The sequence below is a fragment of the Cellulomonas terrae genome, from assembly GCF_007990265.1.
GTDB classification, from domain to species: domain Bacteria; phylum Actinomycetota; class Actinomycetes; order Actinomycetales; family Cellulomonadaceae; genus Cellulomonas; species Cellulomonas terrae.
Genome location: NZ_BJWH01000010.1, coordinates 1 through 55357, shown reverse-complemented (window position 1 = coordinate 55357; position 55357 = coordinate 1). Strand labels below are relative to the sequence as shown.

The window sequence follows — 55357 nt, the reverse complement described above, 5'->3', positions numbered from 1 at the left end:
GCCCGCGCCGCCGGATCATCCACTCGGCGATCACGAAGTTCGGCACCCACGCCAGGAACGTGACCGCGTCGTACGCGTTCTCGAACGCGGCGTCGAAGTCGAACGCGTCACCGGCGGCGAACGCCTGCGCTGCGACGAGGGTCCCCGTCCAGATACGCAGCATGACCGCCCCGAACGTCAGCGAGAAGCTGCGGATCATCCACGCCTGGTGCGACCGCACGTCGCCCGACCGGATCGCCCGGTAGGCGCGCCAGCCAGTCCAGACCCAGAGCGCGCCGAGCGTCCCGAACCCGAGGAACCCGATCATGCCGGCGGTGTTGTACGGTGCCATGACCAGCGACGCGGCCCCGCCCACCCAGACGCCCACGAGGTAGCTGCGGCCGAGCCACCGGTGCAGGCCCGGGAACCGGCGGCGCGCCGCGGCCCAGAACTGGAAGGGGCCGACGAACAGCGCGACGGCCGCCCCGACGATGTGCACGACGAACGCGACCTGCACGACGGCCGGGGTCTGGGAGTACGCGGGTGCGAGCGGCGCCCGCTCCGGGTCGAGCTGCTCGAGCGACCCCATGAGGTACGGCACCGCCGAGTACGCGACGATCGTGAGCGACGTGAGCAGGACCGCGACCCAGCCGACCCGGCCGACGGCCCGGCGTCGTCGCCGGGCGGAGCGGGATGCTCGGGGCGGACGCGCAGGGGTGCTCGGCGGCGCGTCGGTCGAGAGGGACGTCATGTCCGTCAACGGTAGGTATGTCCCTCGGCCGTGTCGGTCGGGCCTGCCCACCTGTCCGCACGGTGGAGCGCCCACGACGACCGGAGGGCGAGACCAGCGCAGGCCTCGGCCGGCCCGGTGGCTAGGGTCGTCGGGAGAGGTGGTGCGGCGATGGGCAAGGTGCACGAGAAGATCGACGGTCGGCTGCGTGCGTTCGTCGAGGCGCAGCCGATGTTCTTCGTCGCGACGGCCCCGAGCGGCCCCGACGGGCACGTCAACGTCTCGCCCAAGGGCATCGCCGGCTCGTTCGTGGTGCTCGACGAGCACACGGTCGCCTACCTCGACCTGACCGCGAGCGGCGCCGAGACCATCGCGCACCTGCGCGACAACGGCCGGATCACGCTCATGTTCTGCGCGTTCGAGGGGCCGCCGAACATCGTCCGGCTGTACGGCCGCGGCCGGTTCGTCACGCTGTACGACGAGGGCTTCGACGAGCTCGCCGCGCTGTTCCCGGAGACGCGGGGCGCTCGCGCGGTCATCGTCGTCGCGGTCGACCGTGTCTCCGACTCCTGCGGGTACGGCGTCCCCCTGATGTCGCTGGAGGGGGAGCGGGACCTGCTGCCGCCGTACATGGAGCGCAAGGGTGTCGACGGGCAGGCGGACTACCGCCGGCTGAAGAACCGGACGAGCATCGACGGGCTGCCCGCCTTCGACATGGACCCGGATCGCGTCCACTAGGTGATCCCGTGAACCACGATGTGAGACGAGCGAGTGGTGGCGTGACACATCGGAGACGTGGGCGTAGTGTCCAACGGGTGCAGACGATCCTTCTCGTAGTACTTCCTGAGCGCGCCGGCTAGAGGCCTCCCGCACAGGCCCCGTCAGCGCGCTCGCCCCTCGTCCAGCCCGTACGTGGCTCGAGGGGCTTTTCTGTGTTCAGCCCCGCACGCCACACGCAGTACCCAGCAGCACGACCCAGGGAGACATCGATGGTCCAGGGCCCTCACCCGGCACCGCCGCGAACGCCCACGCCTACCGCCGCGCGCGTCTCGGTCCCCAGCACGACGACGAGCGCGATCGGTCCGGAGCAGGTCACCGGCGCGCAGTCGATCGTCCGCTCGCTCGAGGAGGCGGGCGTCGAGGTCGTCTTCGGCATCCCCGGCGGCGCGATCCTCCCCACGTACGACCCGCTGATGGACTCGACCAAGGTCCGCCACATCCTCGTCCGGCACGAGCAGGGCGGGGGCCACGCGGCCGCCGGCTACGCCGCCGCGACGGGCCGGGTGGGCGTGTGCATGGCGACCTCGGGCCCGGGTGCGACGAACCTCGTCACGCCGATCGCCGACGCGCACATGGACTCCGTGCCGCTGGTCGCGATCACCGGGCAGGTGGGCGCGTCCCTCATCGGCACGGACGCGTTCCAGGAGGCCGACATCGTCGGCATCACCCTGCCGGTGACCAAGCACAACTACCTGGTCACCGACCCCGACGACATCCCGCGCGTCATCGCCGAGGCGTTCCACATCGCCTCGACGGGCCGCCCCGGACCCGTGCTCGTGGACATCGCCAAGTCCGCGATGGTCTCCCGCACCACGTTCTCGTGGCCGCAGGACCTGAACCTGCCCGGGTACCACCCGGTCACCAAGCCGCACGCCAAGCAGATCCGCGAGGCCGCCCGCCTCATCGCGACCTCGCGCCGCCCCGTGTTCTACGTCGGTGGCGGCGTCATCCGCGCCCGCGCGTCCGCCGAGCTGAAGGCGCTGACCGAGGCGTCCGGTGCGCCCGTCGTGACCACCCTGATGGCCCGCGGCGCACTGCCCGACTCGCACCCGCAGCACCTCGGCATGCCCGGCATGCACGGCACCGTCGCCGCCGTCGCCGCGCTGCAGAAGGCCGACCTCGTCGTCGCCCTCGGTGCACGCTTCGACGACCGCGTCACCGGCCTGCTGTCGAGCTTCGCGCCCAACGCGACCATCGTGCACGCGGACATCGACCCCGCCGAGATCGGCAAGAACCGCACGGTCGACGTGCCGATCGTCGGCGACCTCAAGGAGGTCATGGCGGACCTGCTGCCCGAGCTCGCCCGCGAGCACACGCAGCACGGCCAGCCGGACCTCGAGGAGTGGTGGCGCCAGCTGGACGACTGGCGCTCGACGTTCCCGCTCGGGTTCGACGAGCCCGCCGACGGCCACCTCGCCCCGCAGCACGTCATCCAGCGGATCGGCGAGCTGTCCGGGCCGGAGTCGATCTTCGCCGCGGGCGTCGGCCAGCACCAGATGTGGGCTGCGCAGTTCATCAAGTACCAGCGCCCCAACTCGTGGCTGAACTCCGGCGGCCTGGGCACCATGGGCTACGCGGTGCCCGCCGCGATGGGCGCCAAGGTCGGGGACCCGTCGCGGACCGTGTGGGCCATCGACGGCGACGGCTGCTTCCAGATGACCAACCAGGAGCTGGCCACCTGCACGATCAACGAGATCCCGATCAAGGTCGCGATCATCAACAACTCGTCGCTCGGCATGGTGCGGCAGTGGCAGACCCTGTTCTACGAGTCCCGCTACTCCAACACCGACCTGAACACCGGCCACGGCACGGTGCGCATCCCCGACTTCGTCAAGATGGCGGACGCGTACGGCTGCGCCGGGCTGCGCTGCGAGACCGTCGGCGACGTCGACGCGACCATCAAGCGCGCCCTCGAGATCAACGACCAGCCGGTCGTCATCGACTTCACCGTCTCGCGTGACGCGATGGTGTGGCCGATGGTCGCCGCCGGTGTCAGCAACGACGACATCCAGTACGCGCGCGGGATCAGCCCCGCGTGGGACCGGGAGGACTGAGCCATGTCCCGTCACACCCTGTCGGTCCTCGTGGAGAACAAGCCCGGCGTGCTCACGCGCGTCGCCGGCCTGTTCGCGCGGCGGTCGTTCAACATCCACTCGCTCGCGGTCGGTCCCACCGAGCACGACGAGATCTCCCGCATCACGGTCGTCGTCGACGTCGACGCCCTGCCGCTGGAGCAGGTGACCAAGCAGCTGAACAAGCTGATCAACGTCATCAAGATCGTCGAGCTGGAGGACTCCGCGTCCGTCCAGCGCGAGCTGCTGCTGGTGAAGGTCAAGGCCGACGCCACGCAGCGCACCGGTGTCCTCGAGGTCGTCCAGCTGTTCCGGGCGCACGTCGTGGACGTCGTGCCGGACACCGTCGTCATCGAGGCGACCGGCGGGCCGGGCAAGCTCGACGCCCTGCTCGCCGCCCTGGAGCCGTTCGGCATCCGGGAGATCGTGCAGTCCGGCACCGTGGCCATCGGCCGCGGGTCGCGCTCGATCACCGACCGCGCCCTCGAGCGCGTGAATCGTTCCGCCTGACCTCTCTGTTCTCGAACTGCACCCGAACGAACCCCCATCACCGAGGAGACCCATCGTGGCCGAGCTGTTCTACGACGACGACGCCGACCTGTCGATCATCGCCAACAAGAAGGTCGCCGTCATCGGCTACGGCAGCCAGGGGCACGCGCACAGCCTCAACCTGCGCGACTCCGGTGTCGACGTGACCGTCGGCCTGCGTGAGGGCTCCGCGTCCCGCGCGAAGGCCGAGAACCAGGGTCTCAAGGTCGCCGCGGTGGCCGACGCCGTCCGCGACGCCGACGTGGTCGTCATCCTGGCCCCCGACCAGGTGCAGCGCATCGTCTACCGCGACGAGATCGAGCCGAACCTCAAGGACGGCGCCGCGCTCGTCTTCGGCCACGGCTTCAACATCCGCTTCGGCTACATCAAGCCCGCCGCGGGTCACGACGTGCTCATGGTCGCCCCCAAGGGCCCGGGTCACCTGGTCCGCCGCGAGTACGTCGACGGGCGCGGCGTGCCCGTGATCGTCGCCGTCGAGCAGGACGCGTCGGGTTCCGCCTGGGACCTCGCGCTGTCCTACGCCAAGGCGATCGGTGGCCTGCGCGCCGCCGGCATCAAGACGACCTTCACCGAGGAGACCGAGACCGACCTGTTCGGTGAGCAGGCCGTCCTGTGCGGTGGCGTCTCGCAGCTCATCCAGTACGGCTTCGAGACCCTGACCGAGGCCGGCTACCAGCCCGAGGTCGCGTACTTCGAGGTCCTGCACGAGCTGAAGCTGATCGTCGACCTCATCTTCGAGGGCGGCATCACCAAGCAGCGCTGGTCCGTGTCCGACACCGCCGAGTACGGCGACTACGTGTCCGGCCCGCGCGTCATCACGCCCGACGTGAAGGCGAACATGCAGGCCGTCCTGGCGGACATCCAGAACGGCGCCTTCGCGGAGCGCTTCATCAACGACCAGGACGCCGGTGCGCCGGAGTTCAAGGAGCTGCGCGAGAAGGGCCAGAACCACCCGATCGAGCCCGTCGGCCGCGAGCTGCGCAAGCTGTTCGCCTGGGTCAAGCCGTCGGAGACCGACTACGTCGAGGGCTCGGCGGCGCGCTGACCTCTCCGCTCCACGGACGGCACCCCGGCTCCGGTCGGGGTGCCGTCCTTCGTCACCCCACCGGCGCGCGGGGACGTGCGTCCGGACCTGCCGCACCTGGTACGGGTGTGACCGGTGCGGCGGTCCGGGCGTTCTCCCTGTCCCACGCGTGACGAGAGCGGCTGGATCCGGCGGACTGGTCGTCGGCCGACGCCACCCGCGGTCCGCGATGTGCCGCTGGGCTGCGGGTACGCAAGGATGAGCAGACCACGACGGAGGGACGACGATGACCGACGAGCAGGTAGAGCCGGCCGAGCACGCAGCCGAGGGAGCGGTCGAGGACCTGCGCATCGCGGCGTTCTGGCAGGCGGCACGTGGGCACGTCGGGATGGGCAAGCTGGACCAGGTGCTCGGGGGGACCGCCGACGACGTCGTGCCGCCCCCGTCCTGGTCGTACGGCGACGACGCCGAGGCAGACGACCTGCTGGCCCGGGTGCTCGACGGGCGCAAGACCGCGACGGCGCTCGCGGTCGCCGAGCTGACGCAGGTGGGCCTCGAGGTCCCGCGCGTGGGGGACCTGTCGATCGTCGTGGACGGTGCGGGGGACCCCCGCGCGCTGCTGCGCACCACCGAGGTCGAGGTGGTCCCGTTCGACCAGGTGTCGGCGGAGCACGCGGCGGCGGAGGCCGAGGGCGACGGCTCGCTGGAGTCGTGGCGGGCGCAGCACGAGGAGTCGTGGCGCCGGGTGCTGGGGGAGGCGTTCTCCCCGTCGCTCGACGTGATGCTCGAACGGTTCGAGCTGATCTACCCGACGACCGGCCCGACCCCGGCCGTCGACTGAGCAGTTCCGCAGGATGAGACATCCGTCCCGAGCGGTGGGACGGGGTCTAGGCTCGCTCCATGGTCGACACCACTGCTGCCCGGGACATCCGCCTCGCCGTCGTCGCTGGTGACGGCATCGGCACGGAGGTCGTCGAGCAGGGCCTGCTCGCGCTGGACACGGCGCTGCACGGCAGCGGGGTCACGGTCTCGACGACGGACTTCGACCTGGGCGCCCGCCGCTACCACGCGACCGGCGAGACCCTCACGGACACCGACCTCGCGGCCATCCGCGCGCACGACGCCATCCTGCTGGGCGCCATCGGTGACCCGAGCGTCCCGTCCGGCGTGCTCGAGCGGGGGCTGCTGCTCAAGCTGCGCTTCGCGCTGGACCACTACGTCAACCTGCGCCCGAGCCGCCTGTACCCGGGCGTGACCTCCCCGCTGGGCAATCCCGGCGAGATCGACTTCGTCGTGGTCCGCGAGGGTACCGAGGGCCCGTACGTGGGCAACGGCGGCGCCATCCGTGTGGGCACCCCGCACGAGGTGGCCAACGAGGTCAGCGTGAACACCGCGTTCGGCGTCGAGCGCGTGGTCCGGGACGCCTTCGCGCGCGCCGCGGCCCGTCCGCGCAAGAAGCTCACGCTCGTGCACAAGCACAACGTGCTCGTGCACGCCGGCCACCTGTGGCGCCGCACGGTCGAGGCCGTGAACGCCGAGTTCCCCGACGTGACGGTCGACTACCTGCACGTGGACGCGGCGACCATCTTCCTGGTCACCAACCCCGCGCGGTTCGACGTCATCGTCACCGACAACCTGTTCGGCGACATCCTCACCGACCTCGCCGCAGCCATCACCGGCGGCATCGGGCTGGCGGCGTCGGCCAACATCAACCCGGACCGCACCGCGCCCAGCATGTTCGAGCCCGTGCACGGCTCGGCGCCGGACATCGCGGGCCAGGGCAAGGCGGACCCGACGGCCACCGTGCTGTCCGTCGCGCTGCTGCTCGAGCACCTCGGGCTGCCGGAGGCCGCGGCGCGCGTCGAGAAGGCCGTCGCCGACGACATCGCCGAGCGCGGGACCGACCGAGTACGGTCGACGGCCGAGGTGGGCAAGGACCTCGCCGCGCGCATCGCCGGCTGAGCCGCGTCCTCGTCGGCGGAGCGCAACGTTCCGCCTGTCACCCGGCCGTCCCCACCGGTACCGTCAAACCTGACTCTGGTGAAAGGCCCCCGCACATGAGCACTCTCACGAACCCCACGACTCCGTCCTCTGTCGACCTCTTCGAGATCACCCGGACCGACGCCCCCGTCCCCGACGAGCAGCGCGAGGCAGCGCTCGCGTCGCCGAAGTTCGGCACCGTGTTCACCGAGCACATGGCCCGCATCACGTACTCGAACGAGTCCGGCTGGACCGGTCGTCGCGTCGAGAAGTACGGGCCGCTGCTGATGGACCCGGCGACGGCCGTGCTGCACTACGGCCAGGAGATCTTCGAGGGCATGAAGGCGTACCGCCACGCCGACGGCTCGGTGTGGACGTTCCGGCCGCGCGACAACGCCGCCAGGTTCACGCGTTCCGCCCGCCGGCTGGCGCTGCCCGAGCTGCCCGAGGAGGACTTCCTCGGCGCGATCGAGGCGCTCGTCGCGACCGACCTGGCCTGGGTGCCGTCGGGCGAGGAGACGAGCCTGTACCTGCGCCCGTTCATGTACGCCTCCGAGACGTTCCTGGGCGTGCGGCCGACGCTGGAGGCGGAGTTCCTCGTCATCGCGTCGCCGGTCGGGCCGTACTTCGCCGGTGGTGTGCGACCGGTGTCCATCTGGGTGGACCAGGAGTACCACCGCGCCGGCGCCGGCGGGACGGGTGCCGCCAAGTGCGGCGGCAACTACGCCGCGAGCCTCCTCCCGCAGCAGCTGGCCTACGCCAAGGGCTTCGAGCAGGTGTGCTTCCTCGACGCGTCGACCAACACGCAGCTCGAGGAGCTGGGCGGGATGAACGTGTTCGTCGTGCACGCCGACGGCAGCGTGGCCACGCCCCCGGTGTCGGGCTCGATCCTCGAAGGCGTGACGCGGTCCTCCATCCTGCGGCTCCTCACGGACGCGGGCCACGAGGTGTCCGAGCGGCAGATCCCGCTGACGGAGCTGCGCGAGGGCCTCGCCGACGGGTCGGTGCGCGAGGTGTTCGCGTGCGGGACCGCCGCCGTCATGACTCCCATCGGCCGGCTGGCCAGCGACGACTTCGACCTCACCGTCGGGGACGGTGCGGCCGGCCCGGTGACGACGCGCATCCGCGCCGAGCTCACGGACATCCAGTACGGGCGCGCGACCGACCGGCACGGCTGGCTGCACCGCCTGGCGTAGTGGCCGCCGGCCTGGCCGCGTACGGCCTCGCCACGAGCCCGCGACCCCGTTCCTGCGGGGTCGCGGGCGCGGGCGATCAGCTGATCAGTCGACGAGGGTCCCGGGGCGCAGGGTGCGGCTGAGGACGCCCAGCAGGAGCGTCCAGATCGCGATCCCGATGACGGCGTTGACCAGCCCGGACGCGATCGCCGACTCGAGCACGTCGGTCCACGTCAGGGGCAGCAGCGCCGCGGTCAGGGTGCCCAGGAACATGATCCAGCCGAAGAACGCGCGCGGCTTGGGGGTGGACAGCACCAGCACGTGCAGCAGGCCGCCGGCGAGGACCGAGCAGAGCACGCCTCCGACGACGTACGCGGCACCCGTGGACTCCGTCCCGAAGACGTCCTTGACGACGAGCTCGATGTCGAGGATCTGGTCGACGATCAGCACCCCGACCAGCCCGATCAGGGCCGTCACCAGCGCGGTGGCCACGACGCCGGCCCAGAACCTCCCGGCGTCGATCGACGGTCCGGTCGGGACGGCAGCCACCGGGGCGGCGGCGACGGGCACGGGCTGCACAGGAGCCGGCTGCACCGCCGCGGGGTAGACCATCGTCGGGTCCGCGACCGGCGCCGGTGCGGGCGGCGGCGTCGGCGGTGTCTGGTGCGGGTAGGCGGACTGGCGCTCCGGCGGGGGAGTGGGGGTGGACATCGCTGCCTCCTGGAGGTCGACCGACCTGCGCGCCGCCGGTGACGACACGGGCCAACGCTAGCGAATCGGACATCCGCTCGCGCGGACGCGCCTGACCTGGGCGTCCAAGGGATGGAACACGTGACCGCGGATGGTGACGTGTGCCACCATGCACGGGTGACCCGCTCCTCCCTCATTATCGAGTAGCGCGTCGGCCCACCAGCTGACGCGCAGACCTCCCGTACCCCGGGGGGTCTTTTTGTTGGTCGGAGCACCACCCCCGCCCCGGCTACCGTCGACTGCACCGGCACACCCCCGCCGGCTCCTCCCGAACAGCAGCAACGACGTCGCCCGTCCCGCACCGAAGAGAGCACATCGTGTCCGTCCCCAGCAGCACCCCGTTCCAGGTCTACGACACGACCCTGCGCGACGGCGCCCAGCAGGAGGGGATGAACCTCTCCGTCGCCGACAAGCTGGCGATCGCACCCCTGCTCGACGAGCTCGGTGTCGGCTTCATCGAGGGTGGCTGGCCGGGCGCGGTGCCCAAGGACACCGAGTTCTTCAAGCGGGCCGCCAAGGAGCTGGACTTCCGCAACGCGGAGCTGGCCGCGTTCGGCAGCACCCGCAAGGCGGGGACGCGGGCGGTCGACGACCCGCAGGTCCGTGCGCTCGTCGACTCCGAGGCCCCGGTCGTCGCGCTCGTCGCCAAGCACGACCTGCGGCACGCGGAGCGCGCGCTGCGGACCACCGGCGACGAGAACATCGCGATGATCGCGGACACCGTCGCGTTCCTCGTGCGCGAGGGGCGCCGGGTGGTCGTCGACGCCGAGCACTTCTTCGACGGCTACCGGTTCGACCCCGCGTACTCGCGCGCCGCGGTGCTCGCCGGGTTCGAGGCGGGAGCCGAGGTCGTGGCGCTCTGCGACACGAACGGGGGCATGGTCCCCACGTGGGTCGCGGAGATCGTGCACGAGATCCGCGGGGCCGTCGGTCCCGACGCCGTGCTCGGCATCCACGCGCACAACGACTCCGGCTGCGCCGTCGCCAACACGCTCGCCGCGGTCGAGGCCGGGTGCACGCACGTCCAGGGCACCGTCAACGGGTACGGCGAGCGCACCGGCAACGCCGACCTGCTCGCCGTCGTCGCCAACCTCCAGCTCAAGTACGGGCTGCCCGTGCTCAAGGTGACGGACGACCTGCCGGGCGGGCTGCCGGAGCTGACCCGGATCGCGCACGCCATCAGCGAGATCACGAACATCTCGCCGTTCGCCCGCTCGCCGTACGTCGGCGCCAGCGCGTTCGCGCACAAGGCCGGCATCCACGCGTCCGCCATCAAGGTGGACCCCGACCTCTACCAGCACATCGACCCCGCGGACGTCGGCAACGACATGCGGATGCTGATCTCCGACATGGCGGGCCGCGCGTCGATCGAGCTGAAGGGCCGCGAGCTGGGCTTCGACCTGAGCGGCCGCCCCGAGCTGCTCGGCAGGGTCACGGACCGCGTCAAGGACGCCGAGGCCAACGGGTACACCTACGAGGCGGCCGACGCGTCGTTCGAGCTGCTCCTGCTCGAGGAGATCGACGGCCACCGCCCGCAGTACTTCCGGGTCGAGTCGTGGCGGACCATCGTCGAGCGCAGCGGCGGCCGCGGGACGCCCGCGACGGCCGAGGCGACCGTCAAGCTGCACGCCGGCGGGGAGCGTGTCGTGAGCACGGGTGAGGGCAACGGGCCCGTCAACGCACTCGACCACGCCCTGCGGCACGCCCTCGTCCGGGTCTACCCCGAGCTCGAGACGTTCGAGCTCATCGACTTCAAGGTCCGCATCCTCGACTCGATGCACGGCACCGACGCGGTCACGCGCGTGCTGATCGAGATGACCGACGGGCAGAGCTCGTGGAGCACGGTGGGTGTCGGTCCGAACCTCCTGGAGGCGTCGTGGGAGGCGCTCACCGACTCCGCCATCTGGGGCCTGCGCCACAACGGCGTGACACCTCGCTGAACTTCATCCCTGCGCTGTCGGCCGTCGCGGCTTAGCCTCGGAGGACCGGCCGCTGCAGCGCGGCCGCCGACGTGCGGAAGGAGCGGTCGTGTCCGGCAGTACGCCGCCGCCCGACGCCGGACCTGGGCGGTCTCGTGCCGGCTGGTGGTGGCTGCTCGTCGCCGTCCTCGCGATCGCCCTGGTCACCGCGCTCGTCGCCCAGCCGTGGGCGCCCGTGGAGACCGAGCCGACGCCGACGGTCACGGTCACCGCCACCGAGCCGGACGCGGAACCGACCACGCAGTCGCCGTCCGTCCCGCCCCCCGGGTCGGACGCGATGTTCGACGGGACGTCGGCACCGCGGCTGTTCGTCACCTCGGCGGAGCTGCTCGCGGACGTCCCGGCGGCCGAGCCCGAGGTGCAGCCGCTGATCACGTCGGGCCAGCTGCCGTGGGGCCTGCCCGCGGGTTCGACCGTCGAGCCGCCGGAGTGCACGATCGCGGTGACCGTCGTGACCACGCCGCCCCCCTGGTTCGACGCTCTCATGTGGGGCAACGACGCGATGTCGTTCGAGCAGGAGGTCCTCCTGCTGCCCGACCCGGCCGCGGCGCGTGAGGCGTTCCGCGCCCTCGTGACCGCCGTCGACGCGTGCCCCGAGTACAGCCAGCTCAACCCCGACATCGACGGTGCCACCTGGACGGCCGAGCCCGCGATCGAGGGACAGGCGGTCTACCCGTCCATCGTGCAGGAGATCGTGCACCTCGCCGAGGGCTCCGAGGTGCCCGGGTTCCGAGGCCACATGCTCGTCGGCAACGCCATCGTCACGTGGACCGCCGAGGCGCTCACCGCGGGCGACGCGGACGAGGCGCGCGCGACCCTCGGCGACGCGGCGAGCCTGTCCGCGATGGTCCAGGACCAGGCCCAGTCGGCCGTGCGGTCGCTCGGCTGACCGGGGCGCCTACGCTGGGCGGCGTGCACGGTGAGTACAAGGTCCCCGGCGGCAAGCTCGTCGCGGTCGACCTCGACGTGGTGGACGGCCTCCTGGCCGGGGTGAGCGTCAGCGGCGACTTCTTCCTCGAGCCCGACGAGGCGCTCCCGGTGCTCTCGTCGGCCCTCGACGGGCTGCCCCGGGACACCCCGGTGAGCCGGCTCGCCGAGGCCGTCACCGCAGCGCTCGTGCGGCAGGAGCAGCCGATCACGATGGTCGGCTTCGACGCCCACGCGGTCGCGGTCGCGGTCCGGCGGGCGCTCGGCTGGTCGACCGGCTGGGGCGACCACACGTTCGAGATCCTCCACCCCGGGCCGCTGCCCCCGGCCCTGCACACGGCGCTCGACCAGGTGCTCACCGAGGAGCTCGCGGCGGGGCGGCGTGGCCCGACCCTGCGGTTCTGGGAGTGGGTCGATCCCGCGGTGATCATCGGGTCGTTCCAGTCGTTGCGCAACGAGGTGGACCTCGAGGCGGCGGAGCGCCACGGCATCACGGTGGTCCGGCGGATCTCCGGCGGCGGGGCGATGTTCATGGAGGCGGGGAACTGCATCACGTTCTCGCTGGTGGTGCCGGCCTCTCTGGTCGACGGGATGTCGTTCGAGGACTCCTACGCGTTCCTCAACGAATGGGTGCTGGGCGCGCTCGCGGACGTCGGCGTGCAGGCGTACACCAGCGGTCTGAACGACATCGCGTCGGTGGCGGGCAAGCTCGCCGGCTCGGCGCAGAAGCGGGTCGTCGGTGGCGCCGTGCTGCACCACGTGACCATGGCCTACGACATCGACGCCGACAAGATGCTCGAGGTGCTCAGGATCGGCCGCGAGAAGCTGTCGGACAAGGGGACGGCGAGCGCGAACAAGCGGGTCGACCCCGTGCGCTCGCAGACGCAGCTGCCCCGCGACGAGGTGATCGGCGCGTTCGCCGCGCACTTCCGGGCGCGCTACCCGTCGGTCGACGGCGAGCTGCGGCCCGAGGAGCTGGCCCGCGCGACCGACCTGATGCGGACCAAGTTCACCGACCCGTCCTGGACCGCCCGCGTGCCCTGACGTCAGGGACCGTGGAGCACCACGAACGCCAGGGCGGCGACGCCGATGACGAGGACCCCCGCGGTGCTCGCCGCGACGAGCCGCCCACCCGGGGGCAGGGCGCCGCTGACGAGGTGCCGACGGTGCGAGACCGAGGCCAGCGCCACGGCCACGACGACGGCGACCGCGGCGAGGCTCCAGGAGGCCGGCCCGACGAACTCCTGCAGGAGGTGGGACGCCGCGAGCCCGCCCCCCGTCAGCCCGATGGCGGTGCGGCGCCACGCCAGGTGCGTGCGCTCGGCGGCGAGCGTGGGAGGGGGCTCGGTCACGCCGTCGCCAGTCCTGCGAGCACGAGGACACCGGCCACGACGACGCCGATGACGAGCAGGCCGAACGCGGACGGCGCCGGGAGCGACGTGCCCAGCCGGACGGCGCGCTCGGCACGGGCCCAGCCGAGCCAGGCCAGGGCCGGGGCGAGGACGCCGAGGGCGACCAGGACGAGCGCGGCGGCGAACCGCAGGTCCGGCTGCACGGGCAGAGCGAGCGCCTCCAGCGCCACGCCGCCGGCCAGCAGCGCGAGCGAGGTGCGGATCCACGCGAGGAACGTCCGCTCGTTGGCCAGCGAGAACCGTGCGTCCGGGTCGGTCCCCGTGCCGTACACCCAGCGGGGGAACCGGCGCTCGTCGCTCATGGTGCCCATCCTGCCGTGCGGGCGGTCAGGTCCGCCGCGACAGCAGGACGAAGGCTGCGACGAGCACGGCGATCAGGAAGGCCTCGATGGCACCGATGACGGTCGACCCGTCCGCACCCAGCGCGACCGCGACGAGGCCGATCGCGTTGGCGAGGAACGCGGCGAGCCCGACCCAGGCCAGCGACGCGGTGAGGATCGCACTGTCGCGCTCGTCGGCGGTGCCCAGCAGGATGCGGCCGAACTCGCCGTCCGCGGACGGGCCACGACGCTTGGCGCGCCAGCGGACGACGACGGCGAGGGCGGTCACCGCGAGCCCGCCGACGAGGGCGCCGGCGGCCGTGTCGGGCTGGCCCGCCAACGTGAACACGAGCCACATGACGCCCACGGCCACGAGCCCGCAGCCGAAGGCGACGAGGAATCGTGCGTCGGACAGGGAGCGCTTGGTCTCAGGCGTCGACATGGAAGATCTCCTCGATCGTCGTGCGGAAGTAGCGGGCCACCGCGAACGCGAGCGGCAGCGAGGGGTCGTAGCGACCGTTCTCCAGCGAGTTCACGGTCTGGCGGGAGACCGACAGCGCCTCGGCGAGGGCCGCCTGCGAGAGTCCGGCCTCCTCGCGCAGTCGGCGGATGTCGTTCTTCATCGGGCGCTCGCGGGCGTCGTGACCGCGGGGGCGTCCCGGGGGTCGGGGGTGTTCACGAAGGGCCTCCGTTGACAAGCGTGCTTGACATGACAAGCGTGCTTGACAGCCTTCCCGCTGTCAAGCCCGCTTGTCATGGACGCGCGTATCAGAAGGTGTGGTCAGCCCTCTTGACCTGCATGGACCTCGACCGAGAGCTGCGCCGCCTCACCGTGCTGCACGCCCGCGAGCGCGCCGTCGTGCGCCGGCGCGCACCCGCCTCCGCGGTCCGCACCGCGCAGGTCGTGCTGCTGCGCGGGGGCTACCTGGGTCGGGCGCCGAAGACCGCGCTGCCGACGCGGACCAGGGTCGCACCCTCCGCGACCGCCAGCTCCAGGTCCCCGCTCATGCCCATGGACAGCTCCGTCGCGGTCTGAGTCCCCGCGGCCACGACCTCGTCCCGCAACGACCGCAGGAGCGCGTAGCCCGCCCTCACGGCGGCGGCGTCGTCCGAGCGGGCACCCACCGTCATGAGCCCAGCCACCCGCACGTGGGGCAGTGCGGCGACGGCCCCGGCCAGTGCGACGGCCTCGGACGGCGCCACGCCGTGCTTGGACTCCTCGCCCGACACGTTGACCTGCAGGTAGACGTCCAGGGTGCTGCTCGTGCGTGCGGAGAGGCGCTCCGCGAGGTCCAGCGACTCGACCGACTCGATGCACGACGCCCAGCGCAGGGCGGCGTTGACCTTGTTGGACTGCAACGGCCCGATCAGGTGCAGCGACGCCAGCCCGTCCAGCGACGGCCCCTTGGCGACGAGCTCCTGCACGCGGTTCTCGCCGACCAGCACGGCGCTGAGCGTGGGGTCGGCTGCACGCGCCCGGGCGTCGGCCGCGAGGGCCTCGAGGACGAGGTCGACGGGCTGGGTCTTGGTCGCCAGCAGCAGGCGGACGTCCGCGGGGTCCCGGCCGGCGTCGAGGGCGGCCTGCGCGACCCGTCGTCGGACGTCGGCGAGCCGGTCGGCGATCACGGGTCGGACCGTGCGATGTCGGCGACGGTCGCCGACGTGAGCCGGACCAGGTCGTCGGGGGAGAGCTCGACGTCGAGGCCCCGCCGGCCACCGGAGACCAGGACGGTGTCGAAGAGCCACACGGTCTCGTCGAGCACGGTGGGATGCGGCGAGCGCTGGCCGAGCGGAGAGATGCCGCCGACGACGTAGCCGGTGGCGCGCTCGGCGTCCTGCTTGGGCGCCATGGAGGCGCGCTTGCCCCCGACGGCCTGCGCGAGCGCCTTGAGGTCGAGCTGCCCGGTCACCGGCACGACGGCGACCGTGAGGGTGCCGTCCACGACCGTCATGAGCGTCTTAAACACCTGCTCCGCCGGGACACCGAGCGCGGCCGCCGCCTCCAGGCCGTACCCGAGGGTGCTGGCCGGGTCGTGCGAGTACGTGTGCGCCGTGTGCGCGACGCCCGCCGCCGTCAGCGCGACCAGCGCGGGAGTCCCCGTGGGGGCATGCTCCTTCTTCACCACGGAGCCACGATAGGGGCGGATCAGGGTCCTCCCCGGATACCGTCCGCAGCCGCGTCGGGTGCAGGCTGGGCCCGTGAAGACCCTGCTCAACATCATCTGGCTCGTGCTCGCCGGCTTCTGGCTGGCCGTCGGCTACGTCCTCGCCGGCATCATCTGCTGCATCCTCATCATCACGATCCCGTTCGGCATCGCGTCGTTCCGGATGGCCAGCTACGCGCTGTGGCCGTTCGGCCGGACCGTGGTGGACAAGCCGACCGCGGGCGCGTTCTCGGTCATCGGCAACATCATCTGGGTGATCGTCGCCGGGTGGTGGCTGGCGCTGATGCACATCATCACCGGCATCGCGGAGGCGATCACGATCATCGGCATCCCGCTGGCCCTGGCCAACTGGAAGATGGTGCCCATCTCGCTGTTCCCGCTGGGCAAGCAGATCGTCCCGTCCGACCGGCTGATGGCGGCCTACGGGCAGTGACGCCTACCGGCCGGTGACGAGCACGATCAGCAGGTAGATCAGCGTCCCGGCGGCGACGCCGGTGCTCGCCGCGTACCAGGTGGCCGGGTTCTTGTTGCGGGCCTGGAGCACCATGCCGGTGACCACGAGCGCGATGGCAGCGACGATCGTGAGGATGCCGAGCACCCAGATCGCGGACACGAGCGCTGCGACCAGGCAGACGAGGAACACGAAGCGCGGCGACCGCGTGCGGCGCGCGGGGGCGTCTGTGGGCATGCGCGAACCGTAACCCGGCGGGACCGCGTCAGGCCGGTCCGTCCGGGTGGCTCGCCAGCCACGCCTTCGCGACGCGCTTCGGCGCCTGCGTCAGCCACGCCTCGACGACCAGGTCCCGGAGCTCGTCGGTGTCGATCGCGTCGAGCCGCGCGAGGATCGCCGGGTACCCGTCGAAGTGCGGCGTCACGAAGTACACGTCGGGGAGCCGCGCGAGGAGCTCCTCCTTGGCGTCGAGGTCGGGAACGCGAGCACCGAGGATCGGACCCTCGGGGGCCGCCGAGCCCAGCGCCTGGTGGTGCACCGCACGCAGCGGACGGTCCCAGACGAGTGGCTTCTTCCCGACGCGCCAGCTGCGCTCGGGCTGCTCCGAGGTCTCGGGCAGGGCCGCCACGGCTGCTCGCACGTCGTCCCACGTGGCCATGACGGCCAACCTACGACAGGTCGCCCAGGGGTCCCACGGCCACGATCCGCAGCTGCACCTCGCCGGTCTCGTCGGAGCCCGCCAGGTCGACGGCCGCGTCGATGCGCCAGTCGTGGTCGCCCTCGGGGTCGTCGAGCAGCTGGCGCACCTGCCAGGTCCCTCGACCGGGCGTCACCTGGAACAGCGCCGGACCGCGGGCCGGGGCGCCGGTGAGGATCTCGTCGTGCTCGTCGTAGAACGGGTCCAGCGCGGTCCGCCAGCGGTCGGCGTCCCAGGCGTTCCCGTCCGCGTCGAGGTCACCGAGCTGCGCGAGCCCTCCGTAGAACTCGCGTGCGGCCAGCTCGACGCGACGGAACAGCGCCCCGCGCACGAGCGCCCGGAACACGCGCGGGTTGGCCGTGATCGGCTCGGGGACGTCCTCGTCGATCCCGCCGGGGGCGTCGGCGCCGTGCTCGTCCAGCGGGTTGCTCAGCCGCTCCCACTCGTCGAGGAGGCTCGAGTCGGTGCGGCGGACCAGGTCGCCCAGCCACTCGATGATCTCCCAGAGCTCCTCGGTGCGGGCCTCCTCCGGGACCGTCTGCCGCAGTGCCCGGTAGGCGTCCGCGAGGTAGCGCAGCAGGACGCCCTCGGTGCGGTCCAGCTGGTAGAACGCGACGTACTCCGCGAAGCTCATCGCCCGCTCGTGCATGTCCCGGACCACGGACTTGGGGGACAGGGCGAGGTCCGCGACCCACGGGTTGGTCTGCCGGTAGGTGACGAACATGGCCTCCAGCAGCTCGGCGAGCGGCTTGGGGTAGCCGACGTCCTCGAGCAGGGCCATGCGCTGGTCGTACTCGAGCCCGTCCGACTTCATCTGGGCGACGGCTTCGCCGCGGGCCTTGTTCTCCTGTGCGGACAGAACCTGCCGGGGGTCGTCGAGGGTGGCCTCGATGACGGACACGACGTCGTGCGCGTAGGCCGGGTCGTCACGGTCGAGCAGGTCGAGCGCCGCGTACGCGAACGGCGACAGCGCCTGGTTGAGCGCGAAGTTCGGCGCCAGCTCCGCCGTGAGCTGCACGGCCCGGCGACGCCCGTGCGGCGCGGTCGGGTCCTCGACCCAGGGGCGCTCGATCACGCCGGCCGCGCGTAGCGACCGGTAGACCGCGATCGCCCGCCGGACGTGCCGACCCTGGGCGCCGACCGGCTCGTGGTTGTCGGTCAGCAGCTTCGTCATCGCCGCCACGGGGTCGCCCTCGCGCGCCAGCACGTGCAGCACCATCGCGTGCGACACCGCGAAGCTGCTGGTCAGCGGTTCGGGCGGGGCGTCGCGGAGGCGCTCGAACGTCTTGTCGGTCCAGTTGACGTGACCCTCCGGCGCCCTCTTCCGGATGATCTTCTTCAGCTTGCGGGGGTCGTCGCCGGCCTTCTCCAGCAGCTTGCGGTTCTCGATCACGTGCTCCGGCGCCAGGATGATGACCTCACCGACGGTGTCGAAGCCCGCCCGCCCGGCGCGGCCGGAGATCTGGTGGAACTCGCGCGCGGACAGGTGCCGCATGCGGACGCCGTCGTACTTGACCAGGCTGGTCAGCAGCACGGTCCGGATGGGGACGTTGATGCCGACGCCGAGCGTGTCCGTGCCGCAGACCACCGGCAGCAGCCCGCGCTGGGTGAGGCGCTCGACCACCCGGCGGTACTTCGGCAGCATCCCCGCGTGGTGCACGCCGACCCCGTGCCGGAGCAGCCGGTTCAGCGTCTTGCCGAAGCCCGGCCCGAAGCGGAACCCCGCGATCTCGTCGGCGATCCGGTCCCGCTGCTCCCGGCTGGCCAGCGGCGTCGACATGAGCGACTGCGCCCGCTCGACGGCCTCCTTCTGCGTGAAGTGCACGACGTAGACCGGGGCGCGACGGGTCTTCACCAGCTCGTCGAGGAGCTCGTGCAGCGGCTCGACCGCGTAGGAGAACGTCAGGGGGACGGGCCGTTCGGCGTTCGCGATGACCGCGACCGGCTGGTGCGTGCGCCGCGTCAGGTCCTCGGCGAAGAACCCGACGTCGCCGAGGGTGGCGGACATGAGCACGAACTGGACCTTCGTCAGCTCCAGCAGCGGCACCTGCCACGCCCAGCCGCGCTGCGGGTCGGCGTAGAAGTGGAACTCGTCCATGACGACCTGGCCGACGTCCGCGCCGTCGCCGTCCCGCAGGGCCACGTTGGCGAGGATCTCGGCCGTGCAGCAGATGATCGGGGCCCCCGGGTTGACCGCGGAGTCGCCCGTCATCATCCCGACGTTCGCCGACCCGAACGCCTCGACGAGCGCGAAGAACTTCTCGCTGACCAGCGCCTTGAGCGGGGCGGTGTAGTACGTCCGTCGGCCCTGGGCCAGCGCGACGAAGTGCGCGGCGACCGCGACGAGCGACTTCCCCGAGCCGGTCGGCGTCGACAGGATCACGTGCGCGCCCGTGACCAGCTCGAGCAGCGCCTCGTCCTGGTGCGGGTACAGCGTGAGCCCCTGGTCGGTCGCCCAGTCGGTGAACGCCTCGTACAGCGCGTCGGGGTCGGTGGGGTCGGCGGGGATGCGATCGGCGAGGCTGGCAGGGCTTGTCATGTTGCGTCGATGGTCCCACGCGCGCCGCGTCTAGGGTGTGGGCCGTGAGCGAGCGACCGACCGTGGAGATGTGGACCGACGGGGCCTGCAAGGGCAACCCGGGCGTCGGCGGCTGGGGCGCCTGGATGCGGTACGGCGTGCACGAGCGCGAGCTGTTCGGCGGCGAGCCCCTCACCACCAACAACCGCATGGAGCTCACCGCGGTGATCGAGGGCCTCCGGGCACTGACCAAGCCGTGCGACGTGGTCCTGCACGTCGACTCGCAGTACGTGATGAACGGCGTCACGAAGTGGCTCGCGGGCTGGAAGCGCAACGGCTGGCGGACCGGTGACAAGAAGCCCGTGAAGAACCAGGAGCTGTGGGAGGCCCTCGACGCCGAGGTCGCCCGGCACACGGTCAGCTGGGTGTGGGTCAAGGGCCACGCGGGCGACCCGGGCAACGAGCGCGCCGACGAGCTGGCCAACCGCGGCGTCGAGCAGGTGCGGGCCCGGGCCTGACGGCCGCAGGATGGGGACGTGAGCCCCCTGAAGTTGATGCGCGACCGCGCCGGCACGTCCCTGTTCCTGCGCGTCGCCGGACCGGATGGTCTGGCCAGCCGCGAGCGCATCCACGGCACGCCCGGACCGCGCTGGTTCCCTCCGGGGTCCCCGATCCGGACCGTGCACGGCGACGCGTCGATGTTCGTCGGCGGGATGCGGGCCCTGCTCCTGCAGTCCCTGCACCCGGCCGCGATGGCGGCGGTCGCGGCGCACTCCGGCTACCGCGGCGACCCGTGGGGCCGGCTCGCCCGGACGAGCACGTTCATCGCCACGACCACGTTCGCCACCATCGACGACGCCACCGCCATGATCGACCGCGTCCGCAGCGTGCACGACCGCATCCGCGGGGTCACGCCCGAGGGGATCGAGTACGCGGCCGGAGACCCGACGCTGCTGCGCTGGGTCCACGTCGCCGAGGTCGACAGCTTCCTGCGGGCGCACCGCGTGTACGGCCAGCGTCCGCTCGACCTGGCCGGTGCCGACGAGTACCTCGCGCAGGCGGCGCGGGTGGCGGTCGCGCTCGGTGCCGAGCGGGTGCCGGAGTCGGTGGCCGAGCTGGAGAAGGCCCTCGACGAGTTCCGGCCGGTCCTCGGCCCGTCCGCGGCCGCGCGTGACGCCGCCGACTTCCTCCTGCACGAGCCGCCGGTGCCGCGCTCCCTACGGCCGGGCTACAGCCTGCTCGCCCGGGCGGCCGTCGCGTCGATGCCGGCCTGGTCGTTCGACCTGCTGGGACTGGGGCGCCCCGGCCCGGTCGGTCTGCGCGCGGCCCGCACCGCCGGCGCGGTCGCGACCCGGTCCATCCGGTGGATGCTCGGACCCGACGACGCCAGCCGGGTGGCGGGCGTCGGATGAGCCGCTTCCTGCTGCTCAGCTCGCGTGCGCAGGACGTCGCGGCCGACGGCGAGTACGCGGCCTTCCTGAGGTTCAGTGGTCTGCGCTCCGACGAGCTGGAGCGGGTGCGCATGGAGCAGGCGTCGTTCCTGCCCGTCGCGCTCGACGACTACGACGGTGTGCTGGTGGGTGGCAGCCCGTACGACGCGAGCACCCCCGAGGACAGGAAGTCGGCTGCGCAGCGTCGCGTCGAGGCCGAGATGTCGAGCCTCCTCGACGAGATCGTCGACCGGGACCTCCCGTTCCTCGGCGCCTGCTACGGCGTCGGCACGCTCGGGGTGCACCAGGGCGGGGTCATCGACCGGACGTACGCCGAGCCGATCAGCGCCGTCACGATCACGCTCACGGACGCCGGGCGGCAGGACCCGCTGCTCGCGTCGCTGCCGGAGTCGTTCGACGCGTTCGTCGGGCACAAGGAGGCGTGCAGCGTGCTCCCGCCCGACGCGGTCCTGCTCGCGTCGTCCCCGACGTGTCCCGTGCAGATGTTCCGCGTGCGCCAGAACCTCTACGCGACACAGTTCCACCCCGAGCTCGACCTGCCCGGCATCATCACGCGCATCGGCGTCTACCGCGACTACGGCTACTTCCAGCCGAAGGAGCACGACGAGGTGGTCGCTGGGGTGCGCGGCGCGGACGTCTGGGCGCCCTCGCGGATCCTGGAGGCGTTCGTGCGCCGGTACGGGTCGCGTTGAGCCGGGCGTCGTCGCGTCTTGCCCGCACCGGGAGGTCCCGAGCCCTACGGTTCAGGGAGGCCATCCGAGGAGGACCCATGATCCGACCCCTGGCAGCGCTGGTCGCCGTCGGCGCGACGCTGCTGCTCGCGTCGTGCGCGGACCAGGCACCTCCCGCGACGTCGTCGACGACCACCCCGCCCACGACGTCGCCCGCGCCGAGCGCCTCGGAGGCGGTGACGCCGAGCCCCACGCAGGACGCGACGACGGACGAGCCGGTCCCGTTCCCGGCGGACACCGCACCGGACGAGCAGGCCGCCTCCGCGGACGCCGCGCTGACCCTCACCGACGTGACGACAGGCCGGCACCCGGGGTACGACCGGGTGGTCTTCCGGTTCGACGGGACGGGCTCACCCGGGTGGATGGTCCGGTACGTCGAGGCCGCGACCGACGACCCCGCCGACACCGTCCTGGACGTCCCGGGCGACGGCACCCTGCAGGTGGTCGTGCTCGGGGTGCAGCTGCCGTACACGACAGGCATCGAGGAGTGGGACGGGCCGAACCCGATCCTGACGCCGGACTACGCGGTGCTGCGCGCGGTCGACGTGCGTGGCCAGTTCGAGGGGCAGCACCTCGCGTTCCTCGGCGCCGCGACCGCGGACCACCCGTTCCGGGTCTTCGGGCTCACCGACCCGACCCGCGTGGTGGTGGACGTCCGGCACGACGGCTGACCCTCGTCAGCCGAGCAGCGCCTCGCACACCACGACCAGCCGCTCGCGCAGCACGTTCCCCCGGGAGGCGAACACGCGCTGCCGCGCGACGTACTCGGCCTTGCCCTCGGAGGTCTCGATCGCGACCGGGTCGAGGCCGTAGGAGGTCACGTCGTACGGGGAGGCCCGCATGTCGAGCGTGCGGATGTCCCGCGCGAGCTCGAAGCAGTCGAGCAGCAGGGTCCCGGGCACGGCGGGACCCAGCTTGGTCGCCCACTTGTAGACGTCCATCCCGGCGTGCAGACAGCCCGGCTGCTCCATCGTGGTCATCGACCCGCGGGTGGGTCGCAGCGTGTTGAGCTCGACCGCGTCGGAGGTGAAGAACCGGTAGGCGTCGAAGTGGGTGCAGCGGATCCGGTGGGTCTCGACGACGGCGTCCGTGCCCGCCGGGCCGAGGCGCAGCGGGAGCGGGTGGCGGTGCTCGTCGGTCTCCCGGTACACCATCGCCCACTCGTGCAGCCCGAAGCAGCCGGTCTGGGCGGGCCGGCCGAGGGTCGCGGTCAGCAGGCCGTGGATGAACCGCACGGCGTCGCCGCGGTCCGCGAGGAAGGCCTCGGCGTCGAGCGCCACGGCGTCCTCGTCGGCCCGGTACCAGCGCCACCGGGTGTGCGGGGCGGGCAGCTCCAGCGCGACGCCGACGCCGGGGTGCCAGCGGCGCAGGGCGGCGGGCGTCACCGGGTAGTACTCGAAGAGGAAGTCCTCGATCGCGTGCTTCTGCTGACGGGACCGGCGCTCGCGGCGTCCGGCGGTGAACGCGTCGGCCCGCTCCGCGTGCGCGGCGGATAGCGACTGCCAGGTCGCGGCGTCGAGCACGGGTGCAGCGGTCACGTGCATGTCACCAGGGTAGGCGAGGCTGACAGACTGCCTCCGTGGTCATCCTCGCGTCGGTCTTCGCCGTCCTCGCCGCCCTGCTGCACGTCCTCTTCTTCGTGTACGAGTCGGTGATGTTCGAGCGCCCCGAGGTGCACGCGCGGTTCCGCACACGCACCGAGGACGTCCCGGCGGTGCAGCCGTGGGCCTACAACCAGGGCTTCTACAACCTGTTCCTCGCGATCGGGGCGCTGGTCGGCGTCGCGCTCGCGCTGGCCGAGGAGGAGACGGTCGGCCTCGCGCTGGTCCTGCTGGCGTGCGGGTCGATGCTCGCAGCCGCCGTCGTGCTCGTCGCGACGAACCGCGCCATGGCCCGCGCCGCGGCGACCCAGGGCACCTTCCCGTTGCTCGCCGTCGTCTTCTCGGTGGTCGCCCTCCTCGCGTAGACCCCAACGCGACAGCGGGCGACAGGCGTTGTGGGTTCAGGACGTCGTCGTCGAAGGGGTGCGTGGGGTGAGCAGACGCTGGGAGGACCTGCTGGAGCAGGTCGCTCGTGAGCGCTACCAACGGCTGGTGGCGCACGCGACGCTCGTGTCGGCGTCGCCGTCCGACGCGCAGGACCTCGTGCAGGAGTCGCTGATCGCGGCGTTCTCCGGACGGGCACGGTTCGGGTCCGTCGAGCAGGCCGAGGCGTACGTCCGCCGAGCCATCGCGACCCGCGCGGTCGACGCCGGGCGGCGCAGGACGCGCGAGGCACGCCTCCTCGCGCGGGCCGCCGCGCAGACGCCGCACACCGTGCTCGACACCGACCGGCTCCCCGGCGCGGACGTGGTCCGGGCGCTCGCGACCCTCAGCCCACGGGAGCGCGCGTGCGTCGTGCTCCGGCAGATGGAGGACCTCTCCGTCGTCGAGACCGCCTCCGTCCTCGGTCTGTCCGAGGGCGCCGTCAAGCGGTACACGTCCGACGGGCTCACGCGCCTGAACGCGCAGCTCGGCAGCACGACCGATGCCGGTGAGCGGATCGCCGTGCGGACCCTGGACACGACGGAGGTGCGCCATGAGCGATGAGCTGCACGCCCTGCTCTCCCGGGCGTCGAACGAGATCGAGGGGTCGGTGCCGTCGCTCGACGGGGGCCGGCTGGGCCTGGTCCGGGCCGCGGCCCGTCGTCGCCGGATCGTGCGGCGGACGGCGGAGTCCTTCGCCGGTGTCGGGGCGGTGGGTGTGCTCGGCGTCGGCCTCTGGTTCGGGCTGGGGGAGCGGGCTCCCGAGCCGGTGCCGCCCGTCGTGACGCCGACCGTCACGTCGACCCCGTCAACCAGTCCGACCCCCACGCCGACGCAGGACGCGGCACCGACGGGACCGGTGGTGCGGGAGGAGTCGATCGACGACGCCACCGTGCTCGCGCGCCTCGCCGCTCCGCGTACGGGCGAGGTGTGGCAGCAGCCGACCCTGGTCCCGGACGTCCCCGAGCTCCGGCGGATCGAGGGAGAGCCGGCTCCGGCGTACCTCGTCGGCACACGCGGCGAGGCGTCGATCTACATCACGGCCTGGGAGTTCGGGGGCTCGTGGCACGTCGACGGGTTGTTCGAGGTGGACCCGCAGGGTGCGCGCCTGATCGCGTGCCCCAGCGCGCGGACCGTCGACGCGTGCGCCCAGGAGCCGAACCACGTTCCGCCCCCGGGCGCGGTGCGGGACGTGGACACGTTCTACGACACGCTGACGCTGCCCGAGGCGGTCGACCTGGGCGACGGCTTCACGGTCACCACCACCGGGACCGCGCGCTCACCCGAGTCCGGGTTCGCGCTGTACGGAGACGCGGTCCGGATCGTCGACGCCGAGTACGAGCAGCGGGTGCTGCGCGAGCTCGGGCCGGTGGCCGTCGTCGCGCGGGTGACGTCCTCGGAGGTCTCGGGGCTGACGAACCTCACCTACGGGATCGCCACGCCGCTCGGCACGTTCGTCCGGCTCGACCCGCAGGACGTGCCCGGTGGCGAGTTCGCGGCGATCTCCTGGGACGACGGCGTCGAGCGTTCGGCCTCGGCCGACCCCGACGACGACCGCGCGCTGCGGACGGTGGCACCCGGCGGGCCCGCCTGCGCGTGGACGTCGTTCTCGCAGGCGTCGTCCCACGTGGCCGGTGACTGGCGCCCGGCCGGGACGACCCCGGGCGGTCACCGGGTCTACGTCCCCGTCGCGGGAGGCAACGCGCTCTCCCGGGCGGTGCGGGCCTGGCAGGAGGGGGCGTCCTCGACGCTCGCCCCGGAGGGGGTGCAGGGCGACGAGTACGGCGCGGTGCACGGTGCCGCCGCGGGCTACCCGTACACGACCGACGACGCGTTCCTGGAGGCGAACGCGCTGTTCGCGCTGCAGGGGCCACAAGGTGAGTGGCTGCTCGGGATGCGGTCGGACGCGCTCCACGTCGTCTACGAGTGCGCCTGATCCGCGGTCTCGGTGACGGGCGGCGGCGTCGGCAGCACGTCGGGGGCGATGTCCGCGGCCTTCGTCGACACGCGGTGCAGGACCCACTCGAACGGCCCGCGCCCGACGGAGACCACCCACAGCCAGCACAGCCCGATCGTCGTGAGGAGGAACGCGAGCCACACCTCGACCGTCGCGTCGTAGACGACACCCTGTCCGAGGATCGCGATCACGACGATGTGCACGCTGTACGCGGTGAGCGCGAGCGCCCCGACGGCCGCGAGGGGTGCGAGAACCCGCGGCCACCGGTCGGCGACGACGAGGCACCCGGAGATCACCAGCAGCGCGACGCCGACGTTCCCGACGACCTCGAACGTGGTCGACGAGTGCGGCTCGGTGGTCGCCAGCGCCGCGGGCCACCCCAGCACGTGCAGCGCGACCCACGAGCCGCCGTGGCCGAGGACCACCAGCCCGAGACCGGCCAGCGCGCCGAGGCCTCGTAGGCGAGGGGAGCGCAGGTCGCTGCGGCCGATCGCGAGCCCGACCAGCAGGTACGCCGTCCAGACGATCGCCGGGTAGTAGTGCCCGACGGTGATCTCGGTGAGCACGGTGGGCCGGGCGTCCTCGAGCGCGCGCGCGATGCCCTGGCCGATCGGCGGACCGGCGACGGCGACGACCGCGGCCGCGGTCAGGAGCGCCGCCCGCGACCAGCGCAGCGCGACGCAGCCGAGCGCGAAGAGCAGACCGTAGGTCGGCAGGATCACGACGACCGGCGTCGCCAGGACGACCAGGAGTGCCCCGAGGGCGAACAGCAGGAGGGCCCGCACCAGGATGCGCACGCGCGCCTGGACGAGCCGGGTCCCGGTCACCGGGTTCGCGCTGCCGGAGAGCAGGGCGAGCGACAGACCGGCCAGGACGACGAACAAGGCCGCCGGCCGACCGTCCGCGAGCTGCGCGAAGCCCCCAGGGGGAAACGGGCCGTCGTCGTCGGGACCGACGTGCGCGGTCATCATCCCGAGCACGGCGAGTCCCCGGGCGACGTCGATCCCCACGATGCGGCGCATGGTCGGATGCTAGCGAGCCGATCTGAGCAGCGTGATCTCGCATGTCGAAACGGTTCGTCCCGGTTATTGAACTTCGGGCCGCATCGATGATTACAGTTCGATGTGAACTCCCCGACGCACCCCGACGTGTACACCCACGGACACCACGAGTCCGTGCTGCGGTCGCACCGCTGGCGCACCGCCGAGAACTCCGCGGCGTACCTGCTGCCGGCCCTCGTCCCGGGTACTCGGCTGCTGGACGTGGGCTGCGGCCCGGGCTCGGTCACCATCGACCTGGCAGCCCGTCTGGAGCCCGGCGAGGTCGTCGGCGTCGACACCTCGGCCGCCGTCGTGGAGATCGCGCAGAAGGCCGCCGCCGACGCGGGGGCGGACAACGTGACGTTCCAGGTGGCCGACGCCTACGAGCTCCCGTTCCCCGACGACGCCTTCGACGTCGTGCACGCCCACCAGGTGCTCCAGCACCTCACCGACCCCATCGCGGCCCTGCGCGAGATGCGCCGCGTCACCCGGCCGGGCGGGGTGGTCGCGGTGCGCGACGCCGACTACTCGGGCATGACCTGGTTCCCGCAGTCGGACGGCCTGGACGAGTGGCTCGCGCTCTACCACGAGGTCACGCAGGCCAACGAGGCCGACGCGAACGCGGGCCGCAAGCTGCTCTCGTGGGTGCGCGAGGCCGGGTTCGAGCCGGACGGCATCGTGCCCAGCGCAGGTGTGTGGTGCTACGCCACGCCCGAGGACCGCACCTGGTGGGCGGGCCTGTGGGCGGACCGCTCGGTCGCCTCGAACTTCGCCGCGCAGGCCATCGCGCACGGCCTCGCCGACGAGGTCGGCCTCGAGCTCCTCGCCGACGCGTGGCGCGAGTGGGGCAAGCAGCCCGACGGCTGGTTCACGGTGCTGCACGGCGAGGTGCTCGCGCGCGCCTGAACTAGGGTGACGACGTGCGCATCGCGAGGTTCACCACCGGGGGAGACCCCCGCTACGCCCTGGTCGACGGAGCCCCTGGTTCCGAGGAGCTCGTCGTCATCACCGGGGACCCGCTCTACACCCCCGTGCAGCCCACGGGGGAGCAGATCCGGCTCGACGACGACAGCGTCCGTCTGCTGGCACCGGTCATCCCACGCTCCAAGATCATCGGCGTCGGCCGCAACTACGCCGACCACGCCGCCGAGATGGGCAACGAGCTCCCGCCCGCCCCGCTGCTGTTCCTCAAGCCGAACACGTCCGTCATCGGCCCCGACGACCCGATCGTGCTGCCCGACTGGACCGAGCACGTCGAGCACGAGGCGGAGCTGGCCATCGTGATCGGCAAGGTCACCAAGGACGTCCCGCCGGACCGCGCCCTGGACTACGTCTTCGGCTACACCGTCGCCAACGACGTCACCGCGCGCGACGCCCAGCGCGCCGACGCCCAGTGGACCCGCGCCAAGGGGTTCGACGGCTCCTGCCCGGTCGGCCCGTGGATCGTCCCGGGCCTCGACGTCGACGACCTGTACGTCCGCGCCCGCGTCAACGGCGAGACGAAGCAGGACGGCCGCACGTCGCAGATGATCTTCGACGCGGCGTACCTCGTCTCCTACGTGTCCGAGGTCTTCACGCTCCTGCCCGGTGACCTCATCCTCACCGGTACGCCCGCGGGGGTGAGCCCGATCGTGGACCGGGACATCGTCGAGGTCGAGGTCGAGGAGATCGGCACGCTGCGCAACCCGGTCCTGCGCCGCCACTAACCTGGAGCCCGTGACCTCCTCTGCCGCTGGCTCCGCTGTGCGTGTTCGTTTCTGCCCGTCGCCCACCGGTACGCCGCACGTCGGCCTGATCCGGACGGCCCTGTTCAACTGGGCGTACGCGCGCCACACGGGGGGCACGTTCGTCTTCCGCATCGAGGACACGGACGCGGCGCGCGACTCGCAGGAGTCGTACCTCCAGCTGCTCGACGCGCTGCGCTGGCTGGGCCTGGACTGGGACGAGGGCGTCGAGGTGGGCGGCCCGCACGAGCCGTACCGGCAGTCGCAGCGGATGGACCTGTACGCGGACGTGGTGCGCCGGCTGGTCGAGGGCGGGCACGCGTACGAGTCGTTCTCCACCCCCGAGGAGATCGAGGCGCGCCACAAGGCGGCCGGGCGGGACCCGAAGCTGGGCTACGACGGCGTCGACCGCGACACGACCGACGAGCAGAAGGCGGCGTTCCGCGCGGAGGGCCGCGAGCCGGTCCTGCGGCTGCGCATGCCCGACGAGGACCTGACGTTCACGGACCTGGTGCGCGGCGAGGTGACGTTCAAGGCCGGGTCGGTGCCGGACTTCGTCATCGTGCGCGCCAACGGCCAGCCGCTGTACACGCTGGTCAACCCCGTGGACGACGCCCTCATGGGCATCACGCACGTGCTGCGCGGCGAGGACCTGCTGTCGTCGACCCCCCGGCAGATCGCGCTGTACCGGGCGCTGCTGGCGATCGGCGTCGGAGCGGGCGAGCCGGTGTTCGGGCACCTGCCGTCGGTGCTGGGCGACGGCAACAAGAAGCTCTCGAAGCGGGACCCCGAGTCCAACCTGTTCCTGCACCGGGACAACGGGTTCACGCCCGAGGGCCTGCTCAACTACCTCGCGCTGCTCGGCTGGTCGATCGGGCCGGACCGGGACATCTTCACGATGGACGAGATGACGGCCGCGTTCGACGCCGCCGACGTGAACCCGAACCCCGCGCGCTTCGACGTGAAGAAGGCCGAGGCGATCAACTCGGCGCACATCCGGCTGCTCGCGCCGGAGGACTTCCGCGACCGGCTGGTCCCGTACCTGCACCGCGGGGGACTGGTCCCTACCGACTCGTACGCGGACCTGTCGGCGGAGCACCGGGCTCTGCTCGACGCGGGTGCGCCGCTCATCCAGGAGCGCATCACCCTGCTGGGCGAGGCGGTCGGCATGCTCGGCTTCCTGTTCGTGGCCGACGACGCGCTGGAGATCGCTGACGACGCCCGCGGCGCGCTGCGCGAGGAGTCCGGTGCGGTGCTCGACGCCGCAGCGGCCGCACTGTCCGGCATCGAGGACTTCACGACCGCCGCGACGCAGGAGGCGCTCCAGGCCGCGCTCGTCGACGGGCTCGGCATCAAGCCGCGGTTCGCGTTCACCCCGCTGCGCGTCGCGCTGAGCGGCCGCCGCATCTCGCCGCCGCTGTTCGAGTCGATGGAGATCCTGGGCAAGGAGTCCACGCTCGCGCGGATCGCCTCCCTGCGCGCATCGCTGTGATGCGGGTCGACGGCGTCCTCTTCGACATCGACGACACCCTCGTCGACACCCGTGGTGCGTTCGCGCACGCGCTGTCCGACGTCGCCCGTCGCTACCTGCCCGACCTCCCGCCCGAGCGGTACCCGGACCTGGTGACGGTCTGGCGTGCCGACGTCGGCGGCCACTACGCGGCGTACACCCGCGGCGAGGTCGGCTTCGACGAGCAGCGGATGACGCGTGCCAACGAGCTGCACGAGCAGTTCGGTGGGCCGGTCCTGGACGACGACGCGTTCGCCGTGTGGGACGAGTCGTTCCAGCAGGCGTTCGCGGACGCGTGGGCCGCGCACCCGGACGTCGACGCCGTCGTCGACAAGGTCCTCGCGGCAGGCCTGGCGGTCGGCGCGCTGTCCAACGCCTCCGTCGCGCTGCAGACGACGAAGCTCGAGCGGGTGTCCCTGCTCGCCCGTGTCCCGATGCTCGTGGGTGTCGACACCCTCGGCGTCGGCAAGCCGGACCCTCGGGTGTTCGTCGAGGCGTGCCGGCGGCTGGGGACCGCTCCGGAGCGCACGGCGTACGTGGGCGACGAGCTCGACGTCGACGCGGTCGCCGCCCGGGCGGCCGGGCTGCTCGGAATCTGGGTCGACCGCCCCGGCGGACGCCGCCTCCCGCTGACGGACGCGGAGATCGCCGCGGCGGACGTCAGGACGATCCACTCCCTCGACGAGCTCCCGTCGGCACTCGACCTCTGAGCGACGTCCGACCCACCCGTCGAGAACGGCAGTCTGCGACGAGAGCGGCAGTCCAGACTGCCGTCCTCGTCGCAGACTGCCGTCCTCGGTAGTGCACGACGGCTCAGCGCAGGCGCGCGCGGTAGCACTCCGTGCGGTACGGCACCTCGATCCACTCGCGGCCCCGCAGGTCCGGGTGGGTGGCGACGAGCTCGTCGATCTCGTCGAGCAGCGCGTCGCGCTCGTCGGGCGGCAGCAGGATGAGGTGGCTGCGGCTCGCGGCGAGGGTGCGCAGGTCGGCGGTGCGCAGTGGCTGACCCCAGTGGAAGGTGGCGTGCTCCGGCGCGGTGAACGCGTCGCCGAGCTGCGGGTCGCGGTAGCTCGTCTCCAGGCTGTCCCCGCGGTGCACGATCTCCGTCCACCGGGCCACCCAGTCCGTCTCCTGGTCGCGCACGTTCCAGAGCGCCGCGACCTGGCCACCGGGGCGCAGGACGCGGGCGATCTCCGCGGACGCGCGCGGCGGGTCCACCCAGTGCCACGCCTGCGCGATGGTCACGGCGTCGACGGAAGCGTCCGGCAGGCCGGTGCGTTCGGCGGTCCCCGGGCGGGCCTCGACGGCGGGCAGGACGGCGGTCAGCTCCGCGCGCATCGCGTCCGAGGGCTCGACGGCGACGACGTGCCAGCCGAGCGCGACGAGCCGCTGCGTCAGCTTGCCCGTGCCGGCGGCCAGGTCGAGGACGTCGCGTGCGTCCGCCGGCACCGACCAGCGGACGGCGTCGTCGGGGTAGCTCGGGCGGGTGGCCTGGTAGACGGCCGCGGCCCGGTCGAACGACGCGGCGCGCTCGTCACGGTCGTCGGTGCTCATGCACCGATCGTGCCTCGGACCGCGCCGTCACGCCTCGGGGAGCGGGTCCAGGTACTCCAGGGCGGCCTGGTGGAGCCTCCCGTTGGACACGAGCGCCGAACCGCCGAACGGGCCCGGCACGCCCCGGATCGACGTGAACATCCCGCCGGCCTCCGTGACGATGGGCACGAGGGCCGCCATGTCGTGCAGCGCGAGCTCCGGCTCGGCGGACAGGTCCACGGCGCCCTCGGCGACCAGCACGTGCGACCAGAAGTCGCCGTACGCCCGCGTCCGCCAGGTGCGTCGGGACAGGTCGAGGAAGGCGTCCAGCTGCCCGCGCTCCTCCCACCCGCTGAGCGACGAGTACGAGAGCGAGGCGTCCTCCAACCGGTCGACGCCGGACACGTGCAGCTGGCTCGCGGCCGCGAGCGACTTGCCCGTCCACGCGCCCGAACCCTGCGCCGCCCACCACCGGCGGCCGAGCGCGGGCGCGCTGACCACGCCGACCACCACCTGGTCGCCGTCCAGGAGCCCGATGAGCGTTGCCCACACCGGCACACCCCGGACGAAGTTCTTGGTCCCGTCGATCGGGTCGATGATCCAGCGGCGCGGCCCGTGGCCGGTGTCGCCCATCTCCTCGCCGTGCACGGCGTCGCGCGGGCGCGCCCGGGACAGCTGGCCGCGCACGATCTCCTCGGCCGTCTTGTCGGCGTCGGACACGGGGGTCAGGTCCGGCTTGGTCTCCACGTGCAGGTCCTGCGCCTTGAACCGGGACATGGTCCACGAGTCGACCTGGTCCGCGATCACGTGGGCGAGGCGCAGGTCGTCGTCGTACCCGGGGCGCAGACTCATGCCCGACACCGTAGTGGGTCGAGTTCGCACGTCAGGGACGTGCGGGCTCCCGGTTGTCCGGTTCGCCGCTGCCGAGCCGGCTGGCCAGGAGCCGGCGGAAGGACTCGATCCGTGCCGAGCGGGCCGCCCGGGTCCCGTCGTCGGGGGACGCCTCGACCCACTCGTCGAGCGCGCAGTCCGGGGCGTCGTCGGCGTGCGTGCAGCCGCGGGGGCACTCCTCGGCCACCGCGGCGAGGTCCGCGAAGGCACCCAGCAGGTGCTGCGGGTCGACGTGCGCGAGACCGAACGACCGCACCCCGGGGGTGTCGATGACCCACGTCGGCGAGCTCGTCCCCGGCACGCGCAGCGCGACGGCGGAGCTCGACGTGTGCCGTCCGCGACCGGTGACGTCGTTGACGACGCCGACCGCGCGGTACGTCCCGGGCACGAGCGCGTTCACGAGCGTCGACTTGCCGACGCCCGAGTGACCGACGAGCACCGACGTCTTGCCCTCCAGCGCGGCCCGCACGTCGTCCAGGCCGTGGATGATCCGTCCCCCGACGGACTTCTCGGCGCTGGTGACGACGACCTCGACGCCGATCGGGGCGTACATCCCGACGAGCTCCGTCGGGTCCGCCAGGTCGGCCTTGGTCAGCGCGAGCAGCGCGTCCATGCGGGCGTCGTAGGCCGCGGCGACGCACCGGTCGATCATGCGGGTGCGCGGCTCCGGGTCGGCCAGCGCGGTGACGATCACCAGCTGGTCGGCGTTCGCGACGATGATCCGCTCGACCGGGTCGGTGTCGTCGGCCGTCCGCCGCAGCACGGTCCGACGCTCGCCGATCCGGACGATCCGGGAGAGCGAGCCCTCGTCGCCGGACGTGTCCCCGACGATGTCCACGCGGTCGCCCGGGACCACGCGGTCGCGCCCCAGCTCGCGTGCCTTCATCGCGATCGCGACGCGCTCGTCGGGTCCGTCGGGGTCGACGAGGATCGCGTAGCGACCGCGGTCCACTGCCGTGACAAGCGCGGTCTCGGCGTCGGCGTGCTCCGGACGCTGCTTGGTCCGGGGGCGCGAGCCACGACCAGGACGGATGCGGACGTCCCGCTCGTCGTAGCGCCGTGCCCGGGGTGGGGACATCAGGCCAGCACGGCCGATCCGGAGAGCATGCCGCTCCAGAGGCCCACGAAGTCGGGGAGCGTCTTGGCGGTCGTCGCGACGTCCTCCACCTCGACACCCGGCACCCGGAGCCCGATCAGCGCACCCGCGGTGGCCATCCGGTGGTCCTCGTACGTGTGCCAGGTGCCGCCGCTCAGCGGTCGGGGCGTGATGACGAGGCCGTCCGACGTCTGCTCCGCCTGCCCGCCGAGCCGCGTGATCTCGGCGGCCAGCGCGGCGAGCCGGTCGGTCTCGTGGCCGCGCAGGTGGGCGATGCCGCGCAGCCGCGTGGGGGAGTCGGCCAGCACGGCCAGCGCGGCGATCGTCGGCGCGATCTCCCCGGCGGCGTGCAGATCGAGGTCGAGCCCGTGGATCGTGCCGTTCCCCGTCACGCTCAGCACGTCGCCGTCCAGCCGCGTCGTGGCGCCCAGGCGCTCGAGGATGCCGGGCAGGAGGCCACCGGGCTGCGTCGTGCTCGTCGGCCAGCCCGGCACGCGCACCGTGCCACCGGCGACGAGGGCCGCGCACAGGAACGGGGCCGCGTTGGACAGGTCGGGCTCGACCCGGACGTCCCGGCCGGCGATCGGGCCGGGCGCGACCTGCCAGATCGCGGGCCGCGAGTCGTCGACCTCGACACCCGCCTCCCGCAGCAGGGCGACCGTCATCTCGATGTGGGGCAGGCTCGGCAGCGTCCGTCCGGTGTGCCGCAGCGTCAGGCCGCGCTCGAACCGCGCGGCGGCGAGCAGCAGGCCCGAGACGAACTGGCTCGACGCCGACGCGTCCACGTCGACCTGACCGCCGAGCACGGCACCGCGACCGTGCACCGTGAACGGGAGGTGCCCGGGCTCCCCGTGCTCCTCGACCCGCACGCCCAGCGTGCGCAGCGCGGTGAGCACGGGACCCATCGGCCGGGCCAGGGCGGCGTCGTCGCCGTCGAACCGGACCGGTCCGTCGGCGAGCGCGGCGACGGCCGGCAGGAAGCGCATGACGGTCCCTGCCAGGCCGCACTGGACCGTCGCCGAGCCCTGCACCGCACCCGGCGTGACCAGCCAGTCGGTGCCGTCCTCCTCGATCCGCGTGCCCAGGTTCGTGAGCGCACCGGCCATCAGGAGCGTGTCGCGGGAACGCAGCGCGCCGCGCAGGCGACCCGGTGCGTCCGCGAGCGCGGCGAGGACGAGGTACCGGTTGGTGAGGGACTTCGAGCCGGGCACGTCCACGAGCGCGTCGAGCGGGCCAGGGGCGAGCGGTGCCGTCCAGAGATCCATGGCACCCAGGCTAGTGGGGGTGCCCGTCGAGCCCGGTGGACGTCTCAGTCCGAGGCCTTCGCCGCGGCGTGGTCCGAGCGGGCCTTCTGCACGCGCCAGCTGATCCCGGGGCGCCCCTCGAGGTCCACCCCCGCGATCAGGGCGCCGCCCGTGAACGCGAGCGCGCGCACGAACCGGTCACGGCGGGCCCGGCGGAGGGCCGGGTCCTCGCCCTTGACGCGCTTGAACGGCAGGTTCAGCACGATCAGCGGCGCCGTGAGGACCGCCAGCGCCAGCGCGGCCGTGCGGGGGGCCTTGCCCACCGCGAGCAGCACCCCCGCTCCCGCCAGCGCGACACCGTGCGCCTGGACGACGGTGGTCAGCTGACGGTCGCTGAGCTCGTGGCCCAGCACCTCACCGGCTGGTCCCTCGCGGACGGGTTCAGGCAGCCGGGCGCGCAGCGTGGTGAGCGCACCGCGGGCGTCGGCGGCGTGCGCGGCGGGGTGCCGCACGACGTCGAGACCCTCGGTCACGAACCACGAGGCGAACAGGGGACGCGCGAGACGACGCAGCAGCACGACAGCTCCTCCTACAGGGCGCCACCGGCGGCGGACGGCGCGTCGGCGGACTCGCCACCGTCGCCGATCTGCTCGCGGGCGACATAGTTCTCGAGGTCGAACAGGTTGTCGCCGGCACGCGTGGCGACGGTGAGCAGGGTGGTCGCCGACGCGACCTCCTCGACCTGCTCCTTGAGGAACCACAGGAGGAACTGCTCGCCCAGGGCGTCGCCCTCGGCGCGGGCCGCCGCGAAGATCGCCTCGATCTGCGAGGTGACCTGCTTCTCCTGCTGCAGGGCCAGGCCGATCGGCTCCGTGACGGAGGTGAAGTCGTTGCGCACCGCGCTGCCCGCGGGGATCGCGACGGGCAGGTCCCGGTCGAGCAGGTACTGCACGATCATCAGCGCGTGGTTGCGCTCCTCGATCGCCTGCCGGTAGTAGTGCCGCGCGAGCTGGGGGAGGTCCTGCCCGTCGAACCAGACCGCGATCGCCACGTACTGCTGGTGGGCGTCGAACTCGTGGCCGATCTGCTCGCGGAGCAGGCGCAGGAACGTGGAGTCGTCCGTGGTGCTCGTCATTCCGCCAACCTAGTGCGGACCCTCGGGGTTCGCGCGGAGATGACGCCGCGGGGAATGGTCCGAGGTCCGCTGCCGTTGTGCCCTCCATGACCTGCACCACCGAGACGCGACCCGCCACGTCTGCCACGACCGGCTGGGCGCTCGGTGTCCCCGTGGATGCTCTTCCGCCCCAGGTGCCCGTGCAGATGCACCCCACCCGGGTGAATGTGGCGCTGCCCACGCCGGTCGGTGGTCCCCAGCCTGCGGGACTAGGCTCGACCGCGATGAGCGAGGACACGAACCGCGCGCCCGAGACCGAGGACGACGCGGCACGGACCGAGAGGTTCGAGGCGGAGGCGCTGGTCTACCTGGACCAGCTGTACGGCGCTGCCCTGCGGATGACGCGCAACCCGGCGGACGCCGAGGACTTGGTCCAGGAGACGTTCGCGAAGGCGTTCGCCGCGTTCCACCAGTACCGCCCGGGCACCAACCTCAAGGCCTGGCTGTACCGCATCCTCACCAACACGTACATCAACTCGTACCGCAAGAAGCAGCGCGAGCCCCAGCAGTCCCGGTCGGAGGAGATCGAGGACTGGCAGCTGGCCCGCGCCGAGTCGCACACGTCGAGAGGTCTCCGGTCCGCCGAGGCCGAGGCGCTCGACCACCTCCCGGACTCCGACATCAAGGACGCGCTGCAGCGTCTCCCGGAGGAGTTCCGGATCGCGGTGTACCTCGCCGACGTCGAGGGCTTCGCGTACAAGGAGATCGCCGAGATCATGGGGACACCGATCGGGACGGTGATGTCCCGCCTGCACCGCGGCCGCGCACAGCTGCGCGAGCTGCTGTCGGACTACGCGCGGGGGCGTGGTCTGGTCGGGGTGGCCCCCACCTCACCGGAGGGCGAACGATGAGTGAGCTGGACGACGCAGGACAGCTGACCCCTGCGGCCGGCAACTGCGGCAACAACTGCGCCGACGCGCTCGACCGGCTCTGGGAGTACCTGGACGCCGAGCTGGGAGCGGTCGACGCCGAGACGGTGCGTGCGCATCTCGCCGAGTGTCAGGGCTGTCTCGAGGAGTACGACGTCGACGTCGTCGTGAAGACCCTCGTGCGGCGTGGCTGCCAGGAGGCCGCTCCGGACGGTCTGCGGCTGAAGATCCACGAGCAGCTGACCGTCATGCGGGTCACCCGGGACTGAGCGGGACGACGAAGGCCCGGTGCAGCAACCGCTGCTCCGGGCCTTCCGACACTCTGTCCCTGAACGCTCAGGCGTTGGGACGGTTGCCGTGGTTCGCGGCGCTGCCCTTGCGGGAACGGCGCTTGCGGCCTCGCTTGCTCATGGGATCTCCTCGGGTTCTGGCGCCCGTGCTGCGCGCCGGACTCGCTCCATCGTCCCACATATCGTGCGCCCTCAAGTGCGGGGCGCCGGCGTCCGATATCCAGAGCGTGAGTCAGCCGACACAGTCCGTCATCCCGTTCCTGCACGCCCTCGCGAGCACGGGCGGCTCCGACCTGCACTGCAAGGTCGGGTCAGCCCCGCGCGTGCGCGTCGACGGGCGGCTGCGCAAGCTGCAGGTGCCCGACCTCAAGCCCGCGGACACCGAGCGGATGCTCGAGGAGGTCCTGCCGGACGACCTGGTCGACCAGTTCCGCGAGCACCACGAGGCGGACTTCGCCTACTCGGTCTCCGGCGTCGGCCGGTTCCGCGTGAACGCCTACCAGGCGCGCGGCACGTACGGCATGGTCTTCCGCCGGGTCGCCGTGGGCGCCCAGGCGCTGGCCGAGCTGGCGCTGCCCGAGGTGATCGGCGAGCTCGCCCTGGAGCCCCGTGGTCTGGTCCTGGTGACCGGCCCGACCGGCTCGGGCAAGACGACGACGCTGGCGTCGATGGTCGACCTCATCAACACGCTGCGTGAGGTCAACATCGTCACCATCGAGGACCCGATCGAGATCCTGCACCAGGACAAGAAGTCGATCGTGTCCCAGCGCGAGGTCCGCCAGGACACCGCGGACTTCACGGTCGCGCTCCGGGCCGCGATGCGCCAGGACCCGGACGTGATCCTGGTCGGCGAGATGCGTGACGTCGAGACGGTGCGCGCGGCGCTGTCCGCCGCCGAGACCGGGCACCTCGTCCTGTCGACGCTGCACACGATCGACGCGGCCGAGACGATCAACCGCATCATCGACTTCTTCCCGCCGCACGAGCAGAAGCAGGTCCGCATCGCGCTGGCCCAGGCCCTGCGCGGCATCGTCTCCCAGCGCCTGGTCCGGCTCGCCGACGGCACGGGCCGCCGGCCGGCGATCGAGGTCATGATCAACACGGGCCGGACGCGCGACGCGATCCTGGACCCCGAGGACGCCCCTCCGCTGATCGACCTGATCAAGGAGGGCGACTTCTACAAGATGCAGACGTTCGACCAGCACCTGTTCCAGCTGGTCCGGGACGACGTCATCACCTACGACGAGGCGCTGTCCGCGTCGACCAGCCCGCACGACCTCACCGTCGAGCTGCGGCAGGCCGGCCTCGTGTCCTGAACCCTCCACGAGCGGAGCCCGCGACCCTCCCGGGTCGCGGGCTCTTCTCGTTCCAGGAGACGCGATATGTCGCGAGATCTTGCGTCGACGAGATACGCGATATAACGTGTTTGCCGGAACGAGATATATCGCGAATGGGAGAGCATCATGGCAAGCGAGTCCTGGGTCGTCGCCGGCCCGCAGATCATCGAGATCGAGGCGATCACCAGCCTGCGCGTCCAGCTGGCCGGAGGTCGGGTGGACGTCGTCGCGCACGACGGGCCCGGTGCGCGCATCGAGGTGCACGCCGTCGACGGCCGCCCCTTGGAGGTCAGCCTCTCCGGTGACGGAGAGCTGCGGGTCGGCTACCAGTTCACGCTGGGCGGCTGGGACGGGTTCCTGGAGAAGTTCCGGAACTTCAGCGGCAAGGACAAGGCCGACGTGCACCTCGCGGTCCCGCGCGAGGTGCACGCGAAGGTGGGCACGGTCTCGGCAGACGGCCTGCTGGCCGGGATCGAGCAGGACGCGTCGGTGTCCACGGTGTCCGGCACGCTCATCACCGACGGCACTCGCGGCCGGCTCAGCGCCAACACGGTCTCCGGCGAGATCGTGGTCCGCGACCACCGCGGCGACCTCAAGCTCAACACGGTCTCCGGCGAGCTCGCCGCGTCGGGGGAGCTGAGCCTCGTGCAGGCGAACTCGGTCTCGGGCTCGCTGACCTTCGACGTCACGTCCGGGACGTCGAGCGTCACCGCGACGACGGTCTCCGGCGACGTCACCGTCCGGCTGCCCGAGGGCAAGGGCGTGCAGGTCAAGGGACAGTCGGTGTCCGGGCGACTCGTCGTGGACGGCGAGGAGTACAAGGGCACGACGCCGGGGCACCGCAAGGTCGACCTGCGCACCGGTGACGGCGCGTGCTTCGTGTCGTCCAGCACGGTCTCCGGGCACCTGACGGTGCTGCGCGGCGCCGGGACCGGGGTCGCGTGATGATGGCGCCCGTCTTCGCGCACGGACAGCTGCGCCTCTACCTGCTGTCGCTGCTGGAGAGCGGCCCCAAGCACGGCTACGAGCTCATCACCGCTCTGTCGGACCGGTTCGGAGGTACCTATCGCCCCAGCCCCGGCACCGTCTACCCGCGGCTGGCCCGCCTCGAGGAGGAGGGCCTGGTGCAGCGGGTCGACGAGGAGCGCAAGAGCACGTACGCGCTCACCGAGGTCGGCTACGCCGAGCTCGACGCGCGCCGGGCCGAGCTCGGCCATCTCGAGGAGGGCATCGCGGAGTCCGTCCGGGAGCGCGCCGCCCAGGTCCGCGAGGACGTGCGCGGGTCCATGCGCGGGCTCCGTGCCGACCTCGCGGCGGCCGCTCAGCAGGCGCGGGCATCGGCGGTCCCGCACCAGTCCGGGATGTCGCCGGACGATCCGCGGCTCGCGTCGCACGTCCGGTACATGGATGCAGAGGCCATGATCGGCCGGTTCCGCGACGAGCTCCGGGCGGACCTGCGTCGGGCGGACGCCGACGGGAAGGTCGAGCAGCTCACGCTCGACACGCTGCGCACCGTCCTGGACTCGGCGCTGACCGCGGTGCGAGGCACCCTGCGGTGACCGACTGACGGCCTGACCGCCCGCTCGCCCGTCGTCGGGCGGTCAGGCGCCGTCGTCGGGCAGGCCGAGCCAGGCGTGCCACCCGGTGTGCAGCACCAGCCAGGCCATCAGGCCGTACCCGGCCTGGCCGGGCAGGACGCCGTCGCCTGCCGCCAGGTCGCCCAGCCACTGGTCGTGCGCGGCGAGCGGGGTGTACGTGTCCACGAACGGCACGCGCCGCCGGGCGGCCACGTCCGCGAACGCGGCGGACAGGTCGGCGATCTTCTCGTTGTCGGCCGTGACACCCGGCGGTGGACCGACGACGAACGCGGGGATGCGGCGCTGGTCGGCCACGTCGAGGATGTTGGCCAGGTTGAGCCGGCTGCGGGCCAGGGAGAGGCCGGCGGCGACGTCCGCGCGGCCGAGCGCGATGACCAGCCGGTTGTCGGTGTCGGGCGACCAGCGGCGCGACGTCTCGTCGTCCCACCGCGCCCCGAGCCCGGTCGTGGTCTCGCCCGGCACGGCGAGCGTCAGGACGGTGAGCGGGTCCGGGGTGGGCGTCCGGGCGGTCACGCGACCCACCCAGCCCAGTCCCTTGGCGTCGCCTGCTCCGGCGACGAGCTCGTCACCGACCACCGCCAGTCGCAGCGGCAGCTCTCCCACGCGCGTCACCTCTCGCCGTCCGACCCCGACGGGCCGCCGGGTGACGGCCGTCGTCGCACAGTCTCTCAGGGTGCGACGACGGCCGCGGGTTCATCGACGGGCCTGTCGTGGGTGGAACGTGTGAAGCGTCGCGGGTGCGCGGTCAGGCGCTGCGGTACGGGTGGCTCGGCAGGTCCGAGGACCAGTCGGCGTGGGACGCGGGCGGCTGGGCGCTGCCGAGTCCGTCGTGGCGCAGCGTGACGACCAGGCGGGCGATCAGCCAGGCTGCGGCAACCAGTGCGAGGACGATCCAGATGGTGATCATGGCTGAAAATCTATGCTCGTCGACAACGCGCCACGAGTGGCAGAACTGACGCTGACCGTTGACATTCCGCCACGAACTTCGGATGCTGGCTGCATGCTCCGATCCGTCGCCGTCATCGCCCTGCCGAACGTCGCACCCTTCGAGCTGGGCGTCGCGTGCGAGGTGTTCGGCATCGACCGCCGCGACACGGGGGGACCGGCGTTCGACTTCACCATCTGCGGCGTCGAGCCGGGCGTGATCAGGACCAAGGACGCCGGGCACTTCTCGATCGTCGTCGAGCACGGCCTGGAGGCCACGCGGGACGTCGACCTGGTCATCATCCCCGCGTACGGCACCTCCGGACCGGTGCCCGAGGCGGTTCTCGACGCGCTGCGGGACGCGCACGCGCGCGGGGCGTGGGTGCTGAGCATCTGCAGCGGCTCGTTCGCGCTCGGTCAGGCAGGGCTCCTCGACGGCCGGCAGTGCACCACGCACTGGATGTACACCGACGAGCTGGGCCGGACCTTCCCGCAGGCCCGGGTGAACCCTGCCGTCCTGTACGTCGACGACGACCGCGTGATCACCAGCGCAGGCACCGCGGCGGGCATCGACGCGTGCCTGCACCTCGTCCGGCGTGAGCTCGGAGCGACCGCCGCGTCGGCCATCGCCCGCCGGATGGTCGTACCGCCGCACCGCGACGGCGGCCAGGCGCAGTACGTCGACACGCCCCTGCCGTGCGACGCGGACACCCTGGCGCCCCTGCTCGCGTGGATGGTCGAGAACCTCGAGGAGGAGCTGAGCGTGCCCGACCTGGCGGCTCGCGCGTTCGTGTCCGAGCGGACGTTCGCCCGCCGGTTCCGCGCCGAGACCGGGACCACCCCGGCCGCCTGGATCACCCGCCAGCGCGTCGTGCGCGCCCAGGAGATGCTCGAACGGTCCGACGCGAGCATCGAGGAGATCGCGCGGCTGTGCGGCTTCGGCACGGCCGCGGTCCTGCGCCACCACTTCGCCCGCACGCTCGGCACCAGCCCGCAGGCCTACCGGCGGACGTTCGCGCCGACGCCCGTCTCCTGACGCGCAGAGGGCCGCACCCCGGCAGGGATGCGGCCCTCGGTCAGCCGGTCGTCAGCGCGCGAACGCCGTCTCGATGAGGTTCGCCTGCTGGGCCTGGTGCTTCTTGGCGGACCCCGCGGCCGGCGACGCCGACTCCTTGCGGGAGACCACCCGGAGCGTGCGGTTCAGCAGCTGCGGTAGGTGCATGGACAGGAACGTCCACGGACCCTGGTTGCGCGGCTCGTCCTGCACCCACACCAGCTCGGCACCGTCGAACGGCGCCACCGCGGCACGGGCCGCCTCGGCGTCGAGCGGGTAGAGCTGCTCCAGCCGCACGATGGCGGTGTGCTCGTCGCCCGTCTTCACGCGGTGGGCGAGCAGGTCCCAGTAGACCTTGCCCGAGCAGAGCAGCACGCGGGTGACCTGCCCCGCCTTGGCGGCGGCCAGGTCGTCGCCGATGACCGTGCGGAACGTCCCGGACGTGAAGTCCGCGACGTCCGACGACGCCGACTTCAGGCGCAGCATCGACTTCGGCGTGAACACCACGAGCGGGCGACGCGGCCGGTCGTAGGCCTGGCGGCGCAGCAGGTGGAAGTGCGACGCCGGCGTCGACGGCTGCGCGATCGTCATGTTGTCCTCGGCCGCGAGCTGCAGGAACCGCTCGATGCGCGCCGACGAGTGGTCCGGACCCTGGCCCTCGTACCCGTGGGGGAGCAGGAGGACCACCGACGAGCGCTGCGCCCACTTCTGCTCCGCCGACGAGATGAACTCGTCGATGATCGTCTGCGCGCCGTTGACGAAGTCGCCGAACTGCGCCTCCCAGAGCACCAGGGCGTCCGGACGCTCGACCGAGTAGCCGTACTCGAACCCGAGCGCCGCGTACTCCGACAGCGACGAGTCGTAGACCCAGAACTTCGCCTGGTCGGCCGACAGGTACAGCAGGGGCGTCCACTCCGCACCGGTGTCCCGGTCGTGCATGACCGCGTGCCGCTGGACGAAGGTGCCGCGACGAGAGTCCTGCCCGGCGAGCCGCACCGGCGTGCCCTCGACCAGCAGCGACCCGAACGCGAGCAGCTCGCCGTAGCCCCAGTCGATGCCACCCTCGCGGGTCATCGCCTCGCGCTTGGCCAGCAGCTGCGCCAGCTTCGGGTGGACCGTGAAGCCCTCCGGCGGACGGACGTGCGCCCGGCCGATCCGCTCCAGGATCGAGGCGTCGACGGCGGTCTTCCAGCCGACCATCACGCCCGCGTCCTCGAGCTGCGACTCCGGACGCTCCAGGCCCTTGACGGCCTCGGCCTCCGGCGGGGCCGGCGTGTAGCCGTCCTCGCGGGTCTCCGTGAACACCCGCTCGAGCTGCTGCTGGTAGTCCTGCAGCGCCTGCTCGGCGTCGGCGATCGTCAGGTCGCCGCGCGCCACCAGGGTCTCGGTGTAGAGCTTGCGCACCGAGCGCTTCGCCTCGATGAGGTTGTACATGAGCGGCTGCGTCATCGAGGGGTCGTCGCCCTCGTTGTGACCTCGGCGGCGGTAGCAGACCATGTCGATGATGACGTCGCGGTCGAACTGCTCGCGGTACTCGAAGGCCAGCTCTGCGACCCGCACGCACGCCTCGGGGTCGTCCCCGTTGACGTGGAAGATCGGCACCTGCAGGCCCTTGGCGACGTCGGTCGCGTACTGCGACGAGCGCGACGACGACGGGCCCGTGGTGAAGCCCACCTGGTTGTTGATGATGACGTGGATGGTGCCGCCGGTGCGGTACCCGCGCAGCTGTGCGAGGTTGAGCGTCTCGAACACGACACCCTGGCCCGCGAAGGCCGCGTCACCGTGGATGAGGATCGGCAGCACGGAGAACCCGTCGCCACCGAGGTCGATGCGGTCCTGCTTGGCGCGCACGATGCCCTCGAGCACCGGGTCGACCGCCTCGAGGTGCGACGGGTTGGCGGCCAGGTACACCGCGGTCGTCGCGCCGGACTCCGCCGTGAACGTGCCCTCGGTGCCCAGGTGGTACTTCACGTCGCCCGAGCCCTGGACCGACTTGGGGTCCTGGTTGCCCTCGAACTCGCTGAAGATCTGCGCGTAGGACTTGCCGGCGATGTTGGCCAGGATGTTCAGCCGGCCACGGTGGGCCATGCCGATGCCGACCTCGTCGAGCCCGCTGTTCGCGGCCTTGGACAGGATCGCGTCGAGCAGGGCGATGACCGACTCGCCACCCTCGAGCGAGAATCTCTTCTGACCGACGTACTTGGTCTGCAGGAAGGTCTCGAAGGCCTCCGCCGCGTTGAGCCGGCGCAGGATGCGCAGCTGGTCCTCGCGCGGCGTGCGGGCGTAGCCCGACTCGAGCCGCTCCTGGAGCCACTTGCGCTGCCGCGGGTCCTGCAGGTGCATGTACTCGACGCCGACCGTGCGGCAGTACGAGTCGCGCAGCAGGCCGAGCACCTCACGGAGCTTGGCGCGGGGCTTGCCGCCGAAGCCGCCGGTGGGGAACACCCGGTCGAGGTCCCAGAGCGTCAGGCCGTGCGTCTGCACGTCCAGGTCCGGGTGCTTGCGCTGCCGGTAGGCCAGCGGGTCCGTGTCCGCCATGAGGTGGCCGCGCGAGCGGTACGAGTGGATCAGCTCCGCGATGCGGGCCGGCTTGATCGCGTCGGCATCGGCGTCGGCGGTCTCCCGCACCCACCGGACCGGCTCGTACGGGACGCGCAGGGCCGCGAAGACGCGGTCGTAGAAGCCGTCCTCGCCGAGCAGCTTGCGGCTGATGATCCGCAGGAAGTCCCCGGACTGCGCGCCCTGGATGATCCGGTGGTCGTACGTCGAGGTGAGCGTCAGGACCTTCGAGACGCCCATCTTGTTCAGCGCGTCCTCGGACGTCCCCGCGAACTCCGCCGGGTAGTCCATGGCGCCGACGCCGATGATCGTGCCCTGCCCCTGCATCAGGCGGGGGACCGAGTGGACCGTCCCGATGGTGCCGGGGTTGGTCAGCGAGATCGTGGTGCCCGCGAAGTCGTCGACCGTCAGCTTGTTGGCGCGGGCGCGCCGCACGACGTCCTCGTACGCGGACCAGAAGCCGGCGAAGTCGAGCGTCTCGCACTTCTTGATCGACGGGACCAGCAGCTGGCGCGTGCCGTCCGGCTTCGACATGTCGATCGCGATGCCGACGTTGACGTGCGCGGGGGTCAGGACGCTCGGCTTGTCGTCGGCCAGCGTGTACGAGGTGTTCATCGCCGGCATCTCGGCCAGCGCCTCGACCATCGCGAAGCCGATGAGGTGCGTGAAGGAGATCTTCCCGCCGCGGCCGCGCGCGAGGTGGTTGTTGATGACGATGCGGTTGTCCACCATCAGCTTGGCGGGGATCGCCCGCACCGAGGTGGCCGTGGGGACCTCGAGGGAGGACTCCATGTTCGTCACGACCCGCGCGGCCGGGCCGCGCAGCTTCTGGACGTCGTCCGCGGACTCGGTCTCGTCGGCGGTGGAGGTCCGCTGGGCGACCTGCGCGTACGGGGCCGTGGCCGGCTGGGCGGTCGCGATGGGCGACGTCACCGCGGGCGGCTCGACGAACGGCGCGGCCGGGGCGGGCGCGGGCGCGGGTGCGACCGGAGCAGCGGCGGCGGCGGGCGCGGCAGGCGGTGCCGGCGGAGCCGCATGGGCGCCGCGGGGCGGCGCGGCCGGCTGCGGGACGCCGTTCGCCGGTGCCTGCGCCGGGGCCGAGCCGTTCGTGGAGGCCTCCTCGGGCTTGTAGCCCTCGAAGAAGTCCCACCAGGCCGGGTCGACCGAGTTCTTGTCCTTCTGGTACTGCTCGAACAGCTCGTCCACGAGCCACTCGTTTGCGCCGAAAACGGCACGCGTCGAGTCAGGATCCGCCATCTGGGTCACGCTGGGATCGCCCACTTCCGCTGCGGTTCGTGACCGCGCCTCTGCTAGTCCGACTGCTACTTCTGTTGATGACAACACTACGGCCTCCGCGCACTCCGACCGGCCTCAGGACGCCTGTTCGGGACGGATCCACAGCCGTCTTCACCTGGTCAGCACACGCGGGTCAACGGGGGGCAACGTGCCCGTTCGCGCGCCCTCAAGGCGAGGTTGTCGGCACCCCTGCGAGGTCATGGTTGTGCTGGTGCCCGCGCAGGCTCACGTGATGTCGCGGCGGAAGGTCGTGACGCGCCCGATCGCGGCGAGCCCGACCCCGTACGCCACCAGCACCAGGGCGCCCTGCCACCACTCGAGCAGCGACCCGACGCCGGTCTCGGAGTAGAAGCTGCCGCCCGAGACGGCCTCGCCGGCAGCGCCCGGGAGGTACGCGGCCACGTCGGCCCCCCAGCTGGTCAGGGCCAGGACGAACCGCAGGACCGGCTCGACGAACTGCGTGAACGCGAGCACCACCACGATGACCGCGACCTGGTTGGTGAGCACGGAGCCGAACCCGACACCGACGACCGCCCACAGCGCGAGCGCGAGGACGGACAGGGCGATCGTCCGCCACGTCGAGGCCTGGTCCAGGAACGTCGGCTGGTCCAGCAGGGTCAGCACGGCGGCGCCCGCGCCGACGGAGGCGAGCGTGCCGACGATGCCGTACACCAGCCCCACGATCCCGGCCGAGACCAGCTTGGCGGACAGCAGCAGCGTCCGCCGCGGCTCGGCGAGCAGCGTGGGGGTGATGGTCTGGTGGCGGAACTCGGAGGCGACCGCGAGCGCGCCGACCAGCAGCGGGAACACGTAGCCGAACGTCACGGCGATCGTGTAGACGGCCCGCACGACGGCGTCCGGGGCCAGGACGAGGTCGTCCTCGCCGCCGCCGGGGCCGGGGCCCGCCATCCCGCCGCCCTGCGTGATGCCCCAGCCGAGGACGGCGGCCAGGAACGCCATGTAGACGGCCATGCACAGCAGGAGGATCCACCACAGCCGGGTGGTGACCAGCTTGCGGTACTCGGTGAGCAGGGCGGCGCGCATCAGGCAGCCACCCCCGCGGTCTCGACCGCGCCGACGAGCTGGAGGAAGAGCCCTTCCAGTCCCGCGTCCCGGCTGGTGAGCTCGTGCAGCTCGACCCCTGCGGCGAACGCCGCGGCGCCGACCGTCGCGGCGTCGACGTCCCAGAGCTCGGCCACCCGGGGATCACCCGCGTCGGTGCGGGTCCAGGACGCGCGTTCGACGAGCGTGGCGAGACCGGCGGCGTCGGGCGAGACCGCGCGGACCCGGACGCGGGCCATGCGGGCCAGGTCGGGGAGCGAGGACGCGTGCGCGAGGCGGCCGCGGGCGATGATGACGACGTCGTCGACGGTCTGCTCGACCTCGGAGAGCACGTGGCTCGACACGAGCACGGTGCGCCCCTCGGCGGCGAGCATGCGCAGGAAGCCACGCAGCCAGCGGATGCCCTCGGGGTCGAGGCCGTTGGCGGGCTCGTCGAGCAGGAGGACCCGGGGGTCGCCCAGCAGGGTGGTGGCCAGGGCGAGGCGTTGACGCATGCCGAGCGAGAAGCCGCCGACCCGTCGACGGGCCGCCGCGGACAGTCCCACGAGCTCGAGCACCTCGCCGGCGCGGGTGTCGGGGACGCCGACCTGTGGGGTGTAGAGCCGCAGGTGGTCGAGCGCCGTCCGGCCGGGGTGGAAGCTCGCCGCCTCCAGCGCGGCGCCCACGGTGCGCAGCGGCCGGTGGATCTGGCCGTACGTGAGCCCACCGATCGTCGCGGTGCCCGACGTCGGGCGCACGAGCCCGAGCAGCATCCGCAGGGTGGTGGTCTTGCCGGCCCCGTTGGGTCCGAGGAAGCCGGTGACGCGCCCCGGGGTGACCTGGAAGGAGAGGTCGTCCACCGCGCGGACCGGGCCGAAGGACTTGGAGAGGTGCTCGACGCGGATCGTTCCGTCGGTCGTCATGCCGGCAGAGCCTAGTGTTCTAGCGCGAGTAGAACAACCGTCAGGCGACCGTCGGGCTGACCGCCGGCAGGGTCACCCGCATCGTGCAGCCGACCTCGGTGTCGGCGACCTCGATGCGCCCGCCGTGCAGCTCGACGGCCCAGCGGACGATCGCGAGCCCCAGACCGGTCCCGCCCGTCGAGACCTGCCCGGTGACCGCCGGGTTGTTGCCCCGGACGAACCGCTCGAACACGTGCGGGCGCTGCTCACGTGAGATCCCGGGACCGTGGTCGACGACGTCGATGCGCACCTCGGTGCCCACCAGCCGTGCCTCGAGCCGCACCTCGTCGTCCTCGGGGGAGTGCCGCACGGCGTTGTGCAGGAGGTTCGCGACGACCTGGTGCAGACGGTCCGGGTCGGCCGGGACGGTGAGGTCCGCCGGCTCGACGACCACGGGGAACGTCAGTCGCTTCGTCGCGCCGACGAGCATCGCGCCCTCGGCGGCCTCCTGCAGGAACTCCTGCAGACGCACGTCGGCGATCTCGAGCGGGACGTCACCCGCCTCCAGCCGGGACAGGTCCAGCAGGTAGGTCACGAGCCGGCCGAGCCGCTCGGTCTGCGCCAGCGCGGCCTGCATGGTCGCCGGGTCGGCCTTGGTGACGCCGTCGACGATGTTCTCCAGCTGGGCCTGGAGCGCGGTGACCGGGGTCCGCAGCTCGTGGGACACGTTCGCGATGAGCTCGCGACGGAAGACGTCCGCCTGCTCCAGGTCGTCCGCCATCGTGTTGAACGCGTCCGCCAGCTGGCCCACCTCGTCGAGGCTCGTCGCCCGTACCCGGCGGCTGTAGTCGCCGGCGGCCATCCGTCGCGCCGCGTACGTCATCTCGCGCAGCGGCGACGTCATGCCCCGGGCCAGCAGCTGCGTGACGATCAGGGACCCGGCGACCGCGATGGGCAGCGTCCGGGACGGACCCAGCTGGTTGTACAGCCCCAGCCACGTGATGAAGGCCGCCGCGGTCACCGTCGCCGCGACGAGGACGCCGAGCTTGATCTTGATCGAGCTCAGCCGGTCGAGCGGCCGGACGTCCGGGAGCCGCGAGCGGGCGAACTCGCCGCGGACGTGCCGGGGTGCGTTCACGCGCCTTCGGGGACGCTCGCCCCGCCGGGCCCGTCGGCACCCGCGGTGCCGTCGCTCGGCTCGAACGCGTAGCCGACCCCGTGCACGGTGCGGATCAGGTCGGGGCCGAGCTTGCGGCGCAGCGCCTTGATGTGGGAGTCGACCGTACGGGTGCCGCTCGCGTCGACCCAGTCCCACACCTCCGCGAGCAGGCGCTCCCGGGTCAGCACCGTCCGGGGCGTCGCCGCGAGGGCGAGCAGCAGGTCGAACTCCGTCGGGGTCAGGTGCACCTCGCTCGTCCCGCGCAGCACCCGCCGCTGGGCGCGGTCGACGGTGACGTCGCCCAGGACGAGCGGCGGGTCGGGCTGCTCGGCGGACGCCATCTCGGCGGCCCGCGTGGCCCGCTCCGTGCGGCGGAGCAGCGCCTTGGTGCGGGCGACCAGCTCACGCATCGAGAACGGCTTCGTCATGTAGTCGTCGGCGCCGACGCCGAGACCGATCAGCATGTCCGTCTCGTCGTCGCGCGCGGTGAGCATCAGCACCGGGACCGGCCGCTCGGCCTGGATCCGGCGGCAGACCTCGAGCCCGTCGATGCCGGGCAGCATCACGTCGAGCACCACGACGTCCGGCCGCAGCCGCGACGCCGCGCTGACGCCCGCCAGCCCGTCGCCGACCGCCTCGACCGTCCAGCCCTCCGCCGAGAGCCGGTGCACGATCGCCTGCGCGATCGCGGGTTCGTCCTCCACCACCAGGACCGTCGTGCCGGCCGCCCCGCCGGGCGCCGTCGTCGGCCCACCGCTCACGTTCGCCATGTCGCCAGGGTGGCACAGCCACGCACGTCTAACCCGTGCTGACGCTCCCGCGTGTGGGCGGACCCTGTGAAGACGGCCGAGCGCCCGTATGATCGACCCCACCATGAGCAGCTCAAGTCGCTGCCGGCGTCCCGCCCGGGCCGACGCGCCCGGGGGAGATCTTGCCGGCCACCTCTGCCCTTACTCATCTTCCTCTTCTGCCCTCACCAGCGCCGACCCCCGGGTCGGCGCTCGTCGTAGGCACGGCGGTACGACGTGCTGATCGAGTGGCTCCTCGTCGGGCTGGGCGTCCTGCTCACGCTCGGCACCGCCGTGTTCGTCGCGAGCGAGTTCTCGCTCGTGACCCTCGACCCCGGCCTGGTCGCGAGCCAGACCTCGCCCGACGACCGCCGCAGCCAGTCGGTCCTCAAGGCCCTGCGCCGCCTGTCGACCGAGCTCTCCGGCGCCCAGCTCGGGATCACGCTGACCACGGTCCTGCTCGGGTACACGACGCAACCCGCCGTCGTGCGGCTGCTGCAGATCCCCCTGGAGGACTCCGTCCTCGGGCAGGTGGTCGGCGGCATCGTCGCGGGGATCCTGGCGATCATCCTGGTGAACGGCTTCTCGATGGTCGTCGGTGAGCTCATCCCGAAGAACCTCGCGATCAGCCGGCCGCTGCCGACGGCCCGGATGGTCGCGCCGCTGCAGCGCGCCTTCACCAGCGGCCTGCGCCCCCTCATCGTCGCGTTCAACGGCAGCGCCAACAAGCTCCTGCGCAGCTTCGGGGTCGAGCCGCGCGAGGAGCTGTCCGGCGGCCGCTCCCCGCAGGAGCTCGCCGCGCTGGTGCGGCGCTCCGCGGAGGTCGGCACGCTCGACGAGTCCACCGCGACGCTGCTCACCAACTCGATCGAGTTCACCGAGCTGACGGCCGTCGACGTGATGACCGACCGGTTGCGGCTCGTCGTCGTGCGTCGGGAGGAGTCGGCGGCCGACGTCGTCGACCTGGCCCGCCGCACCGGGCACTCCCGCTTCCCCGTCATCGGTGACTCGAGCGACGACATCGTCGGCCTGGTGCACCTGCGGCGCGCGATCGGTGTCCCGTACGAGCGCAGGTCGGACGTCCCGGCAGCCGCGCTCATGGTCGAGGCGCCGCGCGTGCCTGAGACCGTGCACCTGGGACCTCTCCTGGTCGAGCTGCGCGAGCTGGGCCTGCAGATGGCCGTGGTCGTCGACGAGTACGGCGGCACGTCCGGCGTGGTCACGCTCGAGGACGTCGTCGAGGAGCTCGTCGGGGACGTCGCCGACGAGCACGACCGCCGACGCGCCTCCACCACCCGCTCCGCCGACGGCTCGTGGCTGCTGCCCGGGGTCCTGCGCCCCGACGAGCTCGCGGAGGTCACCGGGCTGCACGTCCCCGCGGACGGGCCCTACGAGACCCTCGGCGGGCTGCTGATGTCCGAGCTCGGGCGGATCCCGACCGCCGGTGACGAGATCGTCGTCGAGGGGGTCCTCCTGCAGGTCGAGGCCATGGCGGGCCGCCGCGTCGAACGGGTTCGCGTGCGCGCGGTCGAGGCCGACGACGAGGACGCGTCATGAGCTCGACCCTGGCGCTCGTCCTCGGTGCCCTCCTGCTCGCCGCGAACGCGTTCTTCGTCGGCGCCGAGTTCGCCATCATCTCCGCCCGGCGCAGCGCGATCGAGCCCCTCGCCCGCGACGGCGACCGACGCGCGAAGACCGTCCTGTGGGCGATGGAGAACGTCTCGCTCATGCTCGCGTGCGCCCAGCTGGGCATCACGGTGTGCTCGACGAGCCTCGGTGTCGTCGCCGAGCCGGCCATCGCCCACCTGATCGAAGGTCCGCTGCACGCGCTCGGGGTCAGCGACAGCCTCACGCACCCGATCTCGTTCGTCGTCGCCCTCGCGATCGTGGTCTACCTGCACGTCGTGCTCGGCGAGATGGTGCCCAAGAACCTCGCCGTCGCCGGACCCGACCGCGCGGTGCTCCTGTTCGGACCCCCGCTGGTCTGGGTGGCCCGCGCCGTGCGCCCGCTCATCGGTGCGCTCAACTGGATCGCCAACCACGCGCTGCGGCTCTTCGGGGTCGAGCCCAAGGACGAGGTGGCCTCCGCGTTCACCGCGCAGGAGGTCCAGTCCATCGTCGAGCGGTCGCAGGCGGAGGGGCTCCTCGACGACGAGCAGGGGCTGCTGGCCGGCGCCCTGGAGTTCTCCGACAAGACCGCGCGCGACACCATGATCAGGACCGGTTCGCTCGTGACCGTCGGTGCGGGCAGCACCCCGGAGGACGTCGAGCGGCTGGTCGCCCGGACCGGTTTCAGCCGGTTCCCGGTCGTCGACGACGCCGGAGTCCCTACCGGGTACCTGCACCTGAAGGACGTCCTGTACGCCGACGAGGCCGCGCGCAGCCTGCCGGTGCCACCGTGGCGAGTGCGGGCGCTCGCGGTCGTCGGACCGCAGGACGAGGTCGAGGACGCGCTGGCGGCCATGCAGCGCTCCGGTGCGCACCTGGCACGGGTCGACGAGGACGGCCGGACGGTCGGCGTCGTGTTCCTCGAGGACATCCTCGAGGAGCTCGTGGGCGAGGTGCGGGACGCGATGCAGCGGGACCAGCTCTCCTGATCGTTCGTCCGGATGTGGGGATCGCGTGCGCTCCATCGGCGTGTCGCTCCGCGTGTCGTCCGGAATGTCCACTTCCCGGACTGGACGGCTGTCCAGGGGGTTGGACGCACGTCGACGAGCCGTTATGGTTTCGTGACCGCAAGTCGCCGGGTCGCCCGCAGCGCACCCGACGATGACGTCGCGGCAGATCAGAGACGCGTGAACGGACTGGAGGTGTCGTGGGGTCGCACAGCGAAGAGCCCGTGACGGCACCCCTCACCCGTCGCCAGCTCCGCGAGGCCCAGCGCCGGTCCGAGTCCGGGTCCGCCCCCGTGACCGGTCCGCGCCCCGATCCCGACTCCCCGGCAGCGCACCACGTGCCGTCGTGGGCCCACCCGTCCGCCCCGGTCACCGAGGCCCCGGTCCGGTCCACGCCCCCGCAGCAGACCCGCTCCGCGTGGTCCGCCGGACCGCAGGCGCACACCTCCGCTCCGTCGGCGGCGCCGCAGCCACGTGCAGCCACCCGGGCCGCGTCGCCGGCTCGCCCTGCGGCGCCGTCGGCTCCGATGTCGCGGCCCGATGCTCCGACCGCCTCACCGGTTCGCCCTGGTGCGCCGACCGCCTCCCCGGTTCGCGCTCCTGCGCCCACCGCGCCGGCTCGCGTCGAGGCTCCGGCTGCTCCCCCGCGACGGTCGGCGGACACCGCACCGTTCAGTGCGTCGCGCAGCCCGGAGCCGCTGCCCACCCTGCCCGCACGGATCGAGTGGCCCGCCGCCCCGGCCCGACGGACCGTCGCAGCTCCCGCCGTCCCGACGTCGGTCAGGGCCGCGGCGCCGGTCACCTCACCCCGCGCGCTGGCCACCACCGCGATCCCCCTCGAAGCAGGGCCTGCCGAGTCCGGACCGTCCGCGCCCGTCGCAGCGGCCCCGTTCCCGGCGGTCGAGGAGGTGCCCGAGCTCGAGGCGACGCCCCACGGGACGATCGGGCGCCGCTCCCGCAAGCCCACGCGCGCCGCCGCACGGCTCAGCGTCCTCGGCGTGCTGGCAGGCATCACTGTCGTCATCCCGGTCAGCCAAGGGCTCGTCCCCAGCTCGGTGGCCTTCGGCTCCGACGCACTGGCCGACTCCACCCTCCCCACGACCGTCTCGGCGCTCGCCGGGTCGTCGCTCTCCGCGATGCCGCCCACGTCGCTGATGGCGACCGACGGCGCGCTCCAGGCACGGGGACTGGCCACCGCCAGCCGGGCCGAGGACCGGTCCGCGCTGCCCGGCTGCGACGGCTCGATGCGTCCCGCCGGCCAGAACGGCCTCCTCAAGACCTCCGACCTGTGCAACCTCTGGGACAACCACACCCAGCTGCGCGCCGACGCGGCCGTCTCCCTCGCCGAGTTCAACCAGGCGTTCGCCGCACGGTTCGGCGGTGACCTGTGCATCAGCGGGGGCTACCGCACGCTCGCGGCGCAGCGTGCCGTCAAGGCGCAGAAGGGCGGCCTCGCCGCCGTCCCCGGCAAGAGCAACCACGGCTGGGGCCTGGCCGTCGACCTCTGCCAGGACCAGACGTCCGGCACGAAGTGGCGCTGGATCACCGAGAACGCACCGACCTACGGCTGGGAGAACCCCGCCTGGGCGCAGCCCGGCGGCAGCGGCCCGTACGAGCGCTGGCACTGGGAGTACAAGAAGGGCGTCCAGGCCGACGGCGAGTACTACGACGGCTGAGCCCGGCAGCGGCTCCGCACTCAGAGGAGCGCGAGCCCCCAGGTGATCGTGTGCGCGGCGCCCGGCGCCAGGTGCACCAGGTCGTCCCCCGTCCGGAACGCATCGGCCACGCACGTCATCGGCTCCGCGGCGACCCCGCGCCGGGCGATCTGCGCCACCGTGTCGCCGGTGCACACCTGCCACGCCATCGTCGCGCGGTCCGCCCACATCGCGACCGTGCGCCCGTCGGGGCAGCCCAGCCGGATCCACGACAGCCCGTCCGCGTCCCGGAGCACGTCGGTCCACGCGTCGTCCAGGTCGAGTCCACGCAGCACGCGCGCCGTCCGCAGGTCGCTGTCACCGGACACGGGCTCCGTCCCCGTCGGCAGGAGCCGGTCGTCGACGGTCACGTGCCCCGACGCGTCGATCTGGAGCGTGCAGTCGTCGACCTGGCCGTCGCCGGGGGACAACCACGGGTGGAACCCGATCCCGTAGGGCGCGGTCGTCGCGCCGAGGTTCGTGCCCTCCGCCGACACGTGCAGCCCCGCCTCCGTCAGCGTGTAGGTGAGCCGCACGCGCACCGGCCACGGGTACCCGTGGGTCGGGACGATGACGTGCTCGAGCGTGACCGACGTCGCGCTGGAGCCGACCGTCTCGAACGCCGTGCTCGCGACCAGACCGTGCAGAGCGGTGTGCCGCAGGTGCTCGGTCACCGGGACCTCGAACGACGTCCCGGCGTAGGAGTACACGCCGTCGCGCAGACGGTTCGGCCAGGGGGCGAGCACCGCGCCGGAGAACGCCGGCGGGATCTGGTCCTCGCCGAACGGCAGGACGACGTCCCGGCCGTCGACCGAGTACTCGCGCAGGCTGGCGCCGACGGCCGTGACGACCGCGCGCTGACCCCCCAGCTCGAGGACGTGCTGGCGGCCGGTCGGCAGGGGAGTGGTCAGAGTCGTGGACACGCTCACACGCTAGCGGGCCGGGCACGTGACCCGGAGGAACAGGTCACGTGTCCGGCCGCGGTTCAGCTCTCGGTCTCGTCGTCGTCGCGACGGCCGACCATCACCACGAGCGCCGTGCCAGCGACGAGCGCGGCGAGCGCGGCCACGACCAGCGACTCCGTCGCGACGCCCGTCGACGCGAGCCTGCCGTCCGGAGCGGAGAGGACCTGGCTCTGGAACGTGTCGTCCGTGGCCAGCACCTCGTCCTGCGCGGCGGGGACGCCGACCGTCACGCCCGCGAGCGTCGGGCTCGTCGGGTCGACGGGCGGGACGGTGCCCGACGGGTCGGTCGGGGCCGAGGGGTCCGTGGGCTCGGACGGTTCCGTCGGCTCGGTGGGGCCCGCTGGGTCGGTCGGGTCGGTCGGTTCCGTGGGGTCCGTCGGGTC

59 protein-coding genes and 1 pseudogene (1 of these 60 cut by a window edge) are annotated in these 55357 nt (G+C 72.5%); 31 read left to right on the top strand and 29 right to left on the bottom strand.

Going from position 1 to position 55357, the window contains the following annotated elements; translation table 11 throughout:
- On the bottom strand, positions 1 to 730 hold the 5' portion of the coding sequence (locus CTE05_RS10915; RefSeq protein ID WP_146846154.1) for a DUF2306 domain-containing protein. 53 nt of this gene lie to the left of the window's left edge; 730 of the gene's 783 nt are visible here — the first part of the coding sequence; its start codon is at positions 728 to 730; its stop codon lies beyond the left edge, outside the window.
- Between the two features lie 150 nt (positions 731 to 880).
- On the opposite strand from CTE05_RS10915, the gene CTE05_RS10910 reads away from it, so the two are divergent.
- From CTE05_RS10910 to CTE05_RS10880, 7 genes are all read left to right on the top strand, one after another.
- Positions 881 to 1447 (top strand): pyridoxamine 5'-phosphate oxidase family protein, encoded by a 567-nt coding sequence (locus tag CTE05_RS10910; RefSeq protein ID WP_146846153.1) that lies wholly within the window; start codon positions 881 to 883, stop codon positions 1445 to 1447.
- Between the two features lie 251 nt (positions 1448 to 1698).
- Positions 1699 to 3543 (top strand): acetolactate synthase large subunit, encoded by a 1845-nt coding sequence (locus CTE05_RS10905; RefSeq protein ID WP_146846152.1) that lies wholly within the window; start codon positions 1699 to 1701, stop codon positions 3541 to 3543.
- 3 nt (positions 3544 to 3546) lie between these two features.
- The gene (ilvN, locus tag CTE05_RS10900) at positions 3547 to 4071 is read left to right on the top strand and encodes an acetolactate synthase small subunit (RefSeq protein WP_055922650.1); all 525 of its coding nucleotides are present in this window, start codon (positions 3547 to 3549) and stop codon (positions 4069 to 4071) included.
- Between the two features lie 55 nt (positions 4072 to 4126).
- Positions 4127 to 5155: a ketol-acid reductoisomerase gene (gene ilvC / locus CTE05_RS10895; protein ID WP_146846151.1), complete on the top strand. Its 1029-nt coding sequence runs from the start codon at positions 4127 to 4129 to the stop codon at positions 5153 to 5155.
- Between the two features lie 265 nt (positions 5156 to 5420).
- A complete protein-coding gene (locus tag CTE05_RS10890; protein WP_146846150.1) occupies positions 5421 to 5975 on the top strand; it encodes an ASCH domain-containing protein in 555 nt (184 codons plus the stop codon).
- Positions 5976 to 6034: 59 nt separating this feature from the next.
- Positions 6035 to 7096 carry a 3-isopropylmalate dehydrogenase gene (locus tag CTE05_RS10885; protein WP_146846149.1) on the top strand — a complete coding sequence of 354 codons (1062 nt, stop codon included), beginning with the start codon at positions 6035 to 6037 and terminating at the stop codon, positions 7094 to 7096.
- 95 nt (positions 7097 to 7191) lie between these two features.
- Positions 7192 to 8310 carry a branched-chain amino acid aminotransferase gene (locus tag CTE05_RS10880; RefSeq protein ID WP_146846148.1) on the top strand — a complete coding sequence of 373 codons (1119 nt, stop codon included), beginning with the start codon at positions 7192 to 7194 and terminating at the stop codon, positions 8308 to 8310.
- An 84-nt stretch (positions 8311 to 8394) separates the two neighbouring features.
- On the opposite strand, the gene CTE05_RS10875 is transcribed toward CTE05_RS10880, so the two are convergent.
- On the bottom strand, positions 8395 to 9000 hold the full coding sequence (locus CTE05_RS10875; protein ID WP_246123529.1) for a DUF6069 family protein: 606 nt from the start codon (positions 8998 to 9000) through the stop codon (positions 8395 to 8397).
- Positions 9001 to 9356: 356 nt separating this feature from the next.
- Here CTE05_RS10875 and cimA point away from each other — a divergent pair, with 356 nt between their 5' ends.
- The 3 genes from cimA (at position 9357) to lplAB (ending at position 12989) form a co-directional block, all read left to right on the top strand.
- Positions 9357 to 10979 (top strand): citramalate synthase, encoded by a 1623-nt coding sequence (gene cimA, locus CTE05_RS10870; RefSeq protein ID WP_146846147.1) that lies wholly within the window; start codon positions 9357 to 9359, stop codon positions 10977 to 10979.
- A gap of 88 nt (positions 10980 to 11067) precedes the next feature.
- Complete coding sequence (locus CTE05_RS10865) at positions 11068 to 11907, top strand: sensor domain-containing protein (RefSeq protein ID WP_146846146.1); 840 nt, start codon at positions 11068 to 11070, stop codon at positions 11905 to 11907.
- A 23-nt stretch (positions 11908 to 11930) separates the two neighbouring features.
- Complete coding sequence (lplAB, locus tag CTE05_RS10860) at positions 11931 to 12989, top strand: lipoate-protein ligase LplAB (RefSeq protein ID WP_146846145.1); 1059 nt, start codon at positions 11931 to 11933, stop codon at positions 12987 to 12989.
- A gap of 2 nt (positions 12990 to 12991) precedes the next feature.
- On the opposite strand, the gene CTE05_RS10855 is transcribed toward lplAB, so the two are convergent.
- The 6 genes from CTE05_RS10855 to ybaK form a co-directional block, all read right to left on the bottom strand.
- The gene (locus CTE05_RS10855; RefSeq protein WP_146846144.1) at positions 12992 to 13297 is read right to left on the bottom strand and encodes a DUF202 domain-containing protein; all 306 of its coding nucleotides are present in this window, start codon (positions 13295 to 13297) and stop codon (positions 12992 to 12994) included.
- Positions 13294 to 13668, bottom strand: coding sequence for a YidH family protein (locus CTE05_RS10850; protein ID WP_371863365.1), 375 nt, complete (start codon positions 13666 to 13668; stop codon positions 13294 to 13296). Before CTE05_RS10850 ends, CTE05_RS10855 begins: the two co-directional genes overlap by 4 nt.
- Before the next feature lie 16 nt (positions 13669 to 13684).
- Positions 13685 to 14119 (bottom strand): hypothetical protein, encoded by a 435-nt coding sequence (locus CTE05_RS10845; RefSeq protein ID WP_146846142.1) that lies wholly within the window; start codon positions 14117 to 14119, stop codon positions 13685 to 13687.
- Positions 14106 to 14300: a helix-turn-helix transcriptional regulator gene (locus CTE05_RS10840; RefSeq protein WP_056592550.1), complete on the bottom strand. Its 195-nt coding sequence runs from the start codon at positions 14298 to 14300 to the stop codon at positions 14106 to 14108. The genes CTE05_RS10845 and CTE05_RS10840 overlap by 14 nt, the downstream gene beginning before the upstream one ends.
- Before the next feature lie 298 nt (positions 14301 to 14598).
- Positions 14599 to 15303 carry a YggS family pyridoxal phosphate-dependent enzyme gene (locus CTE05_RS10835; protein ID WP_146846141.1) on the bottom strand — a complete coding sequence of 235 codons (705 nt, stop codon included), beginning with the start codon at positions 15301 to 15303 and terminating at the stop codon, positions 14599 to 14601.
- Entirely contained in the window at positions 15300 to 15800 is a 501-nt protein-coding gene (ybaK, locus tag CTE05_RS10830) for a Cys-tRNA(Pro) deacylase (RefSeq protein WP_371863367.1), read from the bottom strand. Before ybaK ends, CTE05_RS10835 begins: the two co-directional genes overlap by 4 nt.
- A gap of 76 nt (positions 15801 to 15876) precedes the next feature.
- Between ybaK and CTE05_RS10825 the strand changes: the two genes are divergently transcribed.
- The gene (locus CTE05_RS10825; protein ID WP_146846140.1) at positions 15877 to 16275 is read left to right on the top strand and encodes a YccF domain-containing protein; all 399 of its coding nucleotides are present in this window, start codon (positions 15877 to 15879) and stop codon (positions 16273 to 16275) included.
- A gap of 3 nt (positions 16276 to 16278) precedes the next feature.
- On the opposite strand, the gene CTE05_RS10820 is transcribed toward CTE05_RS10825, so the two are convergent.
- Genes CTE05_RS10820 through CTE05_RS10810 form a run of 3 tightly spaced genes read right to left on the bottom strand, consistent with a single transcriptional unit; the run spans position 16279 to position 19529 of the window.
- Positions 16279 to 16530 (bottom strand): hypothetical protein, encoded by a 252-nt coding sequence (locus CTE05_RS10820; protein ID WP_146846139.1) that lies wholly within the window; start codon positions 16528 to 16530, stop codon positions 16279 to 16281.
- Between the two features lie 28 nt (positions 16531 to 16558).
- Positions 16559 to 16951 (bottom strand): MmcQ/YjbR family DNA-binding protein, encoded by a 393-nt coding sequence (locus CTE05_RS10815; protein WP_146846138.1) that lies wholly within the window; start codon positions 16949 to 16951, stop codon positions 16559 to 16561.
- 10 nt (positions 16952 to 16961) lie between these two features.
- Entirely contained in the window at positions 16962 to 19529 is a 2568-nt protein-coding gene (locus CTE05_RS10810) for a DEAD/DEAH box helicase (RefSeq protein WP_146846137.1), read from the bottom strand.
- A gap of 68 nt (positions 19530 to 19597) precedes the next feature.
- Between CTE05_RS10810 and rnhA the strand changes: the two genes are divergently transcribed.
- From rnhA to CTE05_RS20285, 4 genes are all read left to right on the top strand, one after another.
- The gene (gene rnhA, locus CTE05_RS10805) at positions 19598 to 20026 is read left to right on the top strand and encodes a ribonuclease HI (RefSeq protein ID WP_146846211.1); all 429 of its coding nucleotides are present in this window, start codon (positions 19598 to 19600) and stop codon (positions 20024 to 20026) included.
- An 18-nt stretch (positions 20027 to 20044) separates the two neighbouring features.
- Positions 20045 to 20920: an oxygenase MpaB family protein gene (locus CTE05_RS10800; protein ID WP_246123517.1), complete on the top strand. Its 876-nt coding sequence runs from the start codon at positions 20045 to 20047 to the stop codon at positions 20918 to 20920.
- On the top strand, positions 20917 to 21651 hold the full coding sequence (locus CTE05_RS10795) for a glutamine amidotransferase (RefSeq protein WP_146846136.1): 735 nt from the start codon (positions 20917 to 20919) through the stop codon (positions 21649 to 21651). The genes CTE05_RS10800 and CTE05_RS10795 overlap by 4 nt, the downstream gene beginning before the upstream one ends.
- 77 nt (positions 21652 to 21728) lie before the next feature.
- Positions 21729 to 22361 (top strand): AMIN-like domain-containing (lipo)protein, encoded by a 633-nt coding sequence (locus tag CTE05_RS20285; RefSeq protein ID WP_186814827.1) that lies wholly within the window; start codon positions 21729 to 21731, stop codon positions 22359 to 22361.
- Positions 22362 to 22367: 6 nt separating this feature from the next.
- Here CTE05_RS20285 and CTE05_RS10780 read toward each other — a convergent pair whose 3' ends face one another.
- Positions 22368 to 23234, bottom strand: coding sequence for a 3-methyladenine DNA glycosylase (locus CTE05_RS10780; protein WP_146846134.1), 867 nt, complete (start codon positions 23232 to 23234; stop codon positions 22368 to 22370).
- 35 nt (positions 23235 to 23269) lie between these two features.
- Here CTE05_RS10780 and CTE05_RS10775 point away from each other — a divergent pair, with 35 nt between their 5' ends.
- From CTE05_RS10775 to CTE05_RS10765, 3 genes are all read left to right on the top strand, one after another.
- Positions 23270 to 23656: a DUF1304 domain-containing protein gene (locus CTE05_RS10775; RefSeq protein ID WP_146846133.1), complete on the top strand. Its 387-nt coding sequence runs from the start codon at positions 23270 to 23272 to the stop codon at positions 23654 to 23656.
- A 67-nt stretch (positions 23657 to 23723) separates the two neighbouring features.
- Positions 23724 to 24278: an RNA polymerase sigma factor gene (locus CTE05_RS10770; RefSeq protein ID WP_146846132.1), complete on the top strand. Its 555-nt coding sequence runs from the start codon at positions 23724 to 23726 to the stop codon at positions 24276 to 24278.
- A complete protein-coding gene (locus CTE05_RS10765; RefSeq protein WP_146846131.1) occupies positions 24268 to 25650 on the top strand; it encodes a hypothetical protein in 1383 nt (460 codons plus the stop codon). Before CTE05_RS10770 ends, CTE05_RS10765 begins: the two co-directional genes overlap by 11 nt.
- Here the strand turns inward: CTE05_RS10765 and CTE05_RS10760 are convergent.
- Positions 25635 to 26693: a heparan-alpha-glucosaminide N-acetyltransferase domain-containing protein gene (locus CTE05_RS10760; protein ID WP_146846130.1), complete on the bottom strand. Its 1059-nt coding sequence runs from the start codon at positions 26691 to 26693 to the stop codon at positions 25635 to 25637. The two genes, CTE05_RS10765 and CTE05_RS10760, sit on opposite strands and share 16 nt — an antisense overlap.
- Positions 26694 to 26795: 102 nt before the next feature.
- Between CTE05_RS10760 and CTE05_RS10755 the strand changes: the two genes are divergently transcribed.
- The 4 genes from CTE05_RS10755 to CTE05_RS10740 are packed head-to-tail and all read left to right on the top strand — an operon-like array spanning position 26796 to position 30655.
- On the top strand, positions 26796 to 27617 hold the full coding sequence (locus CTE05_RS10755; protein ID WP_146846129.1) for a methyltransferase domain-containing protein: 822 nt from the start codon (positions 26796 to 26798) through the stop codon (positions 27615 to 27617).
- 14 nt (positions 27618 to 27631) lie between these two features.
- Entirely contained in the window at positions 27632 to 28417 is a 786-nt protein-coding gene (locus CTE05_RS10750; protein ID WP_146846128.1) for a fumarylacetoacetate hydrolase family protein, read from the top strand.
- A 10-nt stretch (positions 28418 to 28427) separates the two neighbouring features.
- Positions 28428 to 29927 (top strand): glutamate--tRNA ligase, encoded by a 1500-nt coding sequence (gltX, locus tag CTE05_RS10745; protein ID WP_146846127.1) that lies wholly within the window; start codon positions 28428 to 28430, stop codon positions 29925 to 29927.
- Complete coding sequence (locus CTE05_RS10740; protein ID WP_146846126.1) at positions 29927 to 30655, top strand: HAD family hydrolase; 729 nt, start codon at positions 29927 to 29929, stop codon at positions 30653 to 30655. The genes gltX and CTE05_RS10740 overlap by 1 nt, the downstream gene beginning before the upstream one ends.
- A 103-nt stretch (positions 30656 to 30758) precedes the next feature.
- Here CTE05_RS10740 and CTE05_RS10735 read toward each other — a convergent pair whose 3' ends face one another.
- From CTE05_RS10735 to CTE05_RS10710, 6 genes are read right to left on the bottom strand one after another with little or no spacing between them, the layout of a single operon-like run.
- The gene (locus CTE05_RS10735; protein ID WP_146846125.1) at positions 30759 to 31499 is read right to left on the bottom strand and encodes a class I SAM-dependent methyltransferase; all 741 of its coding nucleotides are present in this window, start codon (positions 31497 to 31499) and stop codon (positions 30759 to 30761) included.
- Between the two features lie 27 nt (positions 31500 to 31526).
- On the bottom strand, positions 31527 to 32330 hold the full coding sequence (hisN, locus tag CTE05_RS10730) for a histidinol-phosphatase (protein ID WP_146846124.1): 804 nt from the start codon (positions 32328 to 32330) through the stop codon (positions 31527 to 31529).
- A 31-nt stretch (positions 32331 to 32361) separates the two neighbouring features.
- On the bottom strand, positions 32362 to 33447 hold the full coding sequence (gene rsgA / locus CTE05_RS10725) for a ribosome small subunit-dependent GTPase A (protein ID WP_146846123.1): 1086 nt from the start codon (positions 33445 to 33447) through the stop codon (positions 32362 to 32364).
- The gene (aroA, locus tag CTE05_RS10720) at positions 33447 to 34730 is read right to left on the bottom strand and encodes a 3-phosphoshikimate 1-carboxyvinyltransferase (RefSeq protein ID WP_146846122.1); all 1284 of its coding nucleotides are present in this window, start codon (positions 34728 to 34730) and stop codon (positions 33447 to 33449) included. The genes rsgA and aroA overlap by 1 nt, the downstream gene beginning before the upstream one ends.
- A gap of 44 nt (positions 34731 to 34774) precedes the next feature.
- A complete protein-coding gene (locus CTE05_RS10715) occupies positions 34775 to 35287 on the bottom strand; it encodes a DoxX family membrane protein (RefSeq protein ID WP_146846121.1) in 513 nt (170 codons plus the stop codon).
- 11 nt (positions 35288 to 35298) lie between these two features.
- Positions 35299 to 35844, bottom strand: a complete 546-nt coding sequence (locus CTE05_RS10710; RefSeq protein WP_146846120.1) for a ferritin — start codon at positions 35842 to 35844, stop codon at positions 35299 to 35301.
- A 185-nt stretch (positions 35845 to 36029) separates the two neighbouring features.
- On the opposite strand from CTE05_RS10710, the gene CTE05_RS10705 reads away from it, so the two are divergent.
- Together CTE05_RS10705 and rsrA are read left to right on the top strand one after the other, a co-directional pair.
- Positions 36030 to 36734: a sigma-70 family RNA polymerase sigma factor gene (locus CTE05_RS10705; protein WP_146846209.1), complete on the top strand. Its 705-nt coding sequence runs from the start codon at positions 36030 to 36032 to the stop codon at positions 36732 to 36734.
- Positions 36731 to 37021 (top strand): mycothiol system anti-sigma-R factor, encoded by a 291-nt coding sequence (gene rsrA, locus CTE05_RS10700; protein WP_146846119.1) that lies wholly within the window; start codon positions 36731 to 36733, stop codon positions 37019 to 37021. The genes CTE05_RS10705 and rsrA overlap by 4 nt, the downstream gene beginning before the upstream one ends.
- Before the next feature lie 67 nt (positions 37022 to 37088).
- Here the strand turns inward: rsrA and CTE05_RS20830 are convergent, their stop codons facing one another.
- The gene (locus CTE05_RS20830; protein WP_155859599.1) at positions 37089 to 37163 is read right to left on the bottom strand and encodes a 50S ribosomal protein bL37; all 75 of its coding nucleotides are present in this window, start codon (positions 37161 to 37163) and stop codon (positions 37089 to 37091) included.
- A 106-nt stretch (positions 37164 to 37269) separates the two neighbouring features.
- Here CTE05_RS20830 and CTE05_RS10695 point away from each other — a divergent pair, with 106 nt between their 5' ends.
- From CTE05_RS10695 to CTE05_RS10685, 3 genes are all read left to right on the top strand, one after another.
- Complete coding sequence (locus CTE05_RS10695; RefSeq protein WP_222595461.1) at positions 37270 to 38358, top strand: type IV pilus twitching motility protein PilT; 1089 nt, start codon at positions 37270 to 37272, stop codon at positions 38356 to 38358.
- 147 nt (positions 38359 to 38505) lie between these two features.
- Positions 38506 to 39324 (top strand): DUF4097 family beta strand repeat-containing protein, encoded by an 819-nt coding sequence (locus tag CTE05_RS10690; protein WP_056592475.1) that lies wholly within the window; start codon positions 38506 to 38508, stop codon positions 39322 to 39324.
- Between the two features lie 2 nt (positions 39325 to 39326).
- Positions 39327 to 39938 (top strand): PadR family transcriptional regulator, encoded by a 612-nt coding sequence (locus CTE05_RS10685; protein WP_146846208.1) that lies wholly within the window; start codon positions 39327 to 39329, stop codon positions 39936 to 39938.
- 42 nt (positions 39939 to 39980) lie between these two features.
- On the opposite strand, the gene CTE05_RS10680 is transcribed toward CTE05_RS10685, so the two are convergent.
- Together CTE05_RS10680 and CTE05_RS20280 are read right to left on the bottom strand one after the other, a co-directional pair.
- Positions 39981 to 40580, bottom strand: coding sequence for a GDSL-type esterase/lipase family protein (locus CTE05_RS10680; RefSeq protein WP_146846117.1), 600 nt, complete (start codon positions 40578 to 40580; stop codon positions 39981 to 39983).
- 142 nt (positions 40581 to 40722) lie between these two features.
- Positions 40723 to 40884: a hypothetical protein gene (locus CTE05_RS20280; protein ID WP_186814826.1), complete on the bottom strand. Its 162-nt coding sequence runs from the start codon at positions 40882 to 40884 to the stop codon at positions 40723 to 40725.
- A gap of 93 nt (positions 40885 to 40977) precedes the next feature.
- On the opposite strand from CTE05_RS20280, the gene CTE05_RS10675 reads away from it, so the two are divergent.
- Positions 40978 to 41937: a GlxA family transcriptional regulator gene (locus CTE05_RS10675; protein ID WP_146846116.1), complete on the top strand. Its 960-nt coding sequence runs from the start codon at positions 40978 to 40980 to the stop codon at positions 41935 to 41937.
- 51 nt (positions 41938 to 41988) lie between these two features.
- On the opposite strand, the gene CTE05_RS10670 is transcribed toward CTE05_RS10675, so the two are convergent.
- The 5 genes from CTE05_RS10670 to CTE05_RS10650 all read right to left on the bottom strand — a co-directional run bounded on the left by CTE05_RS10670 (position 41989) and on the right by CTE05_RS10650 (position 49682).
- Positions 41989 to 45771: a multifunctional oxoglutarate decarboxylase/oxoglutarate dehydrogenase thiamine pyrophosphate-binding subunit/dihydrolipoyllysine-residue succinyltransferase subunit gene (locus CTE05_RS10670; protein ID WP_146846115.1), complete on the bottom strand. Its 3783-nt coding sequence runs from the start codon at positions 45769 to 45771 to the stop codon at positions 41989 to 41991.
- Positions 45772 to 46035: 264 nt separating this feature from the next.
- Entirely contained in the window at positions 46036 to 46854 is an 819-nt protein-coding gene (locus CTE05_RS10665) for an ABC transporter permease (RefSeq protein WP_146846114.1), read from the bottom strand.
- Positions 46854 to 47774, bottom strand: a complete 921-nt coding sequence (locus CTE05_RS10660; RefSeq protein ID WP_146846113.1) for an ATP-binding cassette domain-containing protein — start codon at positions 47772 to 47774, stop codon at positions 46854 to 46856. Before CTE05_RS10660 ends, CTE05_RS10665 begins: the two co-directional genes overlap by 1 nt.
- Before the next feature lie 40 nt (positions 47775 to 47814).
- Positions 47815 to 48891 (bottom strand): sensor histidine kinase, encoded by a 1077-nt coding sequence (locus tag CTE05_RS10655; protein ID WP_146846112.1) that lies wholly within the window; start codon positions 48889 to 48891, stop codon positions 47815 to 47817.
- Positions 48888 to 49682, bottom strand: coding sequence for a response regulator transcription factor (locus tag CTE05_RS10650; protein ID WP_146846111.1), 795 nt, complete (start codon positions 49680 to 49682; stop codon positions 48888 to 48890). Before CTE05_RS10650 ends, CTE05_RS10655 begins: the two co-directional genes overlap by 4 nt.
- Positions 49683 to 49937: 255 nt before the next feature.
- Here CTE05_RS10650 and CTE05_RS10645 point away from each other — a divergent pair, with 255 nt between their 5' ends.
- From CTE05_RS10645 to CTE05_RS20445, 3 genes are all read left to right on the top strand, one after another.
- The gene (locus tag CTE05_RS10645) at positions 49938 to 51257 is read left to right on the top strand and encodes a hemolysin family protein (RefSeq protein ID WP_146846110.1); all 1320 of its coding nucleotides are present in this window, start codon (positions 49938 to 49940) and stop codon (positions 51255 to 51257) included.
- Complete coding sequence (locus tag CTE05_RS10640) at positions 51254 to 52297, top strand: hemolysin family protein (protein ID WP_146846109.1); 1044 nt, start codon at positions 51254 to 51256, stop codon at positions 52295 to 52297. Before CTE05_RS10645 ends, CTE05_RS10640 begins: the two co-directional genes overlap by 4 nt.
- A 926-nt stretch (positions 52298 to 53223) precedes the next feature.
- Positions 53224 to 53991 (top strand): M15 family metallopeptidase, encoded by a 768-nt coding sequence (locus CTE05_RS20445; RefSeq protein ID WP_222595460.1) that lies wholly within the window; start codon positions 53224 to 53226, stop codon positions 53989 to 53991.
- A 20-nt stretch (positions 53992 to 54011) separates the two neighbouring features.
- Here the strand turns inward: CTE05_RS20445 and CTE05_RS10630 are convergent, their stop codons facing one another.
- Both CTE05_RS10630 and CTE05_RS20745 read right to left on the bottom strand, forming a co-directional pair.
- Entirely contained in the window at positions 54012 to 54932 is a 921-nt protein-coding gene (locus CTE05_RS10630) for an aldose 1-epimerase family protein (protein ID WP_246123515.1), read from the bottom strand.
- Positions 54933 to 54994: 62 nt separating this feature from the next.
- Positions 54995 to 55357 (bottom strand): annotated as a pseudogene (locus tag CTE05_RS20745) (hypothetical protein); the annotation flags it as partial.

Coding starts and splice junctions, on each gene's coding strand:
- CTE05_RS10640 (WP_146846109.1), top strand. CDS start 51,254: ATGAGCTCGACCCTGGCGCTCGTCCTCGGTGCCCTCCTGCTCGCCGCG.
- hisN (WP_146846124.1), bottom strand. CDS start 32,330: ATGAGTCTGCGCCCCGGGTACGACGACGACCTGCGCCTCGCCCACGTG.
- CTE05_RS10675 (WP_146846116.1), top strand. CDS start 40,978: ATGCTCCGATCCGTCGCCGTCATCGCCCTGCCGAACGTCGCACCCTTC.
- CTE05_RS10780 (WP_146846134.1), bottom strand. CDS start 23,234: ATGCACGTGACCGCTGCACCCGTGCTCGACGCCGCGACCTGGCAGTCG.
- CTE05_RS10795 (WP_146846136.1), top strand. CDS start 20,917: ATGAGCCGCTTCCTGCTGCTCAGCTCGCGTGCGCAGGACGTCGCGGCC.
- CTE05_RS10660 (WP_146846113.1), bottom strand. CDS start 47,774: ATGACGACCGACGGAACGATCCGCGTCGAGCACCTCTCCAAGTCCTTC.
- CTE05_RS10650 (WP_146846111.1), bottom strand. CDS start 49,682: ATGGCGAACGTGAGCGGTGGGCCGACGACGGCGCCCGGCGGGGCGGCC.
- CTE05_RS10820 (WP_146846139.1), bottom strand. CDS start 16,530: ATGCCCACAGACGCCCCCGCGCGCCGCACGCGGTCGCCGCGCTTCGTG.
- CTE05_RS10885 (WP_146846149.1), top strand. CDS start 6,035: ATGGTCGACACCACTGCTGCCCGGGACATCCGCCTCGCCGTCGTCGCT.
- CTE05_RS10690 (WP_056592475.1), top strand. CDS start 38,506: ATGGCAAGCGAGTCCTGGGTCGTCGCCGGCCCGCAGATCATCGAGATC.
- rsrA (WP_146846119.1), top strand. CDS start 36,731: ATGAGTGAGCTGGACGACGCAGGACAGCTGACCCCTGCGGCCGGCAAC.
- rsgA (WP_146846123.1), bottom strand. CDS start 33,447: ATGTCCCCACCCCGGGCACGGCGCTACGACGAGCGGGACGTCCGCATC.
- CTE05_RS10880 (WP_146846148.1), top strand. CDS start 7,192: ATGAGCACTCTCACGAACCCCACGACTCCGTCCTCTGTCGACCTCTTC.
- CTE05_RS10740 (WP_146846126.1), top strand. CDS start 29,927: ATGCGGGTCGACGGCGTCCTCTTCGACATCGACGACACCCTCGTCGAC.
- CTE05_RS20285 (WP_186814827.1), top strand. CDS start 21,729: ATGATCCGACCCCTGGCAGCGCTGGTCGCCGTCGGCGCGACGCTGCTG.
- CTE05_RS10705 (WP_146846209.1), top strand. CDS start 36,030: ATGCACCCCACCCGGGTGAATGTGGCGCTGCCCACGCCGGTCGGTGGT.
- ilvN (WP_055922650.1), top strand. CDS start 3,547: ATGTCCCGTCACACCCTGTCGGTCCTCGTGGAGAACAAGCCCGGCGTG.
- rnhA (WP_146846211.1), top strand. CDS start 19,598: ATGTGGACCGACGGGGCCTGCAAGGGCAACCCGGGCGTCGGCGGCTGG.
- CTE05_RS10910 (WP_146846153.1), top strand. CDS start 881: ATGGGCAAGGTGCACGAGAAGATCGACGGTCGGCTGCGTGCGTTCGTC.
- CTE05_RS10735 (WP_146846125.1), bottom strand. CDS start 31,499: ATGAGCACCGACGACCGTGACGAGCGCGCCGCGTCGTTCGACCGGGCC.
- CTE05_RS10845 (WP_146846142.1), bottom strand. CDS start 14,119: ATGTCGACGCCTGAGACCAAGCGCTCCCTGTCCGACGCACGATTCCTC.
- aroA (WP_146846122.1), bottom strand. CDS start 34,730: ATGGATCTCTGGACGGCACCGCTCGCCCCTGGCCCGCTCGACGCGCTC.
- CTE05_RS10760 (WP_146846130.1), bottom strand. CDS start 26,693: ATGCGCCGCATCGTGGGGATCGACGTCGCCCGGGGACTCGCCGTGCTC.
- CTE05_RS10905 (WP_146846152.1), top strand. CDS start 1,699: ATGGTCCAGGGCCCTCACCCGGCACCGCCGCGAACGCCCACGCCTACC.
- CTE05_RS10765 (WP_146846131.1), top strand. CDS start 24,268: ATGAGCGATGAGCTGCACGCCCTGCTCTCCCGGGCGTCGAACGAGATC.
- CTE05_RS10875 (WP_246123529.1), bottom strand. CDS start 9,000: ATGTCCACCCCCACTCCCCCGCCGGAGCGCCAGTCCGCCTACCCGCAC.
- CTE05_RS10815 (WP_146846138.1), bottom strand. CDS start 16,951: ATGGCCACGTGGGACGACGTGCGAGCAGCCGTGGCGGCCCTGCCCGAG.
- CTE05_RS10850 (WP_371863365.1), bottom strand. CDS start 13,668: ATGGGCACCATGAGCGACGAGCGCCGGTTCCCCCGCTGGGTGTACGGC.
- CTE05_RS10665 (WP_146846114.1), bottom strand. CDS start 46,854: ATGCGCGCCGCCCTGCTCACCGAGTACCGCAAGCTGGTCACCACCCGG.
- CTE05_RS10890 (WP_146846150.1), top strand. CDS start 5,421: ATGACCGACGAGCAGGTAGAGCCGGCCGAGCACGCAGCCGAGGGAGCG.
- CTE05_RS10710 (WP_146846120.1), bottom strand. CDS start 35,844: ATGACGAGCACCACGGACGACTCCACGTTCCTGCGCCTGCTCCGCGAG.
- CTE05_RS10810 (WP_146846137.1), bottom strand. CDS start 19,529: ATGACAAGCCCTGCCAGCCTCGCCGATCGCATCCCCGCCGACCCCACC.
- CTE05_RS10670 (WP_146846115.1), bottom strand. CDS start 45,771: ATGGCGGATCCTGACTCGACGCGTGCCGTTTTCGGCGCAAACGAGTGG.
- CTE05_RS10840 (WP_056592550.1), bottom strand. CDS start 14,300: ATGAAGAACGACATCCGCCGACTGCGCGAGGAGGCCGGACTCTCGCAG.
- CTE05_RS20280 (WP_186814826.1), bottom strand. CDS start 40,884: ATGATCACCATCTGGATCGTCCTCGCACTGGTTGCCGCAGCCTGGCTG.
- CTE05_RS10685 (WP_146846208.1), top strand. CDS start 39,327: ATGGCGCCCGTCTTCGCGCACGGACAGCTGCGCCTCTACCTGCTGTCG.